Genomic DNA, 55,575 nt, shown 5'->3' with positions numbered 1-55,575 from the left:
GCGAGTGCGTCGAAGAGCGCGTTCTTGTCGCGGAAGTGGGCGCTCGGCGCGGCGTGGCTCACGCCCAGATCGCGGGCGATGCCGCGCAGCGAGAGCGCGTCGGTGCCCGACTCGCGCAGCACCTCCTCCGCACGGCGGAGCACCGCGGCGCGCAGGTCGCCGTGGTGGTAGCGGGTCATCGTCTCGGTCATCAGGCACACCTTATCGAGACTTCATCGATTTAGACATTGTCAAGATTCTTGGCACCGCCTAGATTGGTTCCATGACCGAACAGAAGTGGACTTCCGAACGGCTGCCGTCCTTCGAGGGCCGCACCGTCATCGTCACCGGCGCGACCAGCGGCCTGGGCCGCGTCGTCGCCACCCAGCTGGGCGCGAAGGGCGCCCGCGTCGTCCTGGCCATACGCAACGTCGCCGCCGGCGAGGAGGTGGCCGCCGCGATCGGCAGCAGCGCCGAGGTGCGGGCGCTCGACCTGGCCGACCTCAGCTCAGTGCGGCACTTCGCCGACGGGTGGGAGGGTGAGATCGACGTACTCATCAACAACGCCGGGATCATGATGGTGCCCAAGCGCCTCACGACCGACGGCTACGAGAGCCAGTTCGCCACCAACCACCTGGGACACTTCGCGCTCACCACCCTGCTGCTCCCCCACATCACCGACCGCGTCGTGACGGTCGCCTCCTCGGCCCACCGCTGGGGCGGCTTCGACCTCGACGATCTCAACTGGGAGCGGCGCGACTACCGGACCGAGCGGGCCTACGGGCAGTCGAAGATATCCAACCTGCTCTTCACCCTCGAGCTCCAGCGGCGCTTGGAGGGCACCGGGCTCCGGGCGTACGCCGCCCACCCGGGCTACGCGGCGACCAACCTGCAGAGCCACACCGGAAACCTGGTCAAGCATGCCCTCATGGCGATCGGCAACCGGGTCGTCGCGCAGTCCGCGGAGGCGGGCGCACTTCCGACCCTGTACGCAGCCAGCCAGGACCTTCCGTCGGGGAGCTACGTCGGGCCGGACGGCTTCGGCGAGTACCGCGGCAGCCCGACCCTCGTCGGCCGCACCGCGGTCGCCTCCGACCCCGAGCTCGCTCGTAAGCTGTGGACCGAGTCCGAGCGCCTGACCGGAGTCTCCTGGCCACTGTGAGTCGGTAGGTTTCTCGGTATGAAGCATCACCGGGGACGGCATGTCGACATCGAGTCGGTGGACGAGCTCGACGGGCACTTGGCGGCTGGAGCCGGCAGTCTGAGGGGGTGGCGGCTGCGGTCGCTGGACCTGAGCTCGCGTTCGGAGACCCTGCGCGAGACCGAGCTGGCCGGGGCCACGTTCCTCGGATGCACCTTCGCACCCGGGGACGGCGACTACGCCGAGGACGAGGGCGCGCTGGTGATGCCGGTGATCCCCGAGGCACCCGTCGACGTCTACCGATCCCGGCTCTACACCGCCGAGGAGCTCTACGACGACCCGGTCTATGCGCGGAGCCTGGATGCGAGGGCGTACGCCTGGCTGCAGCAGCCGCTCGACGCCGACGACGAGCTCGCGATCACCCTGCACGATCATGCGATCGACGCCGCGCTCGAGGCATGGGTGCGGGCGCGACGCGACGAGGGCACGCGGATCATCGGGATGATGGGCGGGCACGCGCTGCGGCGGGGCGAGGAGGGCTACGCGACCGCCGCCCGCCTCGCCCAGCACCTGGCGAGCCGTCATGTGGTCGCCACCGGCGGCGGCCCGGGAGCGATGGAGGCCGCCAACCTGGGCGCCTTCCTCGCAGGGGCGCCGAAGACGGTGCTCGACGATGCACTCGCGGCGCTGGCCGCGGTGCCGTCGTTCCGGCCCTCGATCCGGTCATGGTCACAGGTCGCTCTGGACGTACGGAACCAGGTCGAGGGCAAGCCCGGAAGGTCGCTCGGGATCCCGACCTGGCACTACGGGCACGAGCCGCCCAACGTGTTCGCCGGGGCGATCGCGAAGTACTTCCGCAACGCCACGCGCGAGGCGGTGCTGCTGGAGGTCTGCGACGGCGGGATCGTCTTCCTGCCCGGTGCCGGCGGCACCGTGCAGGAGGTCTTCCAGGACGCCTGCGAGAACTACTACGCCGACGCGAGCGCGGTCGCGCCGATGGTGCTGGTCGGGCGGAGCTATTGGACCGAGGAGCTGCCGGTCTGGCCGCTCCTGCAGGCCCTCGCCCGTGGCCGTGCGATGGAGGGCCACATCCACCTCGTCGACACCGACGAGGAGGTCCTCGACGTCATCGCAGCCGGCGCGCCCGGATGACGTCGCGGTAGTGGTCGACCAGGGCGGCGTTCACCGCGCCCCAGGACTTGTGCGCGACGCTCTTGCGGGCCTCGCGCCCCATCCGCAGCCGCAGCTGCGGGTCGTTGTGGAGCAGCGCGACGCGGGAGCCGAGGTCGTCGCGGCTGCCGGGCTCGTAGAAGAACCCGGTGACGCCGTCGGCGACCAGGTCCAGCGGCCCGCCCGAGCGCGGCGCGACGACCGGGACCCCGGAGGCGAGCGCCTCCTGGACCGCCTGGCAGAACGTCTCGTGAGAGCCGGTGTGCGCGAACACGTCGAGGGAGGCGTACGCAGCCCCGAGCTCCTCCCCCTGCAGCACGCCCATGAAGGTCGCGTTCGGGAGCAGGTGGCGCAGCTCGCGCTCCTGCGGGCCGCCACCGACGAGCACGACCTTGTACGCCGGGTTGTGCGCCAGCGGAGCCAGCAGGTGCAGCTCCTTCTCCTGGGCGAGACGGCCGACGTACCCGACGATGGTCTCCCCGTTGGGCGCGAGCTGGGAGCGCAGGTCGTGGTCGATGCGACTCGGGTGGAACAGCTCGACGTCGACACCGCGCGGCCACAGCCCGGTGCGCTGTACGCCGAGGCCCTCGAGCTGGGTGAGGGCCGACGAGCTCGGTGCCAGGGTGCGGTCGGCGGCCGAGTGCGCCTGACGGGTGAGCATCGCCGCGGCCTGCGGGCCACCGACTGCCTTGTACTTGTCCCAGAAGCCGACCAGGTCGGTCTGGTATATCGCCACGCTCGGGATGCCGAGCTCCTTGGCCACCAGCACCGCCTGCCGCCCGAGCAGCGCGGGCGAGGCGACGTGGATGACGTCGGGGCTGAACCGGCGCATCACCGCGCGCAGCTTGCGCCGCGTCTCCAGGCCGACACGGAAGTCCTTGTAGACCCAGAACGTCGCGCCCCGGGTGCGGGTCACCGGGAACCCGGCGTACTCGGTGGGCCCGGTGGGGGCCACGACCTCGACGGTGTGGCCGTCGATCGCAAGATGCTCCAGCACGCGGCGTACGGAGTTGGTCACGCCGTTGACCTGGGGCAGGAACGACTCCGTGACGATGAGGACACGGAGCGGCTCTGAGTTGGCGGCGACCAGCGGGACCCGATCGAGGCTGATGCTCATGTTCCCGATCGTGAGCGCCGTCCGGCAACGTGACCCCCGACTTGGTTGACGGGTCGGTGAACCTCCCGTGGCCAGAACTCCGTGCCGGGCGACAGATAGTCCGGGCGGTGTCATCAGCGGAAACACCGTGTGACTCTCAGAGATCCAGGGCTTGCCGCCCGCTCGCTCGATTTGCCACGATCACGGCATGACCACCGATGAGGAGCACATCCGGCCCGAAGGCGTCGACGACCTCACCGTCGAGGCGCTCGGCTCCATCAGCGAGGCGCTCGAAGCGATCGAGATCGCCCGAGGTCATCTGTACGCGATGCATCGCATCACCGGCACCGCCGACCTCACCCTCGGCAAGGGTGTCCAGCAGCTGCGCGAGGCCGGCCACACCGAGCTGGCGGACACGTTCGAGCGCGAGCTCGTAGGACTCAACGTGCTCAACGGCCGGTGGACGTTTCAGATCGTCGAGGAGTACGACGACGGCTACTACGCCACGTTCAAGCGGCTGGAGAAGGAGGCTCGCGACACTCTCGTCGAGGGCAAGCGGCACCTCTACGAGTCGGAGATGAAGGACGTCCGCCGCACCCGAGGCCGACCCGGCCACGAGCGCCGGCCCGCGCCAGGGGCTTGAGCCACTACTCCGCGGCAGCGAGCTGGCCGCAGGCGCCGTCGATCTCGCGGCCGCGGGGGTCGCGGACGGTGGCGGAGATGCCCTAGCGCGACCGCTGTTGGGCCAGTCCGGTCAACAGGAGGTCGAGGCCGAAGCTGAACTCGTCATCCAGGGGAACCGGGCCAAAGGCGGCCACGGCGCTTGTCGCCGGGAGGTTGTCCTCGCCGGAGTTCCGAAGAGCCTCGGCGAGTGCTGCGTCTTCTGTTTCATCGCCGTTGAGCTGGATGGCGAAACCCAGGACGAATCGCGCGAGCGTCGCGTAGCAGCGGATCGCGACACGTGGCGAGAACCCGTCGTCCAGAAGCACCTGAAGAGCCATCTCCCGCATTGCCATCGCATTGGGACCTGTGGGGGCCTGGGCGAGCAGCAGGGGTGCGATGTTCGGATGGCTCCGGAGATTCTCGAACATCCAGGTCGCCATAGCCCGGCACGCGTCTTCCCAGCCGAGGCTTCGTAGCTCAGCGGCCTGAACGGGGACCCCGCCGAAGGTGTGATCGATCAGGTGGTTGATCAGCTCGGCCCGGTTTGAGAAGTGTCGATACAGCGTCGCGGTGCTCGAGTCCAGCCGTTGGGCCAGAACGCGGAGCGAGAGCGCATCGGCACCCTCTTCGTCAACGATCTTCAGCGCTGTCGCAACGATTCGTTCCTTGGGGACGGGCGGACGGCCGCGCGAGCGGCCCGAAGCAGAGGCGTCACTGTCGGGACCTGAGGTCGGTTCGGCACTGGTGACGGAATCGGAGTGTGGGTTCATATCGGTTACATCGTAGCCGATAGGTATTGACAAGCTCGAACAATAACGACAACACTGTAGCCGTTATGAACTCTTCCTTTCTCGGTCCGGACCCGGACTCTCAGTTCGCCTTCGTCGACGGCGTGCGTCTGCACTTCAAGCGCTCCGGCAGCGGACGCGCGCTTCTGCTGTTGCACGGGAGTGGTTCCTCCAATCACGGGTTCGAGCGCGTCGCGGAGCACCTCTCCACGTCATTCGACGTCATCACTCCCGATCTGCCCGGCTTCGGTTTCACCGGGCCGCGCCCCGACCGGGACTACCGGGTCTCGACGTACGTCGACACGGTCGCTGGGCTCATGACCGAGCTCGGCGTGGAACGCTTCTCGGTCGTCGGCAACTCGCTCGGCGGGAACATCGGCTGGAACCTTGCTCTGGCCGAACCCTCTCGTGTGGAGAGCCTGGTGCTCATCAACGCGACGGGCTATCCCGAGAAGTCGCTTCCGACGGGCATACGGTTGGCTCGCAACCCGATCCTCCGACCGCTGCTGCGGCGCTGGCTCCCGAAGCGGGCAACCGAAGGCAACCTACGCGCTCTCGTCGGCCGACCGTCGATCGTGGATGAGGCGATGGTCGACCGAGTCCACGCCATGATGAGCCTTCCCGGCAACCGGTCCGCCTTCGTCGACCTCGCGAACACGGACCAGGAGGACCGCAGCAACCTGATTCCCCTCGTCGCCGTACCGACGATGGTGCTGCGCAGCGCGTCGATCGATGGTCAGCACTTCGGTCAGGACATCCCGGGGGCGGTCGAGCTGACCCACCCGACCGGTGGCCACTTGCTGCCCGAAGAGGACCCAGAGTGGGTCGCCGCGCGGATCCGCGACTTCCTGGGAGGCCAGCCGGACCCCCACAGCGGTCGCACGAGGCAGGACGGGGCGCGACCATGAGGTACTTCGTCGGTCAAGGAGAGGACCTCCTCCTGGATGACCGGGCGAGGCGTGACCTCCGCGGAAGTTTCATCGAGCTCTCCCACGGCGTGACGCACTATGAGTTGGCTGGCCCCGAGGACGGCGAGACCGTCGTCCTCACCGGAGGGTTGACCGTTCCCTTGTTCTACTGGGACGGCCTGGCCGAGCACCTGCACGGCTTGGGATTCCGAACGCTCGCGTTCAGCGCCTATGGACGTGGGTATTCGCAGCGACTGATCGGTGACTACGACGAGGCACTCTTCGTCGGCCAGCTCACGGAGCTCGTGGACACGCTTCGACTCCCACCTCACCACGTTGTCGGGACCTCGATGGGCGCGGTCATCGCGATGGCGTACGTGGCGGGTCGCTCGGATATCAAGAGCCTGACTCTTGCCGGGCCGGCAGGGCTGTCCGACGCCCCGGCGAGCCGCTGGCTCTTCAAGAGCGATCCACTTGCCGCGTTGGTCGGTAGACGGCTCGGACGGCGACTCCTGGAGAGCCATCTGGGCCACAACGTGCGAGACGAGGCAAGTGCGGCAGTCTTGACGCGCATGGTGCGTGACGCCTTCCGCTACCAAGGCTCCATGTACGCGTTGTTCTCCACGCTGCAGAATCTGCCCTTGCACGGCCGGGCCGAGCTCTTCCGTAGCACCGGTCGCTCGGACATTCCCACCATGCTCATCTGGGGCGACGACGACCACGTCACCCCCATCGACAGCCTCGAAGAGGCTCGCACGCTCCTGCGGCCCCAACAGTGTCACGTGATCACGCAGTGCGGACACATGACGCCACTCGAGCGACCCGACGCGGTAGCGAGTTTGGTCGCGTCGTTCACGACCAACCCAACAGAACGGCTTGAGCAATGAAGGCAGAAGACACCGCGATCGATGTACTCATCGCTGGCGCCGGTCCGAGCGGCTCGGCGCTGGCGATCGACCTGGTCCGTCGCGGTCTTGACGTCCGGATCGTCGACAAGGCGCCACATTCCTTTGAAGGCTCCCGAGCAAAGGGACTCCAGCCCCGAACACTCGAAGTGCTCGACGATCTCGGCGTCCTCTCGCGCGTCGTCCACCACGGGAGTTTGTATCCCAAGCTCGGAATCCACCTCGGTCGCGCTGTGATCCCGTGGAGCATGATGAAGAACCGTGCGGCCACCGCCGACGTTCCATATCCCAACACGTGGCTCATTCCTCAGTTCGCCACCGACGCAGCGCTTCACGCTCGGCTTGTCGAGTTGGGCGGCAAGGTCGAGTACGGCACCGAGATCACCGAATTCACCCAAGACGCCACGGCGGTCACCGCGACCCTCGCCACGGACGGTGGCGTCGAACACGTCACCGCCCGATACCTGGTGGGCACCGACGGTGGGGCGAGCACGACTCGCACCACGCTCGGCATCGACTTCATCGGTTCAACCGACGAGCAGGACCGCATCCTCATCGTCGACGCCACCACCACGGGGCTCTCGCGAAACCGGTGGCACATGTGGCCCAGGCTCCGTGGGGGCTTCGTTGCGGCGTGCCCACTGCCCGACAGCGATCTCTTCCAGTGGATGGTCCGGCTCGCGCCGGACGAGAACCCGCCCACCGACCTGGCCGAGATCAACACGCGGATCCGAGCCCACACCCACGCATCCGGCGTCGAGCTCCAAGACGTACGTTGGCGGTCGGTGTTCCGCCCCAACATCCGGCTCGCCAGCCACTATCGCCAGGGCCGGGTCTTCATCGCAGGGGACGCAGCGCACGTGCACACCCCCGCAGGAGCCCAAGGCCTCAACACCGGCATCCAGGACGCCTACAATCTCGGATGGAAGCTCGGCCAGGTCCTCGCGGGAGCTCCTGACACCCTTCTCGACTCCTATGAGGCCGAGCGCCAGCCCATCGCAGCCGGAGTCCTCGGTCTGTCGACGAAGAAGTACGAGGCCATCGGCAAACTCGATCCGGCGAGCATCCGTCGCGGCAAGGACGAACAGCAGCTCGGGATCACTTATCGAGGCGGTCCACTGGCGGCTACCGCTGAACAGACCACCAAGCAGCTCGACGTCGGCGACCGTGCGCCAGATGCCGTGATGGTCGATGCCGAGGGGAGGCCCGCCAGGATGTTCGATGCCTACCGAGGCCCACACTTCACAGCCGTCGCCTACGGCGACGGCGCAGCTCGGGCCTTGAACCAGATCCAGTGGCCAGCGACCGGGGCGGCCCTGAGGACGGTGGCTGTCGACGCACTGTCCTCGACCGCCGATCTTGTCCTGACCGACGGCAACGGAAGCTTCCGCGAGTCATACGGAGTCAGCGAGGACACGCTGCTCCTGGTGCGTCCAGACGGCTATCTCGCCTCGATCTCCTCGGGAGACATGATCAGCGAGGCCGAGGCCGCGGTTTCCCTGTTGAGGCCTCTGCCACGTGAAAGAGGCTCCGGTGCTCGCCCGCGCCGCGGCTCCGCCTGAGCCGCGAGCGACTCTTCCCGCCCCGCACGACGTGCTCTGCCAGCAGCAATCGCCGTTATCGACCCGCACTGGCACCGTCAACGTCTCCAGCTGCACACGACCAGAGGTGGATGTATGTCCCGACGAACACTGATCACCAACGCGACCCTGCTGACCCTGGCTGAGCCAGCTCCGCCTGGGATCAACCAACTGTTGGTCGAGGACGGCCGTATCGCCGCGATCGGGCAAGATCTCGGAGTCACCGATGCCGAGGTGATCGACGCGCGCGAAGGAATCGTCATGCCCGGCATGGTCGACACGCACCGGCACACCTGGCAGTCGCTCCTGCGAGCCACCTTGGCCGACGGAAGCCTCTACGACTACATGGCCCAAGTGCGATACGGCTACGCGCCGCATTTCACCGCTGGTGACGCGGAGCTGGGCAACTACGCCGGCGCATTGGATGCGCTCAACGCTGGAGTGACAACGGTGGTCGACAATGCCCACCTGGTCGCCACCCCGGACCACGCCGACGCGTTGCTCACAGGTCTGGAGAATGCGGGCATCCGGGCTGTCTACTGCTACGGCTTGCCCGATGTGGCGGACCCCGACGTACCCATCGAGACCGAACGTACCTTCACCTCTCGTTGGCGCCACCAGGACGCGGAGAGGCTTCGCGCCGAGAGGCTTCCCGTCAGCGACGGGCTGATCCGGTTCGGGATCAGCGGCAGCGATTTTCTCTTCGCGCCCCTGCAGTACACCGTCCCGGAGGTGGAGCTTGCCCGGCGTCTCGACGCGCATCGGTTCTCGGTTCACGTCGCCAACGGGCCGTTCGCCCGCGGCACTCGCTATGTCACCCGGCTGCTGAACAAGGGCCTGGTCGACGACCGCACACTCTTCGTGCACGGCAACGTGCTATCCCAGGCAGACCTGTCACGTATCGCGAGCATCGGCGCCTCAATCTCGGTGACCCCGGAGAGCGAGATGCAGATGGGCATGGGGACTCCGATCTGGCCCGCCGCACGGAACGCAGGAGTGGCCTGTGGCCTAGGAGTGGACATCGTGTCGGGTGGCTCGGGGGACCTGTTCACCCAGATGCGCTTGGCACTTGCCGCCGGGCGCATGGCCGCCAACGACAAGCTCGGTGCCCACAGGATGATGCCCGAGAAGTTGCAGTTGAACACGGAGCACGTCTTGCGCGCGGCCACCATCGAGGGCGCTCGCGCGGCCGGCTTGGAGAACGAGGTGGGCACGTTGGAGGTCGGGAAACGCGCCGACCTGATCCTGGTGCGGACCGCCGAACACCACCTGTCACCTCTCCTCGACCCGGTCAAGACCGTCGTCGTACAAGCCGGAGCGGGCGACGTCGAGCTAGTCATGGTTGACGGTCGGGTCGTCAAGCGGGACGGGGAACTGGTAGGAACCGATCGGCACGGGATCGAGGCGCGTCTTCAGCAGACCGCCGAGCGCATCTTCACGGCCACGACCCAGCAGAGCCTCGACCAGGCATACACCTACGTCCGAGCAGCATTCCCATTGGACCGAGCCACGGCACTCGGAGCTCGATTCGTGGGGAAGGCCCTACAAGTCCGCGGGCTGGACAACGCGGTGTTTCGGGTCATGCTCGCCCAATCCGCCAAGAGCGAACAGCCCGTCATCGAGGACCGCACCACGAACTGAATTCATTGCTTGTTTCCGCCACTACTCCGCGGCAGCGAGCTGGCCGCAGGCGCCGTCGATCTCGCGGCCGCGGGTGTCGCGGACGGTGGTGGAGATGCCCTTGGCCTCGAGGCGGCGTACGAACTCGCGCTCGTCGGCCGGGTCGCTCGCGGTCCACTTGGAGCCAGGGGTCGGGTTCAACGGGATCAGGTTGACGTGGACCCAGCCCCAGTCGCCGTAGGAGTTGAGGACGTCGGCGAGCAGGTCGGCGCGCCAGGCCTGGTCGTTGATGCCGCGCATCATGGCGTACTCGATGGAGACTCGGCGCTTCGTCACGCGCGCGTAGTTCCAGGCGGCGTCGACGGTCTCGGCGACCGAGAAGCGGGTGTTGATCGGGACGAGCTCGTTGCGCAGCTCGTCGTCGGGTGCGTGAAGCGAGAGGGCGAGGGTGACCGGGATGCCCTCCTCGGTGAGCTGCTTGATCCGGGGTACGAGGCCGACGGTGGAGACGGTCACGTGGCGGGCCGAGAGCCCCAGACCCTCGGGGGCGGGCGAGGTGAGGCGGCGGACCGCACCCATCAGCGCCTTGTAGTTGGCCATCGGCTCCCCCATGCCCATGAAGACGACGTTGGAGAGCCGACCGGGGCCGCCGGGGATCTCGCCGCTGGCCATCTGCCGGGCGGCGACGACGACCTGGTGGACGATCTCGGCGGTCGACATGTTGCGCTCGAGGCCGCCCTGGCCGGTCGCACAGAAGGGGCAGGCCATGCCGCAGCCGGCCTGGGAGGAGATGCAGACCGTGGCGCGGTCGGAGTAGCGCATCAGCACCGACTCGACGAGAGCGCCGTCGAAGAGCTTCCACAGTGTCTTGACGGTGGTGCCCTTGTCGGCCTCCTGCTGACGGATCGGTGTCATCAGGTCGGGCAGGAAGGTGTTGACCAGCTCCTGGCGCTGGCCGGCCGGGAGGTCGGTCATCTTCTCGGGGTCGTCGACCAGCCGCTCGAAGTAGTGCACCGAGAGCTGCTTGGCCCGGAACCCCGGGAGCCCGGCCTCCTTCGCCGCGTCCTGACGGCCGGCGAGGTCGAGGTCGGCGAGGTGGCGCGGCGGCTTCCCGCGGCCCTTGGGCGGAGCCATCACCAGGGGCAGGCGGCGCCCCTCCATCGCGGCTGCCTCGGCCTCAGGGCTGTGCGGGGCCGGTACGTTCGCAGGGTCGGGCTCGGTCACGCATCCATTGTCCCATCGCGGTGCGGCGTACGGCTAAACCTGGATCCGGCCCGCTTGGTCAGCCGGTCTTCAGCAGGATCCAGAAGACCAGCGAGCCGACACCGACCACCACCAGCACGGTGAGGATGATCCCCAGCCAGACGAACTCGGCGAGGCGGCGGGTCTTGCGCGGGATGAGCAGGGCCAGCGGCACCAGCAGGGTCAGCGCCACCCACGGGAACAGCTCCTCGGCCCGCTCCTGCCCGACGACCCACGTCAGCAGGGCGCCCCAGGTGCCGGGTACGAGGATCGCGTACGCCAGGCCGATGTAGAAGCCGACCAGGGCCGCAACGGTTGGGTGCGAGTCGTGCAGCCATGCCCACAGGCCACCGGACCCCGAGGACTCCTCCTCCGGGCCGTGATCTGCCTCGACGTCTGGATCGGAGTCCACGTCGAGGTCCGCGGGACGCTCGGTCACTCTTCAACCGTAGCGCCGAACCACGTCATCCTTGGTAAAGAATCGCTGCCGCGACGAACTCCGGGCGATTCAAGCCGGTCAGGCGTCGACGGTGATCAGGTCCGGGAAGCCGAGGTCTCGCCACCGGGCGAGATCTGGCGGCGTGCCGGTCAGCTCGCTCACCAGGACGGTCCAGGCCGTGCCGTGACCGACGAGCACGGCGTCCTCGCCCGCGTGTGCCGAAAGGATCCCGGCGACCGCCTTCGTCACGCGAGCGCGGCACTCCTCGAGCGGCTCCCAGCCGTCGTACGCCGGGACCGTCGGCTCCGCGAACGCCCGCTCGACCGTGGCGTGGAAGTCGTCGACCCAGGCCTCACCGCGGCGGTGCTCACGGAGGGCCTCGACCACACCGACGTCGCCGTCGGTGAGGAGCTGGGCGGTCTGCTGCGCCTTGGGCTCGGGCGAGGAGTACCACGCAGCGCCGGCCGGCAGCCGGTCACGCAGAGCCCAGACGTCGTCGAACCCGGCCGGGTCGAGCTCCCACTGCTCCGCGGCGACGCCGCGCACCTGGATGGGTCGTCCGTGGCGTACGAGGAACAGCATCGGGGCTGGGCCTGCTCAGAAGACGGCGTAGTGGAGGATCAGCCAGACCGGGGCGACGGTCGCCAGGAGCGAGTCGAGACGGTCCATGAGGCCGCCATGACCGGGGATGATCTGGCTCATGTCCTTGACGCCGAGGTCGCGCTTGATGACCGACTCGACGAGGTCACCGAGGACGGCCATCACGCAGGCGACCACGCCGAGCGCGACACCGACCCACCAGGCACCGTCGAGCAGCCATACGACCAGGCCGACGCCGGTGGCGACGGTGAAGACCACCGAGCCGGCGAAGCCCTCCCACGACTTCTTCGGGGAGATCACCGGCGCCATCGGGTGCTTGCCGAAGAGGACCCCGGCCACGTAGCCGCCGATGTCGGACATGATCGTGAGCAGGACCCAGACGATGATGCCGCGTACGCCGTCGTCGGAGAGGCCGCCCGAGGTCCAGCCGCCGCCCTCGCCGAGCATGAGCGCGACGAACGAGCCCAGGAACGGCAGGTAGAACAGGGTGAGGACGGCCGCGGCCGAGGTGCGTACGTAGCCCTCGACCCCACGCCGCAGCACCCACAGCATGATCACCAGAGCGGTCACCGCGGTGGCCGTGACCAGCGCGTCGGAGCCCAGGAAGTACGCGACCAGGACCATCACCGTGCCGCCGATCATCAGCGGTTGCTCGGGGACGTCCATGTCCTTGGCCATCAGGCCTCGGTGGAGCTCCCACACCGCGGCGACGACACAGCCGACGACGATCAGCATGAACGCCGTCTTCACGAACATCAGGCTCAGCGCGATGGCGACCAAGAGGACGACGGCAGAGCCGATCGCCGCGGGCAGGTTGCGGCCGGCGCGGCCGTAGTCCTTCTTCGGCGGCTCGGAAGCTGACGGAGAAGGAGACGGCGGCGTCTGACTCACGAGTGATTCCTTCATGCTCAGGTCTTTCCTCTGGATCCTGGCCGCGGCGCTTGTAGGGCTCGACTGCGTCACTGGCCGGATCTCGACACGCGGTCGCCGCTTCGCAAGCTCAGCGGCGCGCTCGCTCGATCTCTTCGCGTTGTGACCCTGCGACTTCGTCGCAGGGTCGCAGGCTCAGACCTCGAGCAGCTCGGCTTCCTTGGACTTGAGCAGCTCGTCGATCGCGTCGGTGTGCTTCTTGGTGAGGCTGTCGAGGCGCTTCTCCGCACCGGTGACGTCGTCCTTGCTGGCCTCGCCGTCCTTCTCGAGCTTCTCGAGACCCTGCTTGGCCTTCTGGCGCACCTGACGCACGGAGACGCGACCCTGCTCGGCCTTCTCCTTGGCGAGCTTGATGTATTCCTTGCGGCGCTCCTCGGTCAGCTCCGGGAAGACCGCACGCAGGATCTTGCCGTCGTTGGACGGGTTGACGCCGAGGTCGGAGTCGCGGATCGCCTTCTCGACGTTGGCCATCGCGCCGATGTCGAACGGGGCGATGTTGATGATCCGAGGCTCGGGGCTGGTGAACGAGGCGAGCTGCTGGATCGGCGTCGGGGTGCCGTAGTAGTCGACCAGGATCTTGCTGAACATCTGCGGGGTGGCCCGGCCAGCACGAATCGTGGCGAAGTCCTCACGCGTAGAGTCCACCGACTTCACCATCTTGCTGTCGGCCTCGTTGAGGATGTCGTTGATCACCGGATGCTCCTGTGCGCTCGTAAGTGTTGTGGGTGTGGGTGGCGTGTGGGCTCGTGCCGCTCAGCCAGCGGTGACGAGCGTACCGATCTTCTCACCCTGGACGATCCGGTAGACCGCCCCCTCGTCCTCGGCACCGTAGACGACGATCGGCATCTTGTTCTCCATGCAGAGGGCGAACGCGGTGGCGTCGGCGATCTTGAGCTGCTTCTGCAGGGCCTCACCGAAGGTGATCTCATCGTACTTCGTCGCCGTCGGGTCCTTCTTCGGGTCGGCGGTGTAGATCCCGTCGACGCCGTTCTTGGCCATCAGGACCACCTCGGCGTGGACCTCGAGGGCACGCTGCGCCGCAACGGTGTCGGTGGAGAAGTAGGGCATGCCGGAGCCCGCGCCGAAGATCACGACGCGGCCCTTCTCGAGGTGACGCATGGCCTTGCGCGGGATGTAGGGCTCGGCGACCTGGCCCATCGTGATAGCGGTCTGCACGCGGGTGTCGACACCCTCCTTCTCCAGGAAGTCCTGCAGCGCGAGGCAGTTCATGACGGTGCCGAGCATGCCCATGTAGTCGGCGCGCGACCGGTCCATCCCAGCCAGTTGGAGCTCGGCGCCGCGGAAGAAGTTGCCACCGCCGACGACGATCGCGACCTGCACGCCGGAGGCCGCGACAGCGGAGATCTCCTTGGCGATCGAGGCGACCACGATGGGGTCGACACCGACCTCGCCACCGCCGAAGTTCTCTCCGGACAGCTTGATCAGGATGCGCTGGTAGCGGGTCATGCCGTGGCCTTTCCTGGGGCGACGTCGTGCGGGGTGGTGCATGTAGGGGTGGCGTACGAAAGGGCCGGTCCGATGATCACCATTCGGTTCATCGGACCGGCCCCTTTCGTCGTACGTTGCTGCTCAACCTAACTGATCGCGCGCCGTTGGCGCGGAGTCAGGCTCGGTTCAGGCGCCGACGTCGAAGCGGGCGAACTGCTTCACCTGCGTGTTGGCGGCGTCGAGGACCTGCTTGACGGACTTCTTCGACTCGAAGACCGACTCCTGGTCGAGCAGGACGATCTCCTTGAAGAACGCCTTGATCCGACCCTCGACGATCTTGGCAACGGCAGCCTCGGGCTTGCCCTCCTCGAGCGTCTTCTTGGTGAGGACGTCCTTCTCGGCGTCGACCACGTCGGCCGGCACCTCGTCGGAGGTGAGGTACTGCGCCTTGAGCGCGGCAGCCTGCTGGGCGGCCTGCTTCGCAGCGGCCTCGTCACCCTCGTAGGCGACCAGGACGCCGAGGCTCGGCGGCAGGTCGGAGGCCTTCTTGTGCAGGTAGACCGTGGTCTCACCCTCGAAGTAGGCGACCTGGCCGAGCTCGATCTTCTCGCCGATGGTGCGGGCGAGCTCCTCGACGGTCTCGCCGACGGTCTTGTCGCCGAGCGAGATGGCCTTGAGGGCCTCGAGGTCGTTGACCTTGTTGGCGTCGGCGGCCTCGGCGATCTGCTGGGCAGCAGCGACGAAGCTCTCGTTCTTGGCGACGAAGTCGGTCTCCGAGAGGAGGCTGACCAGAGCGTTGCCGGACGCGGCGACGAGGCCGGCCGAGGTGGTGCGCTCCGCGGCGCGGGCGGCGGCCTTGGCCGTGCCCTTGACGCGAAGGATCTCGACAGCCTTGTCGAAGTCGCCGTCAGCCTCGTCGAGCGCCTTCTTGCAGTCCATCATGCCGGCCTGGGTCAGCTCACGGAGCTTCTTGACGTCGGCAGCGGTGTAAGCCATGCGTGTCTTCCTCTGACTTGTTAAGTGGCTTTGGGTGGACGATGAGGCTCAGGCCTCGGCCGGGGCCTCGGGGGTCTCGGCGGGGGTCTCCTCGGCCGGGGCCTCGGTGGTCTCAGCAGCCTCGGCGGCGGGGGCCTCGGCGGCCGGGGTCTCCTCGGCCTTCGTCTCCTCGGCAGCCGGGGTCGCCAGGAGCTCGCGCTCCCACTCGGCCAGCGGCTCCTCGGCGGTGGCGCCCTCGGTGCCCTCGGTCTTGCCACCGGAGCGGGCGATGAGGCCCTCGGCGACAGCGTCGGCGACCACGCGGGTCAGCAGGCCGACCGCACGGATGGCGTCGTCGTTGCCCGGGATCGGGAAGTCGACCTCGTCGGGGTCGCAGTTGGTGTCCAGGATGCCGACGATCGGGATCCTGAGCTTGCGAGCCTCCTCGACAGCGAGGTGCTCCTTCTTGGTGTCGACGATCCAGACGGCGGACGGGGTGCGACCCATCTCGCGGATGCCGCCCAGGGTCTTCTCGAGCTTGTCGCGCTCCCGCTTCATCTGCAGGAGCTCCTTCTTCGTGCGGCCCGAGCCGGCGACGTCGTCGAAGTTGACCTCGTCGAGCTCCTTGAGGCGGTTGATCCGCTGGTGCACGGTCTGGAAGTTGGTGAGCATGCCGCCCAGCCAGCGCTGGTTGACGTAGGGCATCCCGACGCGCGTCGCCTGCTCGGCGATGGCCTCCTGGGCCTGCTTCTTGGTGCCCACGAACATGATCGTGCCGCCCTTGGCCACGGTCTCCTTGATGAAGGCGTAGCTGCGGTCGATGTAGGCCAGCGACTGCTGCAGGTCGATGATGTAGATGCCGTTGCGGTCGGTGAGGATGAACCGCTTCATCTTCGGGTTCCAGCGACGGGTCTGGTGTCCGAAGTGGACGCCGCTCTCGAGGAGCTGGCGCATGGTCACGACTGCCATGATGTTTTTTCTCCTAGGTGGTGGCCCGCGTGTGCACCGCTGGTGGCTCAACCTTGCGTTTCTCGAGGTCGGGCGGGTGTTGGCGCGAGCCGGTCGGGTTTTCAGTTTCGCGCCCATCAGTGCTGATGGGCCCTGACGCCTGCACGCGGTCCGACCTGAGCATTCTGCTCGGGACTGAGGGCCGCGCCCGCGGGCGACCGGCGTCTCGGAGCGAGACACCGTCGCGGTCTGCTGGCGTGCGAAGTCAGCCCACAAGGGGCTGCCGGTCCAAGACTAGCCGCCGACCGGTGTCTCGGGCCAATCCTCCGTGACCGGCACCGGCGCGGGCCGATCAGTGTCCACAGGGCTGTCTCGGGACGGGGTTATCCACAGGACGTACGCCGCTCGTTGTGCGGGTCCCCGATCCGGGGTTGTCTGCTCGTCATGACCTCGAACCGCCTCTCCGACCGGGCCCGCGCCCTCGTCGCGGCCCTGTTCCTCGTCGTCCTCATCGCCCCGGCAGGCCCAGCACTCGGAACGCCACGTGCCGAGGTGGCGCCGTCCGGCGCCTCGCTGGGTGGGGCAGTGGGTCACGACGAGGGTCCGAGCCCGGTCGGAGAAGCCGACGAGGTCCCCCGAGGCGAATGGCCGCTGGCGCCGCAGCCGGAGGTCGTGCGTCGTTTCGACCCCCCAGCTGCTCCGTGGGGTGCGGGGCATCGCGGCGTGGACCTGGCCGGGTCGCCAGGCGCGGTCGTCCGTACCGCGATGGCCGGGACGGTCGCGTTCGTCGGAGTGATCGCCGGCAAACGGGTCGTGAGCGTCGACCACGGGGCCACACGGACCACCTATGAGCCGGTCGTGGCCACCGTGGCCGTCGGCGATCCGGTCGCGGCCGGAGCGCCGTTGGGCCGACTCGGCATCGCCGGCTCCCACTGCTTCCCCGCCGCCTGCCTGCACTGGGGCTGGATCCGCAACGCGGACGACGTCTACCTCGACCCGCTCCTGCTTGTCGACGCACCGCAGCCGGTCCGGCTCCTCCCCCTCTGGCGCGGCGACCCGGTCCGGTAGGCCGAATCCGCAGTTGTGGCGGGCCGAAACAGTAGCTGTGGGCGACGAAGCTCGACTTTCGTCGCCCACAACTCACTTCTCGGCCCGCCACAACTACACACTCGGCCGACGCGGGTGACGTCTCGGCGGGTCAGGCGCGGGGGTGGGCCTGACGGTAGGCCTTGCGGAGCCGGTCGCTGCTGACGTGGGTGTAGATCTGGGTGGTGGCCAGGCTGGCGTGACCGAGGAGCTCTTGGACCGAGCGCAGATCGGCGCCTCCCTCGAGGAGGTGGGTGGCGGTGCTGTGACGCAGGCCGTGGGGGCCGAGGTCGGGGGCGCCGGGCACGTCGGCGAGGCGGCGGTGTACGAGGGTGCGTACGGCTCGCTGGTCGAGCCGGCCGCCGCGGGCCCCGAGAAACAGAGCCGGGCCGGAGGACTCGGTGACCAGCTGCGGGCGGCCACGGACGACCCAACGGTCGAGCGCCCGCACCGCGGGGCCGCCGAAGGGCACCATCCGCTCCTTGCGTCCCTTGCCGAGCACCCGGATGACGCGGCGTTCGTAGTCGACATCGTCCAGGTCGAGGCCGACGAGCTCGCCGACGCGGGCGCCGGTCGCATAGAGCATCTCGAGCACGGCGATGTCGCGCGTCCCGACCGGCGTGCCGTCCTCGGCCGCTGTGATGGCGGCGGCGATGAGGGACTCGACCTCGTCGGGGCGTAGTACGGGCGGAAGCGTCCGGTGGGCCTTGGGCGAGCCGAGCGCGGCACCGGCATCGACCTGCGCCCGGCCGGTCCGGACCAGCCATCCGCAGAAGACCCGGGCTGCGGTGGCCCTCCGGGCCAGGGTCGTACGTGAGTGGCCGGTCGTCTGCTGCTTGGCCAGCCAGCTGCGCAGCGTGCGCAGGTCGATCGCCTCGGGCTCGGTGCGGCCCATGCGGCCGGCGTGGTCGAGCAGGCTGCGGATGTCGCCCAGGTAGGCCCGGACCGTGTGGTCGGAGAGCCCGCGTTCGGCGCTGAGGTGTCGCTCATAGTCCCCGAGCAGCGCGGCGTAGATCTCGGGAAGCTCCGCTTCAGCGGACTCGCCTTCCGGGTCCCCCTCGGATTCAGCGCTCACCCGAGCCAGGATAGGTGTTTGCTCGGGCCTCAGGTGCGAGCCGCGCCCGGGGCCAGCTGCCACCCTTCGGGGAACCGCTCGACGAGACCGAGCGCCTCGAGCCGCGACAGGGCGGTGCCGGCCGTCTTCGGGTGCAGGCATGCCGACCTCGCGATGGTGAGCTGTGACGAGGGGCTGCTCACCGGGACCGCATCGAGGACCTGCTTCTCGACGGAGGTGAGCGAGTCGCGGCGGCGTACGGGGCCACGGGGTTCCTCGGGGACCGCCTCGCCGATGTCGCCGACGAGCTCGCGTACGTCGAGTCCGTCGGTGACCAGGACGCCTTTGCCGCTACGCACGAGCTCGTGGGTGCCGACCGAGGTCATCGCGCCCACCTGACCGGGCACCGCCATCACGGGTGTGTTGATGCTGTAGGCCCAGTGGGAGGTATTGAGGGAGCCGCTGCGCGCTGCCGCCTCGACGACCACGGTGCCCCGGGCAAGGGCGGCGATGATCCGGTTGCGGGAGAGGAATCGGTAGCGCGTCACGGGGAACCCGGGAGCGATCTCCGAGATCACCGCTCCGCTCTCGGCGATCGCGTCGATCAGGCGCCGGTTGCGCAGCGGGTAAGGAACGTCGACGCCACCGGCGAGCACGGCGACGGTGCTCCCCGGTGGGCCGGTGAGCGCGCCCCGGTGTGCGGCCGCGTCGATGCCGACCGCTGCCCCGGAGACCGTCACGAAGTCGTTGACCGCGAGGTCCGCCGCGATCCGCGCCGCGGCGTCGGCTCCGTAGGCCGTCGCGTCCCGGGACCCGACGATCGCGACCGACCGGTCGAGATCGCTGAGCAGGAGCGGTCCCCGCACCCACAGGCCGAGCGGGGTGCCGGTGCGGTATTGAAGAGGCTCCTGACCGGCGAGCCGCTCGACCTGGGTGGGCCACTCCTCGTCGCCGGGGATGACGTAGCGGAACCCGGCGTTGGCCGCCCGCTCCAGGTCGCGGTCGGGGTGGATCTGGGCCAGCCGCAGCCTGGCTTCGAGGCCGTCGTCGCCGAGGTCGGGGTCCTCCTCGGCGAAGCGTCGGTAGACCTCGGTGGCGGTCGAACCCACCATGCAGGTGTCGAGCAGCGGGGTGCCGGGCTCGATCAGCTGGGTCAGCGCGATCCGGGCCAGGCGCTCGCGCTCGAGATCGGTGAATGTCGGTGCGACGGGCGCCGCGGTCATGCCGACCTCCCCTCGAACGCCGAGACCGTGAGCGAGCCGCCGTTGCGCAGCGCGAGCGCCGTCTCGGTCTCGGTGACGCCCGGCCAGTCGACGCCGGCGAGGTCGGCCACCGTCCACGCGAGGCGATGCACGCGCACCGCGCCGCGACGGGTCAGAGCGCCGGAGAAGATGCGTGAATCGATGAGCGCCTCGGCCGATGGCGGCAGCGGCCAGTTGTCGCGCAGCGCGATCCCGCTGGCCTGCCCGTTCAACCGCCACCCGAAGTCGGCGTAGCGCTCACGTTGGCGGCGCCTGGCCGCCGTGACCCGTTCGCGGATGTCGGCGCTGGTCTCCGAGCCCCACGGGTCATGGTTCTGCTCGGACATCGGCCGCAGCGTGCGGATGATGTCGATGCGGTCCGTGATCGGTCCGGAGACCTTCCGCTCGTAGGACTGGCGCTCGTTGGACCTGCAGATGCAGCCGTCCTTGGTGATCGAGGCGTCGTAGTTGCCGCACGGGCACGGATTGGCGGCGAGCACGACCAGGGCGCGCGCCGGGAGCGTCACCGACTCCTCGCCTCGCGACACTGTGATGTCGCCGCTCTCCAGCGGCTCGCGCAGGCACTCGATCACGTCGCTCTTGAACAACGGGAACTCGTCGAGGAAGAGGACGCCGGCGTGGGACAGCGAGACCTGGCCCGGGCGGACCCGGCCGGTGCCGCCGCCGACGATGCCGGGTTTGGAGGCGTCGTGGTGGGGAGCCGCGAACGGCGGCCTGGTCAGGAGCCCTCGGTCGACGTCGAGCACACCGGCCAGCGACTGCACCGCCATCACCTCCAGCGACTCCTCGCGGGAGAGATCGGGCAGGATCGTCGGGATCCGCTCGGCGATCGACGTCTTCCCGCAGCCCTTCGGTCCCTTGAGCAGCAGGTGGTGTCCACCGGCCGCCGCGACCTCGACCGCGTACCGGGTCTCGGGCATGCCGCGAAGGTCGGACATGTCCATGTCGTCGAGCCTGCGGTCACCCCGCCAGCCGAGCAGGCTGCCGCCGGTGCCGGTCGCGACCGGCGGCGCGTCGGGCACCGGCTCGCCGCGCAGCTCGGCGACGACCTGGCCCAGCGACCGGAACCCGAGGATCTCCATCCCCGGCACCATCCGCGCCTCGGCCACCTGCGGCTCCGGCACCACCACCCGAGCGATCCCGGCGTGGGAGGCGGCGAGCACCATCGGGAGCACACCGGAGGTCGGCCGCAGCCCACCGTCGAGCGCCAGCTCTCCGATGAAGACCGTGCGTTCCAGCCCGATCGTCTCGAGCTCGCCACCGGCCGCGAGGATCGCCAACGCCATCGCGAGGTCGTAGTGTGAGCCGCCTTTCGGCAGGTCGGCCGGCGAGAGCAGCACCGTGATCCGCTTGGTCGCGGGCCACTCGAGGTCTGAGTTGATGATCGCCATCCGGACCCGGTCGCGTCCCTCCGCCAGCACGCTGTCGGCACGACCGACCAGCGTCACCCCCACCAGGCCGGGCGAGACATCGGCCTGCACGTCGACCAAGTGGCCGACCGCGCCCCGAAGGGCGACGCCATGAGCTCGCGCGTATCCCATCACAGGCCCCTGACGTGCTCGACCAGCGCCGAACCACGAGGCGCGTGCATCACCGCGACGAGATCGATCCGGATCCCCGGCGCTCGCACGTCGTGCTGCTCCAACCAGGCGATCGCCAACCGTTTCAGCCGGTCGAGCTTGGTCTTGTCGACCGCCTCGTGCGGAGTGCCGCACCCGTCATGGCTGCGGGTCTTCACCTCGCAGACGACGAGGGTGTCGCCCTCTCGCAGGACCAGGTCGATCTCCCCATCGGCACATCGCCAGTTGCGGTCGAGCACGGTCATGCCCGCCTCGACCAAATGCCTCTCGGCGACCGATTCGCCGTAGTTTCCCAGCGCGATCCGCGCCGGCGCCGTTGAACTCATCATGGACCTCCTGCCCTTCGGCTTCGAGGTCCAGACTCATCGCGAGCACCGACAATCCGGGCTGGTTCCGTGGCGCCTGGGGATAACCCCGGATCGAGATCGCCCTGTGGACGGTAATTGGCCCGAGATCAGCCGGGCGTCAGTCCAGCGGCTGATCGATGTCGGTCGGGTTGAGGGTCTCCACGTTGACGTCCTTGAAGGTCAGCACCTTGACCGCCTTCGCGAACCGGGCCGGCCGGTACATGTCCCACACCCAGACGTCGTTCATCGACACCTCGAAGTAGACGTCTCCCGAGTCCGTACGCGCTCGCACGTCGACCTGGTTGCACAGGTAGAAGCGGCGGTCGGTCTCGACGACGTACTTGAAGATGCCGACCACGTCGCGATACTCGCGGTAGAGGGTCAGCTCCATCTCGGTCTCGTACTTCTCGAGATCCTCCGCGCTCATGGTTTAAGACTCTAAGGCCAACACAGGCGACGAGCCGGGAAGACTCCACGAGCGGCGGTGATATGCCGACGGTCCCAGGCGCTCCAGCGCCGCGATGTGAGCGGGCGCGGAGTAGCCCTTGTTGTCGGCCCAGGCATAGTCGGGATACTCGTCGTGGAGCGCGACCATCAGCGCATCCCGCGAGGTCTTCGCCAGGATCGAGGCGGCGGCGACGGCGGCGCACTTCATGTCGGCCTTGATCATCGTCGTCACCGGCGGCACTTCGACCTCCTCCACCATCTGGGAGACCTCTCCGAAGAGGCCCTCCTGCACGGGCGGGGTCAGATAGTTGTGGTTGCCGTCGAGCAGCAGCGCGTCCGGACGTACGTCCAGGGCACTCAACGCTCGCTGACCGGCCAGCCGCATCGCGGCCATGATCCCGACTTCGTCGATCTCGGAGGCCAGCGCGTGCCCGACAGCCGAGTCGACGGCCCAGCGGCGCACCTTCGGCGCGAGCATCTCGCGAGCCTCGGGAGTGAGCAGCTTGGAGTCGCGTACGCCCTGGGGTGCCGTGCGGGTCGCCGCGGAGATCACCACGATCCCGATCGAGACCGGCCCGCACAGCGCGCCGCGCCCCACCTCGTCGACGGCACCGAGATGAGTGACGCCGTCGCGCAGCATCGACCGCTCGACGCGCAAGGTTGGCGCACTGCTCACTGTGACGGCACGTCCTCGAAGCTCTCGGGCCGGTGGATCCACTTCGCCCGGTCCAACGGCCATCCCAAGGCTACGACCTTGCCGACCACGTTGTCCTCCGGCACCCAGGGCACCAGCGCGCAGTCGGTCTCGTTGGCCGTGCACATGTGCACCGTCGAGTCGGCCGAGTTGGCCCGGTTGTCACCCATCACGAACAGCGAACCCTCGGGCACCGGACCGGCCTCCCAGTGGCGGTTGCCGGGCATCGGCCCGAAGCACTCACCCTCCTTGTTGGGGCGGCCGCACTTGGTCTCGGAGGGCCGGGCGTACGGCTCGTCGATCGGGACGCCGTTGACGATCAGCCGGCCCTGCTTGTCGCAGCACTCGATGACGTCGCCGGGAACCCCGATGACACGCTTCACCAGGTGGCCGCCCTCGGGGTAGAGACCGATGACCGCGAGCGCCTTGCCGAAGAGATTGCTGGGGCCGGCCGACTCGTCGACACCGAGCCAGGAGCCGGGGTCGGAGAAGACCACGACATCGCCGCGCTGCGGCGTGCCCGACAGCCAGTAGGACGGCTTCTCCACCAGCACTCGATCGTCGGTCGCCACTGACGGTCCGCCCTGAAGCCCAGGCTCCATGGACTCCGAGGGGATGTAGAAGGCCTGCACGAACAGGGCCTTCACGACGATCGCGACCAGGATGGCCAGCACGACCAGGACGATGCCCTCCTGCCAGGCCGACAGGCGGGGCTTGTGCTCCTCCTCGCGGCGCGGTCCGGCGGCCGGGCCCGGCTGCTCAGAGGCCCAGCGCGGGGCCTGAGGAGAAGACGAGAACGACCGCGATCCCCCCATCTCGGGCCCGTCCCAGCGGGCCTGGGGCCCGACGCCGACGGAAGGATCGCGGTCGTTCGAAGTCACGCGGTGAGTCTAGAGACTCCCTCCACAACGAGCCTCATCGACTCGCAATGCTCAGGAAACCCTCAGACCTCCGAGGCTCACGCCTCGGTCTGGGGCAGATCGGGCGTCGCTTCGCTCCGCCGATCAAGCCCCAGCCGGCTCACGCCTCGCGGCGCTCCTTGATCTTCGCCTTCTTGCCGCGCAGGTTGCGCAGGTAGTAGAGCTTCGCGCGACGGACGTCACCGCGGGTGACGACCTCGATCTGCTCGAAGATCGGGGAGTGCAGCGGGAAGGTGCGCTCGACACCCACGCCGAAGGAAACCTTGCGGACGGTGAAGGTGCGGCCGATGCCGGAACCGTGGACGCGGATCACGACGCCCTGGAAGACCTGGACGCGGGACCGGTTGCCCTCGACGACCTTGACGTGAACCTTGACGGTGTCACCGGCGCGGAACTCCGGCAGGTCGTCGCGCTTGGAGGCGTTGCCGACCTCAGCGAGTACGTTGCTCATCATTTCTCCTCACGCTCGCCACAGGCCGATCGCGGTCATCCATGCCCCTGGTAGGGCGATCTTTGGCGGTGGTCCAGCCACGTTGGCCGGCGGCGTACGGTTCCCCCTGTGGCAGGAGCCCGTCGCGACACCTCCGGGTGTCATCTTCGGAGCGTGCTTCGGCCGACTGGACCGGCCCACAAGTCTGCCACAGCGCCGTGGACCGCCGGGAATCGCGACGACCGAGCGGAGCACGGAGACGTACGCGGCGCACTGGTGCCGCATGCGAGGATGCCCCCGTGACCGACACCGACTGGCCACCGCACACCTACGTGACGCTCCCCTACAAGCAGCGGATCCCGCGCGGCCCGCGCGTGGACCGGCTGCTGCGTGAGGTCACGGTGGCGCTGCCGCCGCACATCGCCGATCTCGACCTGGCGCTGGAGCGGCCGGTGGCGGCGATGACGACCGCCAGCGCGGGCGCGCTCCGCCATCTCGACCTGGTCCACGGCCGGACGATGGACGGGCTCAACCACCTGCAGCTGCGTACCGAGGCGATCGACTCCTCCAAGATCGAGCACGTCGAGGCCAGCCTGGCCGACTACGGCCGGGCCCTGCTCGGCATCGGCGCCAACTCCTCGGCGACCTCGATGGCATCCGCGACCCAGGCGATGCAGCGGCTGATCAGCGAGGCCGACACGACCCGCAAGATCACCTCCGACGCGATTCTGCGCGCCCACCGGGACCTGTTCGCACGCCATCCCGACGAGGCGGCCAACGCCGGCAGGTTCCGCGTCGTGCAGAACTGGGTCGGCGGCTCCGACTACGCGCCCCGCGACACCCTCCACGTGCCACCGCCACCGGAGACGGTCATCGACTACATCGAGGACCTGGTTGCCTTCGCCAACCGCGACGACCTCTCCCCCATCGCCCAGGCCGCGATCGTGCACGCCCAGTTCGAGTCGATCCACCCCTTCATCGACGGCAACGGCCGGATCGGGCGTGCCCTCATCCACGCCGTGCTCCGCCGACGCCGCGCCTCGCGCCACCTGGCCGTCCCGATCGCGTCGGCGCTCGTCGCGCACCGCGACCGCTACTTCGCCGCGCTCAACGACTACCGGGCCGGCACCGCGTCCACGATCATCGCGATGCTCGCCGCCTCGACGACGATCGCGACGACGGAGTCGTGGAAGACGGCAGAGACACTGGAGAGCATCCGGCGCGGCTGGGGCGAGGCGGCCGGTGACCCACGGCCCGGGTCTGCTGCGTACCGTCTTCTCGACCTGCTCACCGAGGAGCCCATCCTCAACGCCGAACTGGTCACCAAGAACCTCGGGATCGAGGACCCCACCGAGACGATCGACGGTCTGGAGCAGGCCGGGATCCTCACCCGCGCCAAGCGCACCCGCCGCTCCCCCGTGTGGGTCGCACCGGCGGTCCTGGCCGAGGTCGAGGACCTCAGCGCCCGCATCCAGCACCAGGCCAGGCAGCTTCCGTACGGACCGCGCTGAGGCTGTTCGTCCAGTCCCTAGGCCGCGAGGCCCGCCCCGGCGAACCGGGACGGGCCTCGTGGAACCTGAAGAGGTCAGCCGACCTCTTGGTAACCGGGCTCGTGGATGGCGAGGTCGATACCGGCGACCTCGTCCTCCTCCTTGGCGCGGAAGCCGATCGTCTTCTCGATCGCCATGCCGACCACGTAGGCGACGATGAACGCGAAGGCGATCACGGCGACCGAGGAGCCGACCTGCTTCACGAGCTGGTCGATGCCGCCGCCGAAGAAGAGGCCGGTGCCGCCGACCTGGGCGAAGAACCCGATGTAGGCGCAGCCGATGAAACCGGCGACCAGGTGGATGCCGACGACGTCGAGGGTGTCGTCGAAGCCAAGCTTCCACTTCAGCTCGACGGCGAGGCAGCAGACCACGCCGACGAGGAGGCCGAGGAGGATCGCCCAGATCGGCGCGATGTGGGCACACGCCGGGGTGATCGCGACCAGACCGGCGACGACACCGGAGGCGGCGCCGACGGCGGTGGACTTACCGTCCTTGAACTTCTCCACGATGATCCAGCCGATCAGACCCGCGGCCGGGGCGATCAGGGTGTTGAGGAAGATCAGGGTGGTCTGGCCCTGGGTGGTGCCCGGGACGCCGGTGTTGAAGCCGAACCAGCCGAACCAGAGGATCGCGGTGCCGATCAGGACCAGCGGTACGTTGTGAGCAGCCGTCTCCTCCTTGGAGAAGCCGACCTTGCGCTGACCGAGGACGAGCGCCAGCGCGAGCGCGGCGGCACCGGCGGCCTGGTGGACGATCGTGCCACCGGCCCAGTCGAGAGCGCCCCACTTGCCGATCCAGCCGATGTAGTCACCGTCGGCGTTGAGGGCCCACACCCAGGCCTGGCCCGGGAAGTAGACGACGGTCGCCCAGATGCCCGCGAAGAGCAGCCACGGCCAGAACTTCGCCCGGTCGGCGATCGAACCCGAGATCAGCGCCACGGTGATGATGGCGAACGAGCCGCCGAAGGCGAGGCCGCCGAAGAAGTTGGTCGACTCCTCGACCGGCGTACCGTCGTCGAACTCGGTGACCAGGTCGCTGAAGGCGCTGGTCAGACCGAAGTCCTGGAACGGGTTGCCGAAGAAGTTCGTGAAGCCGGACTCGGAGATGGCTCCGATGCCGCTGAAGCCGTAGAGCACCCACAGCAGGGTGATCAGGCCGAGAGAGCCAAAGCTCAACATCATCATCGACACGACACTCTTCGACTTCACGAGGCCGCCGTAGAAGAAGGCAAGACCAGGAGTCATGAAGAGCACGAGTGCCGTACACAGCAGCTGCCATGCAAGATCGGTAGTCATTCGTACCTCATAGGGTCGGGGTTCGGATCGCGTGAGCCGAGCACACGTTTCGCCGGATCCTGTCGAGCCCTCGTTTCGGTAACAAACTCTTTATGTTACAGACACGTAACAGGCCACTGATGTACGTGACTTGTTATCTACTTGCTCGCCTGGGTTTGGTGAGGATCACAGCACCGGGCGGCGCGTCGAGGTCACGGCGCAGCCGGAAACCCGCCTTCTTGTAGATCCTCTGGTTCCGCTCGCTCTTCGCTCCGGTGAAAAGGGAGTACGTCGTGGCGGTCGCCGGGGCCACGGCCTGGATGTGGTCCAGCAGCTGACGCCCAAGGCCTCGCCCCTGGAGGTCCGGGGCGGTCATCAGCCGTCCGATCTCCCACACGTCGCCCTCGAGCCGGGCACGGACCGAACCGACCAGCCGCCCCGCTGAGCGGACCACGTAGACGTCGTGCGTCTCCAGCGCACGCACGGTGTCCTCGAGCGACTCGTGCAGCGGCGGGATCTCGACGCCGGGGTTGTCGTGCATCTCCTGCACCCAGCAGGCGAGCTGCAGCGTGTGCAGCTCGGGGACATCGGCGCGTACGGCGGGCACGATCCCCCACTCCGTGGCTGTTTGGGAGGCGTGGAGCAGGTCGGGGCGGCGTACGGCGGTCCGGGCCACCGCCTGGTCGTGGCGCCACTGCGCGATGCGCTTGTGATCGCCGCTGAGCAGCACCTTCGGAACCTCGAGGTCACGCCAGGCGGCGGGCTTGGTGTAGACCGGGTACTCCAGCAGGCCGTCCTCGTGGGACTCCTCCACCAGCGACTCGGCGTTGCCCATGAACCCGGGGAGCAGGCGTACGACGGCCTCCGTGATCGCCATCGCGGCGACCTCTCCCCCGTTGAGCACGTAGTCGCCCAGAGAGATCTCGCGGACCTCGGCGCGGGCGGCGGCGTGGTCGAGGACGCGCTGGTCGATGCCCTCGTAGCGTCCGAGCAGGAAGACCAGCCGGTCCCGGGTCGACAGCTCCCGAGCCAAGGCCTGGGTGAACGGTTCGCCGCTCGGGGTCGTCACGATCACCGTCGCGCCGTCGATCGCCAGCTCGTCGAAGGCCTCGCCGAACGGCTCGGGCTTCATCACCATCCCGGCGCCGCCGCCATAGGGGGTGTCGTCGACGGTGCGGTGTTTGTCGTGCGCCCACGCGCGGAGGTCGTGGACGTGCAGGTCCAGCAGCCCGGACTCGATCGCCTTGCCCGGCAGGCTCAGCCGGAGCGGCGCAAGGTAGTCGGGGAAGATGGTGAGGTAGTCGAGCCTCACCTGGCGTCGTCCTCGTCCTCGTCCTCGGCGAAGGGCGTGACCAGGCCGGGGCGGTCGGCGATGACGACCTTCTTCTCGGCAAGGTCGACGACCGGTACCAGCGCCTTCACGAACGGCACCAGCGCGTCGCGGCGGTCCGGGGTACGGATCGTCAGCAGGTCCTGCGCTCCCCCGTGGACCAGCGCCTTCACCGTGCCCAGCTCGCGGCCCTCCTCGTCGAAGGCGGTCAGGCCGACCAGCTGATGGTCGTAGTACTCGTCTGGATCCTCGGGAGTCTCCTCGGCCGGGACGTCGGCGAAGAGCAGCGTCCCGCGGGCGGCCTCGGCATCGCTGCGGTCGGTGATCTCCTCGAAGGCGACCTGGAGCACCTGCCCGTGCCAACGGGCACCCTCCACGGTCAGCTGCTTGGCGGCGTACGCCGATCCCTTCGGCGGTTGCGCCCGCAGCACCGTGCCCTCGGCGAACCGCCGGTCGGGCTCGTCGGTGCGTACCTCGACGGTCACGAACCCCCGGATGCCATGCGGCTTGCCGATCCGTCCGACCAGCACCTCGATCAACTCCACGAGGTGAGCCTAGAGGGTGGCGTACGTCGGGCCGAACTCCTCAACGTGGTTCTGCCGGCTCGCTGTAACACGTTGTTCGTAGCACTATCCGGTCGTTCCAATAGGGCGAGTAGTACTACGAACGACGTGTTACACGGCGCCCGGCTCCCGAAATGAGCAACAGGCGCCACCCCCGCAACGGGGATGGCGCCTGTCGTGAGTTGGTGCAGCCGGTGCTCAGCGACCGCCGTCGACATCGACGAAGTCGATCCGCGCGCCGCCCTTGCCGGCCAGCGCTGAGATGACCGTACGGAACGCGGTGGCGGTGCGGCCGCCGCGGCCGATCACCTTGCCGAGGTCGTCGGGGTGGACCCGGACCTCGAGGACGGAGCCGCGACGAAGCTGCTTGTCGCGCACGCTCACCTCGTCCGGGTTGTCGACGACTCCTCGGACGAGGTGCTCGAGAGCTTCGGCGAGCATGCTGCTCAGGCCTCGGCCTCGGCGGCCGGGGTCTCCTCGGCCTTGGGCTCCTCGGCCTTGGGCTCCTCGGCCTTCGGCTCCTCAGCCTTGGGCTCCTCGGCCTTCTTGGCGGACTTCTTCGTCACGGCCTCGGCACCGGCGGAGGCGTGAGCCTCGGCAAGGGCCTTGTTGAAGAGCTCGAGCTTGTCGGGCTTCGGCGGGGCGACACGGAGGGTGCCCTCGGCGCCCGGGAGGCCCTTGAACTTCTGCCAGTCGCCGGTCACCTTGAGGATCGCCTCGAGAGCCGGGGTCGGCTGGGCGCCGACGCCGAGCCAGTACTGGGCGCGCTCGGAGTCGACCTGGATGAAGCTCGGCTCCTCCTTGGGACGGTAGAGACCGATCTCCTCGATGACAGCGCCGTCGCGCTTCTTGCGCGAGTCGACGATGACGATGCGGTACTGCGGAACCCGGATCTTGCCCAGGCGCTTCAAGCGGATCTTGACAGCCACTGTTGGTGGTATTCCTTTGGAATCGAATATGGGTGAAGAGGCCCGTGTCGGTGTGGGGACACCCGTCAGGCAACTTCGGCGGGCACTGTTGCGCTGGGTGAGAGGGTCCCTGCGCACAGGACACACAACTCAGTTTGCCAGAGGTGGCCGGGAGCGGCGAAATCTCAGGCGTAGACCTTCCCCCGGAGTACGACGGCGGCCGGCCGGCCCAGCACGGTGAGGTCGTCGAGGGGGTTGCTGTCGTAGACGACGAAGTCGGCGGGATCACCCTCCGCGAGCCCGGGGTTGTGGCCGAGCCACTCCCGGGCGCGCCAGGAGGCGGCGCCGAGCACGACGTCGGCAGGAAGACCGAGCCGGTGCATGGCGAGCACCTCGGTCGGGAGTACGCCGTGCAGCTGGTCTCCCGCGCCGTCGGAGCCTGCGTAGAGGGCGACCCCTGCCTCGTAGGCGCTCATGATCGTCTCCCGACGGCGCGCGTAGAGGTCCTCCATGGTGGCGGCGTACGTCGGGAACTTGGGTGCTGCGGCGGCGGCCAGGTCAGGGAAGATCTCCAGCTGGGCGACGGTGGGGACCAGCGCGGTGCCCTGCTCGGCCATGGCCTCGACGAGGTCCGGGGTCAGGCCGGTGCCGTGCTCGATGCAGTCGATCCCGGCCTCGATCAGGCCGGGCAGGACCTCGTGGCCGAAGCAGTGCGCCGTGACCCGCGCATCGTTGTCGTGGGCCACCTTGATCGCCTCGGCGAACGACTCCGCCGGGAAGGAGGGCTTCAGGTCTCCCTCGGCCCGGTCGATCCAGTCGCCGACGAGCTTGACCCAGCCGTCACCGGAGCGCGCCTGCCGCTCGACGGCCTCGGCCAGACCGTCGGGCTCGACCTCGTCGGCGTAGTTGCGCATGTAGCGCTTCGTACGTCCGATGTGGCGGCCGGCGCGGATCAGCCGAGGCAGGTCCTCGCGGGACTGCACCCAGCGGGTGTCGGCGGCGGAGCCGGCGTCGCGAAGCAGCAGCGCGCCGGCGTCGCGGTCGGCGATCGCCTGGGCCTCGGCCGTCTCCTGGTCGACGGCGCCGTCGGGCCCGAGCCCGATGTGGCAGTGGGCGTCGACGAGGCCGGGGACGATCCACCCCGATGCGCCGCTCTCCGCCCCCGACGGCCGCTCGTAGGTGATGCGGCCGTCGAGGACGTAGAGGTCCCGCACCTCTCCATCGGGAAGGACCGGGCCGGAGAAGCACAGAGCAGTCATGTGACGCAGGTTACCTAGTTGCGCGGCACCTTCACGCCGGCGGCCTCGAGGATCGGGAAGTGCTGGGCGAGCGGGATGACCTGGCCGGTGACGACGTTGCTCTCGTCCCACCCGATGGAGGTCGGTACGCCGACGAGCTCACCGTCGTCGTTGACCGCGGCGCCACCGGAGTTGCCGCTGGAGATCCGAGCGGTGACGTCGAAGACGGCCCGCTCCTCGCCCTCGAAGGAGAGGATCGTCGCCACGTTGCCCTCCGCGACGGTCGGCGGCTGGAAGAGCACGCCCTCCTTGTCGGCGAAGCTCTCCTTCGGCAGCATCGGGAAGCCGATCGTGGCGATGAAGTCGCCGCGGTCGACCGCGTCGGAGTCGCCGAGCGAGATCGTCGGCAGGTCCAGCGAGGACGGGTTCACCGGGTTGCCCTCGCCGTCGGCGATGATCTGCACGACCGCGCTGTCGACCTCGCCGTCGGACTCGATGACCTTGGCGATGTAGTCGGGTTCGCCGACCTTGTAGCCCTCGGCCGGGTCGGTCATGTGGATGTTGACGACCTCGGGCGAGACCTCGCCCTTGGCGGCGTACTCCGGGATCTTCGCCGGGTCGGCGACGTGGGCGTTGGTGAGGATCTTGCCGTCCTCGGTGACGATCGACCCGGATCCCATCGCGATGGTGTCCTCGGTCGGCGCGTAGGTGATCCAGACGGCGGCCCGCTGCGCGCTGTTGAGCTCGTCCTTGGTCAGGCCGGTGTCCTGGGCAGCCGACTCGCCGCCGGGCACGACGAACATCGCGACCACCAGTCCGATGACCACGACCGCGGCCGCGGCGCCGATCCCGCCCCACAGCAGCAGCTTGTTGCGGCGCTTCGCCGCGGCACGGGCGACCTCGACCTCGGCGGCGTAGATCGGGATGACCTTGAGGATCTCGCCCGCGACCGGGTGGCCGAGGCGGATCTCGGTCTCCTCGTCGATCTCCTCCCTGACCAGCGGCTTCCCCTTGAGGAACGACCCGGTCTGGGAGCCGTTCTCGAAGGTCCAGCCGCCGGGGGTGGCCACCAGCCGGGCGTGCTGGCGCGAGACGCCCTGGTCCTCCAGCACGACCGAGTTGTCGGCCGCGCGGCCGATCGTCACGGTGACCGGGTGGCGGAAGCGGTGCTCCTTGCCCTCGGCGACCAGCAACAGGTCGGGTCCGGTCGGCGCGGTCGGCGGCTGACCGGGAGCGGCCGGCCGCGCCATCCCGGGCGCGATCGTCATCTCGGAGATGTCGTCGGGCCCCGGGGGCGCCGGCGGTGCGGGCGGCTGATGGCTGAACGCCGCCGGGGCCGCTGCAGGCACTCCCGAGGGCGGGGCCGCGGTGGCACCCGGCCCCGCAAACCCGGCCGGCGGAGGCGGCGGCGCCGGCGCCTGGGCACGCGGAGCACCCGCCGCGACCGGTGCGTCGTCGAGGGTGACGGTGATCGTCGAGCCCGGTCCCGCCGGGCCGAGCTGGATCTCGGTCGCCCCGGTCAACGGCACCTCGGTGACGCGGCTGCCGGAGACGTACGTCCCTCCGGCGGAGCCGACGTCGACCAGCTTCCACCCGGACGGGTCCGGGCGCAGCTCCGCGTGAGCGCGGGAGACCGAGGAGGACGAGAGCACCACGTCGGCATCAATCGAACGCCCTATTCGGACGATCTTGTCGGGCGGGAAGCTGAGCGCACGTCCCGATACGTCTACGCGTAGCGTCTGCATGCACGAATCATGCACCGAAATGGCCCGATCCAAGCGTCGCGAATCGAGGATTCGCAGAACTCGGACCGGGCCTTTTCGCTATCGGTGAGTCTTCAGGCCGTGTCCGTAGGCAAACAGCGGGTCATAGTCGGAATCCCCGATGTTGATCGGCTCCTGGTCGATCGAGCGGGGCCAGGTCACCGGGAGCTTCCCGGTGAACGGACGCTTGCCGAAGAGCACGTCGGCGACGCCCTTGCCCTCGCTGCCCGGGAGCCAGGAGGCGACCAGGGCGTCGATCTGCCCGAGCAGCCCCGGCGGGATGATCATCGGTCGCCCGGAGACGACGAGCACCGTGCAGGTCGCGGCGGCCGCACAGACCGTCTCGATCGCGGCGGTGTCGGCGTCGCTGAGGTGCATCGTCAGCGCGGGCCGCTGCACGCCGCCCTCGCCGGGGTCGTAGCCCCAGCGGGGCCCGCCGATGTCACCGAAGCCCTCGGCGTACGGGTGCTCGCCGACGACCACGACACCGTGCGCCCCGGCCGGGACCGGCGCGGAGGCGTCGGGCGAGTGGGTCACCTCGCCGCGGGCCGCGGACTCGATGCCGTCGAGGATCGTGTCGCCGGGGATCTGGTGGGTCGAGTTGCCCTGCCAGGTGATCGTCCAGCCGCCGGCCTGGTCGCCGATGCTGTCGGCCTTGCTGCCCGCGACGTAGACGTCGTCGCCGCCCGAGAGCGGGAGCGCGTGCCTGTTCCGGAGCAGGACCTGCGACTTCGCGACCGCCTCGCGCGCCACGCGACGGTGGGCGGCGCTGCCGATCTCGTCGATGTTGCGCCGGTCGGTGAACGGCTTCTCGAAGAGGCCGAGGTCGAACTTGGCGGTCAGGATCCGGGAGACCGCGTCGTCGATGCGGGCCATCGGGACGGCGCCGTCCTCGACCGCGGCGGTCAGCGTCTCGATGAACTGCGGGTAGCCGACGGTGTCACCGGAGAACGGCTCCATGAACATGTCGACGCCGGCATTGACCGAGATGGCGACCTGCTCGGCGTACGTCCCCGGGATCTGGTGGATCGCCCGCCAGTCGGAGATCACCAGGCCGTCGAAGCCCTGCTTCTCCTTGAGCCAGCCGGTGACGAGCTCCTCGTGGGCGTGCATCTTGAGCGGGTTGCCGAGACCGTCCTCGGTCCAGTCGACGCTGGAGAAAGACGGCATCACCGAGCCGACGTCGTGCTTCTTGATGGCGGTGACGTACGGCGAGAGCGCCAGCTTCTCGAACTCGGCGCGCGAGGCCTGGGTGATGCCCTGGTCGATGGTGTAGTCGCCCTCGCCGGTGCCGAAGGTCGTGAAGCCGTCGCCGGCGAAGTGCTTGGCGGTGGCGAGGACGCGGTCGGGATCGTCGAGCTCACCCTTGTCGCCCTGGAACCCTTCGATCATCTGCGCCATCTGGGAGGCGAGCTTCGGGTTCTCCCCGAAGGACTCGTACGTCCTCCCCCACCGGTCGTCGCGGGCGACGCAGATGCACGGGGCGAAGGTCCACTGCGGCCCGGTGGCTCGGGTCTCCTCCGCGGTGATGTGCCCGATCCGCTCGGCGAGCTTCGGGTCGCGGGTCGCGCCGAGGCCGATGTTGTGCGGGAACACGGTCGCACCGTTGAGGTTGCCGTGACCGTGGACCGAGTCGACGCCGTAGAGCAGCGGGATCCCCAGCCGCGTCGAGAGCGCCTGCTCCTGGAAGGCGTCGACCGTGTCGGCCCAGGCCTCCGGGGTGTTCTCGGCGGGGGTCGAGCCGCCGCCGGAGAGCACGCTGCCGAGACCGAGCTCGGCGATCTGGCCGGGGTTCGCGGCGACGTCGGCTCGCTCGGCCTGGGCCATCTGACCGACCTTCTCGGCCAGCGTCATCCGGGCGAGAAGGTCGGCGACGCGGGTCTTGGTGGCGAGGCGTGGGTTCTTGTAGGGCAGCGCGTGGTCCGAGCGCGTGAGCGCATCGGTGGACACAGTGGGTGACGCTGCGGTGGACGCTGGGGCTACGAGGAGCGTGGCGCAGAGCAGGCCGGCGAGAGCCGAGGCTCCGCCGATCGCGCCGCGCTGTCTGTGTGATCGCACGGGACAGGCCTCCTGAGAGTGATCTGTCGGCACCTCGGCGTTGGGGTGCCGCGGCTCGTGAGAGCGCTCCCAGCGTGACGGTGATCACAATCGCGGTCAATGGCTACGCGTGCGTAACCCTGCGAATTCCTCAGATCTGGTCAAGCAACCAGGACGGTCCCAGGGCCGTGGCACCGCCACAACGAGCCTGCAGCAGCCGGTCGGCGGTCACCAGCGTCACCCGGTCACCCTTCTCCAGCGCCTCCCGGACGACACCGACGATCGCGGCGTCACCGTCCTTGGGCGCGTGGACCGTGTGCACGTGGGCGTCCCTGCCCGGACGTACGCCGCCCTTGGCCTGTCCCTCCAGGACCAGGACGATCCGGTCCTGCGGGAGATCGGCGACGAGCAGCGCCTCGTGCAGCCGGCGCGCCGCGCCGGCGCGGTCCTTCCACCAGCCGTCGGGGCGGGCGCCGACGACGTTGGCGCCGTCGACGACGAGCACCGTGCTCACCTGGAGGGGCCTCTTACTTGAGGAACTTGGAGAAGTCGGAGGGCAGATTGAGCTCGGCGGCGGCCTTCTCGTAGTCGATCTCCTCGCCACCCGGCGTGCCGAACGGGTTGGCTGCGGCCGGCTTCTTCTCGGCGTCCGCCTTCGCCTGCTGGGCGGCCTTGGCCGGGTTGCCGGACTTGCGCGCGCCCTTGCCCTTCTTCTTCTGGGCCACCTGCTTGGCGCCGGCGCGCTTGCCGAAGCCGGCGCCGGGCGCGCCCGGCATCCCGGGCATGCCGCCACCGGAGGCGAGCTGCTTCATCATCTTCGACGCCTCGGTGAAGCGCTGGATGAGCTGGTTGACGTCGGAGACCTGGCGGCCCGAGCCCTTCGCGATGCGGGCGCGGCGGGAGCCGTCGAGGATCTTCGGGTTGGCGCGCTCGGCCGGGGTCATCGACTGGATGATCGCCTGGATCCGGTCGATCTCGCGCTCGTCGAAGTTGTCGAGCTGCTCGCGGAACTGGCCCATACCCGGCAGCATGCCCATCAGCTTCGACATCGAACCGAGCTTGCGCAGCTGCTGCATCTGCTTGAGGAAGTCCTCGAGCGTGAACTCGCCGGTCGCGATCTTGGCCGCGTCCTTCTCGGCCTGCCCCTGGTCGAAGGTCTTCTCGGCCTGCTCGATCAGGGTGAGCATGTCGCCCATGTCGAGGATGCGGCCGGCCATCCGGTCGGGGTGGAACAGGTCGAAGTCGGTCATCTTCTCGCCGTTGGAGGCGAACATGACCGGCTTGCCGGTGATCTGGACGATGGAGAGCGCCGCACCACCGCGGGCGTCACCGTCGAGCTTGGTGAGGACCACGCCGTCGTAGCCGACGCCGTCGAGGAAGGCCTGCGCGGTGTTGACCGCGTCCTGACCGATCATCGCGTCGACGACGAAGAGGACCTCGTCGGGGTTGACCGCCGCCTTGATGTCGGCGGCCTGCTTCATCAGCTCCTCGTCGATGCCGAGGCGGCCGGCGGTGTCGACGATGACCACGTCGTGGAGCTTGCGCTTGGCCTCCTCGACGGCGTCGCGGGCCACGTCGACCGGGTTGCCGACACCGTTTCCGGGCTGGGGCGCGTAGACGGGGACGCCGACGCGCTCACCGTTGACCTGGAGCTGGTTGACCGCGTTCGGCCGCTGCAGGTCGGCGGCCACCAGCAGCGGGGCCTTGCCCTGCTCCTTCAGCCACAGCGCGAGCTTCGCGGCCAGGGTGGTCTTACCGGCACCCTGCAGACCCGCGAGCATGATGACGGTCGGGCCGGTCTTGGCGTAGCGGAGCCGGCGGGTCTCGCCACCCAGGATCGTGACCAGCTCGTCGTTGACGATCTTGACGATCTGCTGGGCGGGGTTCAGCGCCTGGCTGACCTCCTCGCCGCGCGCCCGCTCCTTGACCCGGGCGACGAACTCGCGCACCACCGGCAGCGCGACGTCGGCCTCGAGCAGCGCGATGCGGATCTCGCGAGCGGTGGCGTCGATGTCGGCATCGGTGAGGCGGCCCTTGCCCCGAATGTTCTTGAACGTCGTGGCGAGCCGGTCGGAGAGCGTGGCGAACAAGGCGGTCCTTCAGCAGAGTGGTTGTCCTGCCAAGCCTAACGAACTGTTGTACGTGGCGTGATATCCGGCGGGCGCGTGCTGGATGCTGACCGAGATACCTCGGTCAGCATTCGAGGGCCGCGCGGACCGCGTGGGCCGCCTCGGCCGCCCGGTGCTCGGCGAGGGCCCCGGCCGAGGCCTCCTGGAGGTAGAAGACGTCGACGGCCTGCGGGCCGAGGGTGGAGATGTGGGCGGAGCGGACCGCGATCTCCATCCGCGCCAGCGCGACGGCGACGGTGTAGACGACCCCGGGACGGTCGATGGTGCGCACCTCGAGGACGGTGGCCTTGCTGGATGCCTCGGGACGTACGACGACCGAGGGCTCGCTCCCCCGCGCGGCCGCGCTCGGGGCCAGCCGGGTGGCCGGGTCGAGGCGGCCCTCGGTGATGGCGGAGAAGCGCGTGCGCAGCACCGCAGCGTCGACATAAGAGTCGTCGAGGTCCCACACGCTGACCCCGAAACCGCCCTGCTGCCAGGCACGACACGCTCTGACCGGCAGCCGCGCGACCGCGAAGGTCGCGGCCAGGTCGGCGAGCAGGCCGAGCCGGTCGGGCGCGATCACCCAGACCCGGGCGCCGTCGGCGAGCGGCTCGGCACGGAAGGAGGCCGAGCCCGAACGTACGCTCTCGGGGATCTCCACCGCGGCCTGCGGCCGCTCCACCGCGGCGGCGCCGGTGTCGAGGACCCGCGCGGCCCGGCGGGCGAGGTCGAGGATGAGCCGGGCCCGCCAGGTGCTCCACACCTGGGTGCTGGTCGCCCGGGCGTCGGCCTCGGTGAGCGCGGTGAGCAGGGCGAGCGCCTCGGCATCGCCCATCGTGTCCACCACCAGGTCGACGGTCGCGGGGTCGTCCGGGTCCCGGGTGGTCGCGGTGGTGGAGAGCAGCAGGTGCCAGCGCACCAACTGCGAGATCAGGTCGACCTCCTCCTCCGGAAAGCCCATCCGGGAGGCGATCCGGCGGGCGATCGGCTCGCCCGCGACGCTGTGCTCGGTCAGCGACCCCTTGCCGATGTCGTGGAGCAGCGCCGCGACCAGCAGCACATCGGGTCTGGCCACGCGCGGCAGCAGCGCGACCGCCTCGATACAGGTCTCGATGGTGTGCCGGTCGACGGTGAAGCGGTGGATGATCGAGGCGTGCGGGAGGAGCCGGATCCGCTCCCACTCGGGCAGGATCCGGGAGACCGCGCCGGTCTCCTCCAGCGTCTCCCAGACCGCGAGCAGCCCGCGTCCGGCACCCAGGAGACGTACGAAGAGATGCCGCGCCTCCTCCGGCCACGGCTCGGCCAGCGCCGGGGTGTCCCGGGCCAGTCGCGCAGCGGTCGGCGGCGCCAGCGCGACCCCTTGCTCGGCGGCGAGCGCCGAGGCGCGCAGCAGCATCAGCGGATCCCGCGACGGACGGGCGCCCGGCACCAGCACCACCTCGCCCGAGGCGAGCGCCAGACCGTTGCCCAGCGGCGCGAGCCGCGGGCGGCGCGGCGCTCCGGGCCGCGAGCGTTCCAGGACCCCGTCGACCCGCCGCCAGGCCAGGCGGGAGAGATGGGTGAGGCGGCGGCCGATGGTGCGTACGTGGGCCTGTGCCGTGCGGGCGTCGGCCAGCTCGAGCCGCTCGGCGAGCTGGTCCCACATCTCCGGCACGACCCGGTCGGTGGCCCGCCCGCCGATCTCCTGCACGAGATCACGGACGTCGAGCAGGGCGCGGCGCGACTTCTCCAGGTCGACCGCGGGCACGTCGACCAGCCAGGTCGCCACGATCGCCTTGATCACAACCGCGTCCCGCAGCCCGCCGTACATCTCCTTCAGATCCGGCACCGAGGCGTGCGCGAGCTCACCGGCACGCCGGTGTCGCTCCACGCTCATCGTCCTCAGCTCGGGCAGCAGGGCCCGGGCGTGCTTGCGCCAGTGCGCCAGCATCGTCGTACGCAGCCGTAGCACCAGCCCGCGGTCGCCGGCCAGGTGCCGGATGTCGAGCAGCCCGAGGGCGACCCGGAGGTCACCGGTCGAGGACGAGAGCATCTCGGAGAACGACCGCACCGAGTGGTCGAGCTTGGGCGCGGTGTCCCAGAGCGGATACCAGACCTGCTCGGCCACCGAACCCGGCGAGACGGCGTCGTCGTGCACCAGGACCACGTCCCAGTCGGAGAACGGCGCGAGCTCCCCGCGCCCGTATCCTCCGACCGCGACGAGGGCGACCCCGACCTCGGGGCCGCCCGCTGCGGCGTACGCCTTGGCGCACTGCTCGTCTGCCTCGGCTGTGCGCGCCGCCCGGCCCTCAGCCGTCACGCCGCCGCGTTCGTCGAGAGAGGCCAGGATACGAACGCGGCGGCGCGACAGTTCTGATTGTCGCTCGCTGGCGCTCGCTCATGCCCAGCCCCGTTCACGATGTCAGATCGCGGCGTCGTCGCGGTCGCCGGTGCGGACCCGCACGATGGTCTCCAACGGGGAGACCCAGACCTTGCCGTCACCGATGCGCTCGGTCTTCGCCGAGGTCTCGATGGCGCTGACCACCGACTCGACCTCCTCGTCGGGCACGGCGATCTCGATGCGGATCTTCGGCACCAGAGCGACGTCGTACTCAGCGCCGCGGTAGACCTCGGTGTGACCCTTCTGCCGGCCGTAGCCGGAGACCTCGGAGACGGTCATGCCGGTGACACCGACAGCTTCGAGGGCGACGCGAACGTCCTCCCACTTGTGGGGTTTGATCACTGCGGTGACGAGCTTCATTTCTCTCCTCCGGTGGGATTCGATGGACCGGCACTCGGACGAAGCCTAGTCAGAGCGCCTCGGCATCACGTGCACCGGTCCGAACACGGACGACGGACTCGATCGGGCTGAGCCAGACCTTCCCGTCGCCGATCCGTCCGGTCTGTGCGGTCTTCACGACGATCCCGACGACGTCCGCGGCATCCTCGTCCTCGACGACGATCTCGATGCGGATCTTCGGCACCAGGGCGATGTCGTACTCGGCGCCACGGTAGACCTCGGTGTGACCCTTCTGCCGGCCGTAGCCGGAGACTTCGGAGACGGTCATGCCGGTCACGCCGAAGGCCTCGAGGGCCTCGCGCACGTCCTCCCACTTATGGGGCTTGATCACTGCGGTCACGAGCTTCACGAGAGGGCGCCTCCAGAGGTCCTTGATCCTGTCATCTTCGCCGCCACCTTCACCCGGGGACGTTTCGACACCCCGAAGCATCTGTTTCCACTGTGTAACAGACCATTTCACCGTACGTCGCCGAAGCGTCGAAACAGCCCGTAAATCACCCGTGCCGGACCCGCGCGGCGCCACCAAAGGTCGCTACCCTCGTCGCATGTCGCACTACGCCGTCGAGATCGACCTCGATCACCGCAACACCAGCCATGTGCAGGTCATCGACCTGGCTGAGTCCGCCGTCTCGGCGGGCAGTGGGAAGCGGGTCCTCGACGTCGGCTGCTGGACCGGTGAGATCGGCCGGATCCTCACCGAGCGCGGCTGCACCGTCACCGGTATCGAGATCGACCCGGAGGCGGCGAGCCTGGCCGAGAAGGTCCTGGAGCGGGTGGTCGTCGCCGACCTCGACGCGACCCCGCTGACCGAGATGGTCGAGCCCGGCTCCTTCGACGTGGTGATCTTCGCCGACGTCCTCGAGCACCTCGTCGACCCGCGGGCGGCGCTCGAGCAGGCCCGTGACCTGCTCGCCCCCGGCGGCCAGGTGGTCATCTCGATCCCCAACGTCACCCACGGCTCGGTCCGCCTCGCCCTGCTCCAGGGCCGCTGGCAGACCACCGACACCGGTCTCCTGGACCGCACCCACATCAAGTTCTACTCACGCGAGGGGCTGCTGCAGCTCTTCACCGAGGCGGGCTACGCGGTCGAGGACCTGCGCGGCACCACGGCCGACCCGCTCAACGTCGAGGTCTCCGTCGACCCCGGCCTGCTCCCCGAGGTCGCCGTGGAGTGGGTGCGCCTGCAGCCCGACGCGCTGGTCTACCAGTTCCAGCTCGCCGCCCGGCCCCTCGCCGACGGCGAGGTCGCGCCGGCCGCTCCCGAGCTCGTCCAGGCCGTCCCGGCCGACGAGGTCCGGTTCCGCGACGTACACACCCAGAAGTTCGAGGAGGTCACCCGCTCCCGGCTGGCCACCCGCGACCACATCCTCGGCATCCAGGCCTCCGCCAACTCCGCCCAGGCCCGGGTCGGCACCCTGTCCAAGCAGCTGCGCGAGGCCCGCGAGGTCAACCGGCGCCGCCGCGAGCGCATCGAGCGACTGCGCAGCAAGGTAGCTGGCCTCGAGGCCGACCTGACCTACGCCACCCGCCACCCGGTGCGCAACTTCGGCCGACGAGTCGTACGCCGCCTCCGCCGCGCAGCCCAAGGCTGACCGCCGAGTCGGCTCGTCCTGACCAAGATCGGCCGAGTCGGCTCGTTATGACGCGCCGACTCGGCGGTGAATCTGGTCAATTTGCGCCGACTCGGCGATCACAGCCGGGTCAGCGGACGCCGTTGGAGTACGCCTCGCGTACGTACTCGTAGTTGCCCCAGCGGTTGTTGATGAAGTCCTTCTCCCAGTCGTGGACCGCGTTGTCGCGGCTGACGGACTCGAAGTGGAAGAGGGTGACGTCGTGGAGCCAGACCAGGCGCAGGCCCAGTGAGCGACGCACCTTGAGGCACAGGTCGACGTCGTTGTAGTTGACCGGGAGCCGTTCGCTGAAACCGCCCGCGTCGAAGAAGACCTCGCGCCGCATCGCAACGCAGGCGCCGGTCAGCGCGGAGGTCTCCCGGTTGATGTGCAGCTCGCCGTGGTTGCCGCGTTCCTCGGGGCGCGCGCGGTAGTAGGCGTGGGTGATGGTGCCACTGCCGTAGACCAGGCCGGCGTGCTGGATGCGGTAGTCCTCGAAGAGGAGCTTCGGACCGGTCATGCCGACGTCCGGCTCGCGCAGCGGCGCGATCAGGTTCTCGATGACGCCCTCGGAGTAGGCCTCCATGTCGTCGTTGAGGAAGATCAGGACGTCACCGGTGGCGTGGGCGGCACCGACGTTGCACTTGGCGCTGAAGCTGAACTTCTCGGTGAACTCGACGAGCTTGATGTCGGCACCCTCGATCGCCCGCAGCGCCTCCAGCACCGGGGCCGGGGTCGGGGTGTCGTAGACGATCACGAACTCGACGTTGCGGTGCTTGGTGGAGGCGACCACGGAGCGGACGGTCTCGACGACCATCGCGCGCTTCTCGCCCCACACGATCGCACTGGTGCCGATGGTCGGGATGATGACGCTGACCGGGGTGTCCAGGTCGGGCTCCCGCTCGACGCGGTAGAGCCCGGGCGAGACGCCGCGCGAGGCCGTGGCCCGGATCCCGAGCCGGTCGAGGTGGGCCTGGACGGCGCGTACGCCGGCGTCCCAGGCGTACGGCTTGGCCTGGTTGTCCGCGGCGGCGGAGCCCGGCACCATGCGCCAGTGGTAGAGCGCGCCGGGGACGTGGACGATGCGGCGGGCTCGCTCGCTGACCCGCAGCACGAGATCGTGGTCCTGGGAGCCGTCGAAGCCCTCCTGGAAGCCGCCGACCTCCTCCACGACCGAGCGGCGAAACACCGAGAAGTGGGTGCAGTAGTTGTGGTGCCGCAGCCGCTCCGGGGACCAGTCGGGCTTGTAGTAGGCGTCTCGGAGCTCGCCTGCGTCGCTCATCAGGTCCTGGTCGCTGTAGGCGTAGTCGAGGTCCTCGAACCGGTCGTAGGCGCGGACCATCTTCTCCAGCGCGTTCGGCTCGAGCACGTCGTCGTGGTCGAGCAGGGCGACCAGCTCGCCGGTTGCCTCGGCCAGCGAGGAGTTCGAGGCGGCCACGATGCCACCGTTCTCCGCACGCTCCACGATCCGCACCCGCGGCTCGTTCGCGGCCAGCTCGCGCAGCCGCGGAAGCACCCAGGGCGCGGGTGAGCGGTCGTCGCTGAGAACCCACTCCCAGTCCTCATGGGTCTGGCCGAGGACCGACGCGATCGTGTCCTCGAAGGCATCGGCGGGCGGGTTGTAGACAGCGGTGATCAGCGATACCCGGGGCGATGGCATGGTCTTCAGCCTATGACCCTCACCGAGGGTTCGCAGCACCCGACACGGGGCACCCGACCGTTTGGGGACGGTCGTCATCCCGACTTCTCGGAGGGTTCACCGAGTGTCCGGGAGGAGACGGCAGCCGCCCCGCAGGGAGGGTCGGGGGCGGCTGCCGAGTCAGGTGTGGCGTACTCCAGAGGCGTACGTCAGTAGCGCAGGCCACGCAGGTAGGAGTAGCCGACCTCCGCGGTGTGGAGCGGGCTGATCTCCGGGGTGTCGTTCTCGACGATGTACTCCTCGACCTCGTGGGCCGCGAAGACCTTGGCGAAGTCGATGAAGCCGGTGCCCAGATCGACGTGGTCGCCGGTGGTGGGGTTGCGGTCCTTCACGTGGTACTGCCGCACCCGCTGCGGGCCCGACTTGATGGTGTCGATCGCGAAGTCGACGGCGTCGTCGTTGGACAGGCCCAGGTTGACCCCGCCCGTCACGGCCCAGTAGATGTCGATCTCGAGGTGCACCAGCCTCGGGTCCAGCTCGGTGGTGAGGATGTCCCACGGGGTCACCCCGCCGCCGAGATCGGTGGTGAACTCGTGGGCGTGGTTGTGGTAGCCGTAGGCGATCCCGTAGCGCTTGGCGGCCGCCGCCTCGACGTTCATCTGCTCCGCCCAGGTCTGCCATTCCGAGAGCGAGTTGGAGGCGAGGTAGGGCACCACCATGTAGCGCTGGCCGAGGGTCGCGGCGTTCTGCAGCTTGGTCTGCAGCTCGGCGGGGGTGGCGCTGATGCCGTCGTGGGACGAGGAGGCGCGGATGCCGAGGCCGTCGTAGAAGGCCCGCAGCTCGGCCGCGGTCTTGTCGAAGTAGCCCAGAGCCTGCTCCACCCGCGGGTAGCCCATCTCGGCGATCGAGGTCAGCGTCGCATCGAAGCCCGGGTCGCCCCACAGCGCGTCGCGGACGGTCCACAGCTGGATGCTGATCCGGCCCGGAGGCACTCGGCACCCGCCGCGCTTGGCCGCCACGGCAGCGCCGGCCGGCGAGAGCAGACCCGGAACGGCCGCCAGCGCGGCACCGCCGGCGACGGCGCCCAGGGCGCCCTTGAACATGGAGCGACGGCTCAGGCCACGCTCCTCCAGCGAGCGGCGCAGCGCGCCCTCACCATCGAATCCGTAACACATGGGGGTTTCCTCTCGGGGTTGTCGAACTCTCGGGGTCGAGTCAGTCGGTGGTGCTGAAGGCGGCGTCGAAGGAGGCGTCAGGGGCGTCGAAGGCGAGCCGGCGGACGAACTCGAGTGCCTCGGGGGCACCGACGAGGCGGTCCATGCCGGCGTCCTCCCACTCGACCGAGATGGGGCCGTCGTAGCCGATGGAGTTGAGCATCCGGAAGCACTGCTCCCACGGCACGTCGCCGTGGCCGGTCGAGACGAAGTCCCAGCCGCGCCGCGGGTCGGCCCAGGCGAGGTGGGAGCCGAGCCGGGCGTTGCGGCCGTTGCCGGTCTGCATCTTCGTGTCCTTGCAGTCCACGTGGTAGATCCGGTCGCGGAAGTCCCACAGGAACCCGACCGGGTCGACCTGCTGCCACACCATGTGGCTGGGGTCCCAGTTGAGCCCGAACGCCTCGCGGTGGCCGATCGCCTCCAGCGTCGCGACGGTCGACCAGTAGTCGTAGGCGATCTCGGAGGGGTGGACCTCGTGGGCGAACCGCACCCCGCACTCGTCGAAGACGTCGAGGATCGGGTTCCACCGGTCGGCGAAGTCCCGGTAGCCGGCCTCGACCATCTCCTGGGTGACGGGCGGGAACATCGCGACGTACTTCCAGATCGAGGAGCCGGTGAAGCCGACGACCGTCTTGACCCCGAGGTTCTTCGCCGCCCGGGCGGTCATCTTCATCTCCTCGGCCGCCCGCTGACGTACGCCCTCGGGGTCGCCGTCGCCCCAGATCTTCGCGGGCAGGATGTCTTTGTGGCGCTGGTCGATGGGATCGTCGCAGACCGCCTGGCCCTTGAGGTGGTTGGAGATCGTGAAGACCTTGAGGTTGTGCTTCTCCAGCAGGTCCAGCTTCGCCTGGACGTACGTCTCGTCCTCGGCGGCCTGCCAGACGTCGAGGTGATCGCCCCAGCAGGCGATCTCGAGGCCGTCGTACCCCCACTCGGAAGCGAGGCGGCAGACCTCCTCGAACGGCAGGTCGGCCCACTGGCCGGTGAAGAGCGTGATCGGTCGGGTCATGGTGTGGTTGTCCTTCCTCAGGGGAGCAGTTCAGGGGAGCAGGGATGCGAGCAGGTCGCGGACCTCGGTGGCCTCGAACCGGTCGCGCTTGGCGGAGGCGTCGGAGCAGACGAGCACCGGGCCGTGCGCGGGGTCGTCCGGCAGCCGGCCGTGGCTGCCGGAGACCGGGGCGGGGTCGAGCGGCACCACGCTCATGGCGTAGCGCAGCCCGGCCGTCTTACGGGCCAGCGTGGTGGCGGCGCGCAGCTTGACCCAGCGGTCCTCGGGGTCGAGGAACAGCTCGGCGGGGTCGTAGCCGGGCTTCTTGTGGATCTCGACGCCGCGGGCGAAGTCGGGCGCGTTCGCGTCGTCGAGCCAGTAGTAGTAGGTGAACCAGGCATCCGGCTCGGCCACCACGACGAGCTCGCCGGCGCGCTCGTGGTCGAGTCCGTACGCCGCTTGGCCGGCGCGGTCGAGGACCTCGGCCACACCGTCGAGCCCGGTGAGCAGGTCCCGGACCCGCTCCAGGTCGGCGGGGTCCTTGATGTAGACGTGGGCGATCTGGTGGTCGGCGACCGCGAAGGCCCGCGACGTCCACGGGTCGAGCAGCTCGCCGGTGGCGTTGTGGTGGACGTGCAGGAAGCCTTCGCGGCGCAGCAGCCGGTTGACGTCGACCGGCCGGGTGGCGCGGGTGATGCCGTACTCGCTCAGCAGTACGACGCGTACGCCTGCGGCGTCGGCGTCATCGAGCAGCGGCGCCAGGGTGGCGTCGACATCGCGGGCCGCCTGGACCGCCTGCGGGCTGTCGGGGCCGAACCGCTGCAGGTCGTAGTCGAGATGCGGGACGTAGACGAGGGTGAGGTCGTGGTCGGGCATGACCTTGCGCGCGGCTGCGACGATCCATGCCGAGCTCTTGATCGAGGCCGTGGGACCCCAGTAGGTGAACAGCGGGAACGGGCCCAGCTCCGCGGTGAGGGTGTCATGGAGCTCGGGCGGCCAGGTCCAGCAGTCCGGCGACTTCTTGCCGTCGGCGTGGTAGGCCGGGCGCGGGGTGACCGTGGTGTCGACGTCGGCACCCATGGCGTACCACCAGCAGATGTTGGCGACCTTCGCGCCGGGACGGCGCCTGCGGACGACGTCCCACAGCTTCTCGCCCTGCACCAGCGCGTTGTGCTGGCGCCACAGGAGCACCTCGCCGAGGTCGCGGAAGTACCAGCCGTTGCCGACGATGCCGTGCTCTCGCGGCAGCGCGCCGGTCAGGAAGGTCGACTGGACCGAGCAGGTGACCGCGGGCAGCACGGTGCCCAGCTCGGCGGTGAACCCCGACTCCCCCACCTGCCGCACCCGCGGCATGTGCTGGAGCAGCTCGGGGGTCATCCCGACCACGTCGATGACCAGCAGCTTCTCGTTGTGCTCGATCATGCCGATGCCTCCTGCAGCTGTTCGAGACCGGCTTCGAGGAGCCGGTCGCGGGTCCAGGCCAGCTCGGCCGCGATGCCCGCGACCAGGCCGGCGTCTCCGTCGGGGCGGACCTGCTCGGGCAGTACGCCCCAGGTGTAGGTCTCGACCTCGAGGTGGTCGGTGTGGGCCACCGGGCCGCCGAGGAGCGCGTCGAGCGTGCCCGCCAGGTGGTCGCGGGTGCTGCGCAGCGGCGGGGCCGGATCGGCGTGGAGAGGTACGTGGAAGTGCACTCGCCAGGGATGCTCGGCCGGCAGCGGGCGATGGCCGGCAAGCGCCTCGGGCAGGTCGTCACGGCTGTCCACCCGCGCCCCGCGCGGCTCGCGGGTCTGGTGGAGGAAGCGGTCCTCGGCGTAGGAGGCCAGAGCCTCCCGGGTCGCCGGATCGCTCGGGTCATCGGCGTGCAGGGCCGCGGAGACCTGGACCTTGACCACCGGCAGCCCGGCCACGCGCAGCCGGTCGAGCGCCTCGGTGGCGTCCTCGAACTGGGTGGCGAGGTGGCAGGTGTCGACGCAGATCCCGAGGTGGTCGGGGGCCAGTCCGGCGAGCCGGGTGACCGCGTCACGGGTCGTCTCCACGACGCAGCCGGGCTCGGGCTCGAACCCGACCCGCACCGGCCGGCCGTGCTCGGCCTCGATGCCGGCCAGGCCGTCGGCGAGCTCGCCGATCAGCTCGCGCGCCGCCCGGTCGCGGTCGGTGAACCACGGGGTGCGCCAGCCCAGCGGGAGCGTCGAGATGCTGCCGCGTACGGCATCGTCTGGCAGCAGCGCCGACAGCACCCGGGCGCAATCGAGGGTGTAGTCGAGGCGGCGCCGGGTCGACCAGTCCGGGGAGTAGACGTCGCGCTTCACGACCGGAGCATGGAACCCGGCGTACGGGAAGGCGTTGAGCGTGACGACCTCCAGGCCGTGGCGGTCCAGGCCGGTGCGCAACCGGTCGAGGGTGGCCGGGTCGCCGGCCAGCTCGTGCGCGGTCGCGGCGGGCAGCCACAGACCGAGGCCGAGCCGCTGCACGCCGAGCCGGGCGCGCACCTCGCCGGCGTAGCGGCGGAGCTGGTCGAGGATCCCGTCGACGTCCTCGGCCGGATGCACGTTGCTGCAGTAGGCGAGGTGGACGACGGTGCCGTCGCGGTGCCGGAACCTCATGCCCGCTCACCTCGCAGCAACGAGTTGCCGGCGAAGGTCGCACCCTGGTCGGCCGCAGGTACGTCGAGCAGCAGCCGTCCGCTCTGGCCGAAGAACTCCACCGGGTTGCGCCACAGCACCCGGTCGACGTCGTCCTCGGTGAAGCCGGCCGCCAGCATCGCCTCGCCGGTCGCCCGCGTGCGCAGCGGGTCGCTCCTGCCCCAGTCGGCGGCCGAGTTGACCAGCACCCGGTCGAGACCTCGGCGCTGGAGAATCGCGACCATCCGGTCGGGGTCCATCTTGGTGTCGGGGTAGATCGAGAAGCCCATCCAGGCGCCGGCCTCGTCGACGACGTCGACGGTCACCTCGTTGAGGTGGTCGACGACGACCATCCCGGGCTCCATCCCGGCCGCCTCGACGAGGTCGAGGGTGCGGCGGGTTCCGGCCAGCTTGTCGCGGTGGGGCGTGTGCACCATCGCGGGCAGCGCGAACTCGCGGGCCAGCTCCAGCTGGCGGCCGAACGCCTTCTCCTCGTCCTCGGTCATCGAGTCGAAGCCGATCTCGCCGACCGCGACGACCCCGTCCTTGGCGAGGTAGCGCGGCAGCAGGTCGAGCACCGGGGTGCAGCGCGGGTCGTTGGCCTCCTTCGGGTTGAGCGCGATCGTGCAGTGGTGGGCGATGCCGAACTGCGAGGCCCGGAACCGCTCCCAGCCGACCAGCGCGTCGAAGTAGTCGACGAACGAGTCGACGCTGGTCCGCGGCTGGCCGAGCCAGAAGGCCGGCTCCACCAGGGCACGGACGCCGGCGGCGTACATCGCCTCGTAGTCGTCGGTCGTACGCGAGGTCATGTGGATGTGCGGGTCGAAGATGCGCATCAGGACTCCCGAGCGGTCTGGGTGGGGGCGGGCAGGAAGGAGAGGGCGTCGGCGGGCACCTCGCGGCCGGCCGCGCGCCGCTCGGCGGCATAGTCGGCGACCATCCGGCGCAGCTCGTCGTCCGACCTGTCGAGGCCGGCCACCAGACGAAGAGGTACGCCGACGAAGAGACACTTGAGGACGGCCTGACGCCACGCGGCGGGATCGAGACGAGCGGCGTACGTCCCCAGCGCGGCTGCCACCAAGCGGGGGTCGTTGGTGCGCAGCGCGTCGTGGAGCAGGTCGACGGCACGATCGCCGATCGCCTCCTCGAGGTGCCCGAGGCCGATCAGGACCGCCCGCCGCTCGTCGGCGTCGCCGAAGCGGTAGAGGTCGTGCACCTCGACGCTCAACGCGTCGGGGTCACCGGCCAGGCCACGGCCGAGCGCCAGCAGCAGCCGCACGCGTACGTCGTCCTCGACCCGCTCCGCGCCCGGCTCCGGCGAGGTGCGCGGAGTGCGGCCGATCTCCCTGGCCGCGGCCGGGAAGCGGGTCCTGATCCGGGTGGGGTCGGTCTCGATCTCGGCGCACCACTCGGCGAGCAGCTTCTCGTTCATGCGCCCACCTCCTCGGGTCGGGGCAGGTCCTCGAGGGTCTCCCGCAGGAACGCGAGGGAGCGCTCGGCGACGACCGGGGCGGCGTGGGACTGGCGGGGCAGCTCGAGCGCGGCGAGCCCGGTGTAGCCGATCTCGACCAGGGTGCCGAGCGCGGCGGCGAAGTCGACCTCGCCGGTGCCCAGCTCCAGGTGCTCGTGGACGCCCTCCACCATGTCGTCGACCTGCACGTTGGCCAGCAGCGGACCGGCAAGGCGGATGGTCTCGGCCATCCCCCGCGGCTCGTTGCACACGACATGACCGAGGTCGAGCGTGACCCGCAGCAGCTCCGGGTCGTCCAGGCGCCGGCGAAGCTCGATCACGGAGTCGAGGGTGTCGACGAAGTGCCCGGGCTCGGGCTCGACGGCGCACACGACGCCGCGGCGACCGGCGAGGTCGAGGACCCGCCACACCCCGTCGCACAGGCGTCCCCAGGCCCGGTCCTCGTCCACTCCGTCCGGCAGGGTGCCCGACCAGAACGAGACCGCCTCGGCGCCGAGGTCGGCAGCCACCTCGACCGCCCGGTGCAGATAGTCGACCCGACGGCTCGCGTCCGGTCCCGGGTGGAGCAGCGTCGGGTAGTGCTTGCGGAGCGGATCGAGGATGTAGCGAGCGCCGGTCTCGATCACGACCGACAGGCCGAGCTCGTCCAGCCGTCGGCCGACCTCGGCGACCCGGCCCGCCAGGTTCGGCCGGAAGGGGTCCAGGTGAAGGTGGTCGAGCGTCAGCGCGACCCCGTCGTAGCCCAGCGCGGCCAGGAGGCTCAGCGCGTCCTCGAGCCGGTGGCTGTGCATGCCGTTGGTGCCGTAGCCGAAGCGCAATGTGCTCGTCGTGCTCATGTCGGTGACACCACCTTCGAGGCGGCCTTGACGATCGGGCCGGCCGCCAGCAGCGCGACCGCGGCCAGCGGCGAACGGCGGGCGATGAGCGCGGCCTGGAGCGGGATCATCCCGCGGATCCCGGCGCCGGTGGCGCGCCGGACCGTACCGGCATCCGGCGAGGAGACCGCGGCCAGCTGCGCGGAACCGACACTGCGTGCGTACGTCGCGGCGAGGGCTACGGGCAGCGCCGCCCGCCCATGGCCGGCCGCCGCGACGGCGGTCACGACCGTGACCGCCCCGGCGAGAGTCGCGGTGACGGGACGGGTGCCGTGGACCTCGCCCCGGCTGAGCAGGGTGACCCCGGCGGTGTGCGCGGCGAGCAGGCCGGCCGGCACCAGCCCGGCGCGCGTACGCCCGCTCGCGCTCGCGCCGAGGAGCACGTCGAGGCCACGGGCCGCGGCCATCGCGACCGGTCCGGCCGAGGTGTCCTTGAGGACGGTGTCGTAGGCCCACACCGTCCCGGCCAGGGCGGCCGCCGTCACCGCGGCCGGACGCCCGCCTGCGAGCCCGGCCAGCCCGACACCCGCCGCGGTCAGCCCGACGGCCACCCCGAGCGCCTGCCGCGGGCTGACCCGGCCCGACGGGATCGGCCGCTCGGGGCGCTCGACGGCGTCGAGGTCCCGGTCGGCCCAGTCGTTGAGCGCCATCCCGGCCCAGTAGAGCGCCACCGAGGCGGCCGGCATCGCGACCGCGCGGGCCCGCAGCGGACCGGCCGCGGCGGCACCGGCCAGGGTGTCACCCGGCACGGTGAGGGCCGCCGGCAGCCGGACCAGCTCGGCGAAGGCTCGGGCGCGAGATGTCATGCGCCCACCCGAGCGCACCACGCGACCAGCTCTTCCCACTGCGTACCGAGCCGGTGCTCGGTGGAGCCGGCCGGGTCCTTGAAGAAGAACCCGAACGGAAGCGGTCCGCTCTCCCCCGCCTCCTGCGCGCGCAGGACGAGCCGGGCCAGGTCGAGCACCAGGGGCGCGGCCAGCGCGGAGTCGCAGCCACTCCAGGTGAACTGCAGCGACATCCGCACCCCGAGGAACCCCTCGAAGGAGACGTGGTCGATGGCGGTCTTCCAGTCGCCGTGGTCGGGGACGTAGTCGATGTGCATCGGCCCCTGCACCGGGTGACCGAGCATCGCCTCCAGCCCCTGGGCCTTGGTGACGAGCTTGCTCTGCGCGTTGGCCGGGTCGGCGAGCGTGGCGCCGTCACCGCCACCGAGCATGTTGTAGGAGGCCCAGGCGTTGACCTGCAGCGCCCGCGTCGAGAACATCGGCGCCAGCGCCGACTTCAGCAACGTCTCCCCGGTCTTCCCGTCCGATCCCGCCCACGGGAGCCCGGCGCGCTCGGCGAGGGTGACGAGCACCGGCAGCCGCGGCCCGGGACTGGGCGTGAACGAGACCACCGGGCAGCCGGCCCGGTAGGCGGCCAGGACGTAGACGGAGCTGGCCGGCAGCGGGGACTCCCCCGCGGCCAGCGCCGCGTCCAGGGTGTCGGGGTCGGCGAGCGGTCCGCCGTCGACGACCTCGGCCGGCGGCTCGGTGCTCGCCACGTCGATCACGACCACCCGCTCGAGCCCGTGCTCCTCGCGGAAGGCGACGAGGTCGGCGGTCAGCCGCTCGACCGCGACACCTTGCGGCTCGGCGCCCGCCGGGTCATAGCCCGTACGCAGTCGCCTCTCGACCTCCTCCAGCTCGCCGGCGATCGCCGGCAGGATCCCGGCGGGAACGACCCCGCCCGCGGCGAGCCGCTCGGCCCGCTTCAGCAACGGGTCCGCCCGCAGGTCATGCCCACCGATCACCAGATCGTCCAACGAGGGCAGCCCGGCGGCGGCGATCTCCGGCTGCTCGGCGACCAGTCCGACCCGCCCTGCGAGCCCGGCCCGGACAGCCAGCGCGCCGACGGTCGTCGTGACGCCCACCGACCCGCAGGCACCGACCAGCCAGAGCCCGACCCGCCCGCTCATCAGTCCGCTCATCTGTCCGCCTCGCAGCGGAAGCGGGCGGCACCGGCGACCATCTGGATGCCGCCGAGCACGTGGGAGAGGAACTCCGGCTCGGTGAACGACTCCGAGGTGTGGCCCATGCCGGTGTAGAAGGCCCGGCCGCCGTCGTAGCGGTGACACCAGGCGATCGGGTGCGGGTCACCCATGGCGAACCGGCCCGGGTTGTAGCTGGTCTCGTCGAGGTCGGCGAGGACCCGGATCGAGTCGGCCGGACGGTCGCGGAAGCTGTACCACTCGTCCCAGCGCGTCCACCGCTTCGGCAGCTCGGCCGTCGCCGCGGTGTTGTGCGCGTGCACCTTCACCGTCGCGGTCTGCTGGGCAGGGTGGCCGGCGAAGTAGGCACCGACGAGGCCGCCGTACCAGGGCCAGTCGTACTCGGTGTCGGAGGCGGCGTGCACGCCCACATAGCCGCCACCGTCCTGGATGTAGCGCTCGAAGGCGGCCTGCTGACCGGAGTCGAGCACGTCACCCGTCGTAGAGAGCCATAGCACCGCCTCGTACGCCGCCAGGTCGGTGTCGTTGAACACCGCCGCGTCCTCGGTGGCGGTCACCGTGAAGCCGTTCTCGGCCCCCAGCCTCTCGATCGCCGCGATGCCGTCAGGGATGGAGCCGTGCCGGAACCCGGCGGTCTTGGAGAACACCAGGACGTCGTACGTCCCAGTTCCCTCGCTCACCTCAGAGCGGTCCGCGCTCGCGGCCGGCGCCGGTGTCAGGCCCGGGGCGAAGGCGGCCACCGCCACCAGCCCGACTCCCGCGATCAGCGTCCGGAACCTTCTCGATCCGTGCTTCATGTGCGTATCCCTTCTGTGCTCAACGGTCTGAACAGGCTGGAATCGGCCGAGCGGCCCCGGGTGGATCAGGTGGGGATCTCCTGCCACGTCCTGGTGTCGGAGCTGGTCTCCACCGCGGCGAGAACGCGCTGCACCTGGAGTCCGTCGGCGAACGTCGGCGTCGGCTCGGCGCCCTCGCCGAGCGCCCGGACGAGGTCGACGACCTGGTGGGTGAAGCCGTGCTCGTAGCCGAGGCCGTGGCCCGGGGGCCACCACGCGGCCACCCACGGGTGCTCGGGCTCGGTGACGACGATCCGGCGGAAGCCGCCCTCGGCGGCCGGCAGGGTCGCGTCGTGGAAGTGCAGGACGTTCATGTCCTCGAAGTCGAAGGCCAGGCTGCCCTTCGACCCGTTGATCTCGATCCGGATCGCGTTCTTGCGGCCGGTGGCGAAGCGGGTGGCCTCGAAGGAGCCGACCGCTCCCCCGGCGAACCGCGCCAGGAACACCGCGGCGTCGTCGACGGTGACTGGCCCGCGCTCGGTGCCAGCGGTGGCGGAGAGCCCGGACGAGGTCTCTGCCACCGGGCGCTCCTTGACGAACGTCTCCAGCATCCCGGAGACCTCCAGGATCCGGTCGCCGGTGATGTGCTGGGTCAGGTCGATGACGTGGGCGCCGATGTCGCCGAGCGCACCCGAGCCGGCCTTGGTCTTGTCGAGGCGCCAGCTCAGCGGGGTCTCGGGGTCGGCCAGCCAGTCCTGGAGATACTGCGCACGTACGTGGTGGAGCTCCCCGAGACGACCGTCGGCGACCAGCTTCCGGGCCAGGGCGATGGCGGGCACCCGGCGGTAGGTGAACCCCACCATCGCCCGCACTCCACGCTCGGCGGCCACCGCGGCGGCCGCGGCCATCCGCTCGGCCTCGGCCACGCTGTTGGCCAGCGGCTTCTCGCAGAGCACGTGCTTGCCGGCCTCGAGCGCGGCGATCGCTATCTCCGCGTGGGTGTCGCCGGGCGTGCACACGTCGACCAGGTCGACGTCGTCGCGGGCGATCACGTCACGCCAGTCGGTGACGCTCTCCTCCCAGCCGAACCGGGTGGCGGCCTCCGCCACGCGAGTCGCGTCACGGCCGCAGAGAACCTGCATCCGCGGGGTCAGGGGAAGGTCGAAGAAGCGGTGGGCACTGCGCCAGGCGTGGGAGTGGACGGCGCCCATGAAGGCATAGCCGATCATCCCCACCCCGAGCGTGGCGTTCTGCTCGGTCATCGGAACTCGATCCTGTGTTTCGGTGGTGTCGCTCCGCGCCCGAGCGCGGAGCGATCTTGCGGTCTGACTGGGTCGGGCTCGATCAGGACTCGAAGGCCGTGGGCAGGAACTCGTCCACGTTCTCCTTGGTGACGACGGGCGCGTCCAGCTGGATGGTGCGCGGCACGGTCACCTCGACCAGGTCGGACATGGCCTTGTCCTGGGCCAGGAGCCGGGCGAGCTTGATGCCGTCAGCGGCCTGGGTGGAGGGGTAGATGACCGTCGCCTTGAGGACGCCCTTGTCCGACTCGATCTCGCGCATCGCGTTGGCCGAGCCGGCGCCGCCGACCATCGTGAACTCGTCGCGACCGGCGTTGTTGATCGCGGCGAGGACGCCGACGCCCTGGTCGTCGTCGTGGTTCCACAGGAAGTCGATCTTCGGCGCGGCCTGGAGCAGGTTGGAGGCCGCCTTCTCGCCGCCCTCGACGGTGAAGTCGGCGGCGACCCGGTTGTCGACGTCGAGGTCGCACTTGGCCAGCGCGTCCTTGAAGCCCTTGCTGCGGTCCTGGGTCAGGGGCAGCGAGTCGATGCCGGCGATCTCGGCGACGACGGCGTCCGTCTTGCCGCCGGCCTGCTCGCAGACGTACTCACCGGCCGAGACACCCATGCCGTAGTTGTCACCGAGCACGGTGACCCGGGCGGCGTTGGGGTCGTTGAACTCACGGTCGACGTTGATGACCGGGATGCCGGCCTCCATCGCCTTGAGAGCCACCGGCGTCATCGCAGCGCCGTCGAAGGGCAGCAGCACGATGGCGTCGACCTTGTCGTTGATGAAGGTCTCGACCTGGCTGATCTGCAGGCTGACGTCGTTGGTGCCCTCCGCCAGGCGCAGGTCGACGTCCTCGTACGCCTCGGCGGCGGTCTTGGCCTGCTCGCTGATCGCACCCATCCAGCCGTGGTCGGCGGCGGGGGCCGAGAAGCCGATGACGACCGTGTCGCCCTTCTCGTCGTTGGAGCCGGCCTTGGCGTTGGAGGTGCCACCGACGTTCTCGGACTTCTCGGGGGTGTTGCTGATGCACGCCGAGAGGGCGAGCACCGAGAGACCGGCGACGACGATTCTTGCTGTGGACTTCAGTTTCATGGAAGTGCTCCTAGATCGTGCGAGGTGGAGAAGGGATTGGTCCGAGAGCCGTGGACGGCTGGCTGGGTGGTGTCGGGCGGTCATGACCCTGGCTGTCGAGCGAACCGCTTCTGCAGCAGCACGGCGGCGATGATGATCAGGCCCTTGGTGAAGGCCTGAGCGGAGATCGAGAGGTTGTTGATCACGAACACGTTGGTGAGGGTCGT

Annotated in this window: 56 protein-coding genes (2 of these 56 running past the window's edge); 10 read left to right on the top strand and 46 right to left on the bottom strand. The window is 69.7% G+C overall.

Features of this window, described 5'->3' with window-relative positions; translation table 11 throughout:
- Positions 1 to 191: the 5' portion of a TetR/AcrR family transcriptional regulator gene (locus tag ACIO3S_RS28370; RefSeq protein WP_400469892.1), read on the bottom strand. Its footprint begins 403 nt before the window's first position; 191 of the gene's 594 nt are visible here — the first part of the coding sequence; it begins with the start codon at positions 189 to 191; its stop codon lies beyond the left edge, outside the window.
- Positions 192 to 262: 71 nt separating this feature from the next.
- Here ACIO3S_RS28370 and ACIO3S_RS28365 point away from each other — a divergent pair, with 71 nt between their 5' ends.
- Positions 263 to 1,141: an oxidoreductase gene (locus tag ACIO3S_RS28365; protein WP_400469889.1), complete on the top strand. Its 879-nt coding sequence runs from the start codon at positions 263 to 265 to the stop codon at positions 1,139 to 1,141.
- A gap of 18 nt (positions 1,142 to 1,159) precedes the next feature.
- A complete protein-coding gene (locus ACIO3S_RS28360) occupies positions 1,160 to 2,272 on the top strand; it encodes an LOG family protein (protein ID WP_400469886.1) in 1,113 nt (370 codons plus the stop codon).
- On the opposite strand, the gene ACIO3S_RS28355 is transcribed toward ACIO3S_RS28360, so the two are convergent.
- Positions 2,247 to 3,407, bottom strand: coding sequence for a glycosyltransferase family 4 protein (locus tag ACIO3S_RS28355; protein ID WP_400469883.1), 1,161 nt, complete (start codon positions 3,405 to 3,407; stop codon positions 2,247 to 2,249). The two genes, ACIO3S_RS28360 and ACIO3S_RS28355, sit on opposite strands and share 26 nt — an antisense overlap.
- A 187-nt stretch (positions 3,408 to 3,594) precedes the next feature.
- On the opposite strand from ACIO3S_RS28355, the gene ACIO3S_RS28350 reads away from it, so the two are divergent.
- Complete coding sequence (locus ACIO3S_RS28350; protein WP_160024464.1) at positions 3,595 to 4,029, top strand: hypothetical protein; 435 nt, start codon at positions 3,595 to 3,597, stop codon at positions 4,027 to 4,029.
- A gap of 82 nt (positions 4,030 to 4,111) precedes the next feature.
- Here the strand turns inward: ACIO3S_RS28350 and ACIO3S_RS28345 are convergent, their stop codons facing one another.
- Positions 4,112 to 4,819, bottom strand: a complete 708-nt coding sequence (locus ACIO3S_RS28345) for a TetR/AcrR family transcriptional regulator (protein ID WP_400469880.1) — start codon at positions 4,817 to 4,819, stop codon at positions 4,112 to 4,114.
- Between the two features lie 65 nt (positions 4,820 to 4,884).
- Here ACIO3S_RS28345 and ACIO3S_RS28340 point away from each other — a divergent pair, with 65 nt between their 5' ends.
- The 4 genes from ACIO3S_RS28340 (at position 4,885) to ACIO3S_RS28325 (ending at position 9,871) form a co-directional block, all read left to right on the top strand.
- Positions 4,885 to 5,745 carry an alpha/beta fold hydrolase gene (locus ACIO3S_RS28340; protein ID WP_400469877.1) on the top strand — a complete coding sequence of 287 codons (861 nt, stop codon included), beginning with the start codon at positions 4,885 to 4,887 and terminating at the stop codon, positions 5,743 to 5,745.
- Complete coding sequence (locus ACIO3S_RS28335; protein ID WP_400469874.1) at positions 5,742 to 6,632, top strand: alpha/beta fold hydrolase; 891 nt, start codon at positions 5,742 to 5,744, stop codon at positions 6,630 to 6,632. Before ACIO3S_RS28340 ends, ACIO3S_RS28335 begins: the two co-directional genes overlap by 4 nt.
- Complete coding sequence (locus tag ACIO3S_RS28330; protein WP_400469871.1) at positions 6,629 to 8,212, top strand: FAD-dependent oxidoreductase; 1,584 nt, start codon at positions 6,629 to 6,631, stop codon at positions 8,210 to 8,212. The genes ACIO3S_RS28335 and ACIO3S_RS28330 overlap by 4 nt, the downstream gene beginning before the upstream one ends.
- Positions 8,213 to 8,326: 114 nt before the next feature.
- Positions 8,327 to 9,871, top strand: a complete 1,545-nt coding sequence (locus ACIO3S_RS28325; protein WP_400469868.1) for an amidohydrolase family protein — start codon at positions 8,327 to 8,329, stop codon at positions 9,869 to 9,871.
- A gap of 21 nt (positions 9,872 to 9,892) precedes the next feature.
- On the opposite strand, the gene rlmN is transcribed toward ACIO3S_RS28325, so the two are convergent.
- The 8 genes from rlmN to rpsB all read right to left on the bottom strand — a co-directional run bounded on the left by rlmN (position 9,893) and on the right by rpsB (position 16,454).
- Positions 9,893 to 11,011, bottom strand: coding sequence for a 23S rRNA (adenine(2503)-C(2))-methyltransferase RlmN (gene rlmN, locus ACIO3S_RS28320; RefSeq protein WP_400469913.1), 1,119 nt, complete (start codon positions 11,009 to 11,011; stop codon positions 9,893 to 9,895).
- Positions 11,012 to 11,132: 121 nt separating this feature from the next.
- A complete protein-coding gene (locus tag ACIO3S_RS28315; RefSeq protein ID WP_400469865.1) occupies positions 11,133 to 11,531 on the bottom strand; it encodes a hypothetical protein in 399 nt (132 codons plus the stop codon).
- A 78-nt stretch (positions 11,532 to 11,609) separates the two neighbouring features.
- A complete protein-coding gene (locus tag ACIO3S_RS28310; RefSeq protein WP_400469862.1) occupies positions 11,610 to 12,113 on the bottom strand; it encodes a histidine phosphatase family protein in 504 nt (167 codons plus the stop codon).
- Positions 12,114 to 12,128: 15 nt separating this feature from the next.
- The gene (locus ACIO3S_RS28305; protein ID WP_400469859.1) at positions 12,129 to 13,022 is read right to left on the bottom strand and encodes a phosphatidate cytidylyltransferase; all 894 of its coding nucleotides are present in this window, start codon (positions 13,020 to 13,022) and stop codon (positions 12,129 to 12,131) included.
- Positions 13,023 to 13,196: 174 nt separating this feature from the next.
- Positions 13,197 to 13,751 carry a ribosome recycling factor gene (frr, locus tag ACIO3S_RS28300; RefSeq protein ID WP_201451342.1) on the bottom strand — a complete coding sequence of 185 codons (555 nt, stop codon included), beginning with the start codon at positions 13,749 to 13,751 and terminating at the stop codon, positions 13,197 to 13,199.
- A gap of 63 nt (positions 13,752 to 13,814) precedes the next feature.
- Positions 13,815 to 14,528, bottom strand: coding sequence for a UMP kinase (gene pyrH, locus ACIO3S_RS28295; protein ID WP_091049739.1), 714 nt, complete (start codon positions 14,526 to 14,528; stop codon positions 13,815 to 13,817).
- Between the two features lie 168 nt (positions 14,529 to 14,696).
- Positions 14,697 to 15,506 carry a translation elongation factor Ts gene (tsf, locus tag ACIO3S_RS28290; protein WP_160024472.1) on the bottom strand — a complete coding sequence of 270 codons (810 nt, stop codon included), beginning with the start codon at positions 15,504 to 15,506 and terminating at the stop codon, positions 14,697 to 14,699.
- 48 nt (positions 15,507 to 15,554) lie between these two features.
- Positions 15,555 to 16,454: a 30S ribosomal protein S2 gene (gene rpsB, locus ACIO3S_RS28285; RefSeq protein ID WP_201451067.1), complete on the bottom strand. Its 900-nt coding sequence runs from the start codon at positions 16,452 to 16,454 to the stop codon at positions 15,555 to 15,557.
- A gap of 423 nt (positions 16,455 to 16,877) precedes the next feature.
- Between rpsB and ACIO3S_RS28280 the strand changes: the two genes are divergently transcribed.
- The gene (locus tag ACIO3S_RS28280) at positions 16,878 to 17,501 is read left to right on the top strand and encodes a peptidoglycan DD-metalloendopeptidase family protein (protein ID WP_400469854.1); all 624 of its coding nucleotides are present in this window, start codon (positions 16,878 to 16,880) and stop codon (positions 17,499 to 17,501) included.
- A 130-nt stretch (positions 17,502 to 17,631) separates the two neighbouring features.
- Here the strand turns inward: ACIO3S_RS28280 and ACIO3S_RS28275 are convergent, their stop codons facing one another.
- From ACIO3S_RS28275 to rplS, 8 genes are all read right to left on the bottom strand, one after another.
- Positions 17,632 to 18,594: a tyrosine recombinase XerC gene (locus ACIO3S_RS28275; RefSeq protein WP_400469851.1), complete on the bottom strand. Its 963-nt coding sequence runs from the start codon at positions 18,592 to 18,594 to the stop codon at positions 17,632 to 17,634.
- A gap of 29 nt (positions 18,595 to 18,623) precedes the next feature.
- Positions 18,624 to 19,796, bottom strand: a complete 1,173-nt coding sequence (gene dprA, locus ACIO3S_RS28270) for a DNA-processing protein DprA (protein WP_400469848.1) — start codon at positions 19,794 to 19,796, stop codon at positions 18,624 to 18,626.
- Positions 19,793 to 21,376: a YifB family Mg chelatase-like AAA ATPase gene (locus tag ACIO3S_RS28265; protein WP_400469845.1), complete on the bottom strand. Its 1,584-nt coding sequence runs from the start codon at positions 21,374 to 21,376 to the stop codon at positions 19,793 to 19,795. Before ACIO3S_RS28265 ends, dprA begins: the two co-directional genes overlap by 4 nt.
- Positions 21,376 to 21,741, bottom strand: coding sequence for a YraN family protein (locus ACIO3S_RS28260; protein ID WP_160024477.1), 366 nt, complete (start codon positions 21,739 to 21,741; stop codon positions 21,376 to 21,378). The genes ACIO3S_RS28265 and ACIO3S_RS28260 overlap by 1 nt, the downstream gene beginning before the upstream one ends.
- Positions 21,742 to 21,880: 139 nt before the next feature.
- Complete coding sequence (locus ACIO3S_RS28255; RefSeq protein ID WP_045550889.1) at positions 21,881 to 22,189, bottom strand: DUF2469 domain-containing protein; 309 nt, start codon at positions 22,187 to 22,189, stop codon at positions 21,881 to 21,883.
- Positions 22,190 to 22,192: 3 nt separating this feature from the next.
- Positions 22,193 to 22,885: a ribonuclease HII gene (locus ACIO3S_RS28250; RefSeq protein WP_400469840.1), complete on the bottom strand. Its 693-nt coding sequence runs from the start codon at positions 22,883 to 22,885 to the stop codon at positions 22,193 to 22,195.
- The gene (lepB, locus tag ACIO3S_RS28245; RefSeq protein ID WP_400469837.1) at positions 22,882 to 23,784 is read right to left on the bottom strand and encodes a signal peptidase I; all 903 of its coding nucleotides are present in this window, start codon (positions 23,782 to 23,784) and stop codon (positions 22,882 to 22,884) included. The genes ACIO3S_RS28250 and lepB overlap by 4 nt, the downstream gene beginning before the upstream one ends.
- 139 nt (positions 23,785 to 23,923) lie before the next feature.
- On the bottom strand, positions 23,924 to 24,274 hold the full coding sequence (rplS, locus tag ACIO3S_RS28240) for a 50S ribosomal protein L19 (protein WP_091050100.1): 351 nt from the start codon (positions 24,272 to 24,274) through the stop codon (positions 23,924 to 23,926).
- Positions 24,275 to 24,552: 278 nt separating this feature from the next.
- Here rplS and ACIO3S_RS28235 point away from each other — a divergent pair, with 278 nt between their 5' ends.
- A complete protein-coding gene (locus ACIO3S_RS28235; protein ID WP_400469833.1) occupies positions 24,553 to 25,764 on the top strand; it encodes a Fic family protein in 1,212 nt (403 codons plus the stop codon).
- A gap of 74 nt (positions 25,765 to 25,838) precedes the next feature.
- Here ACIO3S_RS28235 and ACIO3S_RS28230 read toward each other — a convergent pair whose 3' ends face one another.
- The 13 genes from ACIO3S_RS28230 to ACIO3S_RS28170 all read right to left on the bottom strand — a co-directional run bounded on the left by ACIO3S_RS28230 (position 25,839) and on the right by ACIO3S_RS28170 (position 40,152).
- Positions 25,839 to 27,098 (bottom strand): ammonium transporter, encoded by a 1,260-nt coding sequence (locus ACIO3S_RS28230; protein WP_400469831.1) that lies wholly within the window; start codon positions 27,096 to 27,098, stop codon positions 25,839 to 25,841.
- A 133-nt stretch (positions 27,099 to 27,231) separates the two neighbouring features.
- Positions 27,232 to 28,389 (bottom strand): tRNA (guanosine(37)-N1)-methyltransferase TrmD, encoded by a 1,158-nt coding sequence (trmD, locus tag ACIO3S_RS28225; protein WP_400469828.1) that lies wholly within the window; start codon positions 28,387 to 28,389, stop codon positions 27,232 to 27,234.
- Positions 28,386 to 28,952, bottom strand: coding sequence for a ribosome maturation factor RimM (gene rimM / locus ACIO3S_RS28220; RefSeq protein ID WP_400469824.1), 567 nt, complete (start codon positions 28,950 to 28,952; stop codon positions 28,386 to 28,388). Before rimM ends, trmD begins: the two co-directional genes overlap by 4 nt.
- 216 nt (positions 28,953 to 29,168) lie before the next feature.
- A complete protein-coding gene (locus ACIO3S_RS28215; protein WP_008363327.1) occupies positions 29,169 to 29,411 on the bottom strand; it encodes an RNA-binding protein in 243 nt (80 codons plus the stop codon).
- Positions 29,412 to 29,416: 5 nt separating this feature from the next.
- Entirely contained in the window at positions 29,417 to 29,899 is a 483-nt protein-coding gene (rpsP, locus tag ACIO3S_RS28210) for a 30S ribosomal protein S16 (RefSeq protein WP_160024482.1), read from the bottom strand.
- 164 nt (positions 29,900 to 30,063) lie between these two features.
- Positions 30,064 to 31,137 (bottom strand): amidohydrolase family protein, encoded by a 1,074-nt coding sequence (locus tag ACIO3S_RS28205; protein ID WP_400469820.1) that lies wholly within the window; start codon positions 31,135 to 31,137, stop codon positions 30,064 to 30,066.
- Positions 31,138 to 31,151: 14 nt separating this feature from the next.
- Positions 31,152 to 32,861 carry an FHA domain-containing protein gene (locus ACIO3S_RS28200; protein WP_400469817.1) on the bottom strand — a complete coding sequence of 570 codons (1,710 nt, stop codon included), beginning with the start codon at positions 32,859 to 32,861 and terminating at the stop codon, positions 31,152 to 31,154.
- 78 nt (positions 32,862 to 32,939) lie between these two features.
- Positions 32,940 to 34,937, bottom strand: a complete 1,998-nt coding sequence (locus ACIO3S_RS28195) for a glycoside hydrolase family 3 protein (protein ID WP_400469814.1) — start codon at positions 34,935 to 34,937, stop codon at positions 32,940 to 32,942.
- A 130-nt stretch (positions 34,938 to 35,067) separates the two neighbouring features.
- Positions 35,068 to 35,430: a hypothetical protein gene (locus ACIO3S_RS28190; RefSeq protein WP_350719060.1), complete on the bottom strand. Its 363-nt coding sequence runs from the start codon at positions 35,428 to 35,430 to the stop codon at positions 35,068 to 35,070.
- A gap of 13 nt (positions 35,431 to 35,443) precedes the next feature.
- Positions 35,444 to 37,006 (bottom strand): signal recognition particle protein, encoded by a 1,563-nt coding sequence (gene ffh / locus ACIO3S_RS28185; protein WP_357340412.1) that lies wholly within the window; start codon positions 37,004 to 37,006, stop codon positions 35,444 to 35,446.
- A 103-nt stretch (positions 37,007 to 37,109) separates the two neighbouring features.
- Positions 37,110 to 39,374 (bottom strand): [protein-PII] uridylyltransferase, encoded by a 2,265-nt coding sequence (locus ACIO3S_RS28180; RefSeq protein ID WP_400469909.1) that lies wholly within the window; start codon positions 39,372 to 39,374, stop codon positions 37,110 to 37,112.
- Between the two features lie 51 nt (positions 39,375 to 39,425).
- A complete protein-coding gene (locus ACIO3S_RS28175) occupies positions 39,426 to 39,764 on the bottom strand; it encodes a P-II family nitrogen regulator (RefSeq protein WP_008363338.1) in 339 nt (112 codons plus the stop codon).
- A 49-nt stretch (positions 39,765 to 39,813) separates the two neighbouring features.
- Complete coding sequence (locus ACIO3S_RS28170; protein WP_141803747.1) at positions 39,814 to 40,152, bottom strand: P-II family nitrogen regulator; 339 nt, start codon at positions 40,150 to 40,152, stop codon at positions 39,814 to 39,816.
- A gap of 196 nt (positions 40,153 to 40,348) precedes the next feature.
- Between ACIO3S_RS28170 and ACIO3S_RS28165 the strand changes: the two genes are divergently transcribed.
- Complete coding sequence (locus ACIO3S_RS28165) at positions 40,349 to 41,395, top strand: class I SAM-dependent methyltransferase (protein ID WP_400469809.1); 1,047 nt, start codon at positions 40,349 to 40,351, stop codon at positions 41,393 to 41,395.
- A gap of 109 nt (positions 41,396 to 41,504) precedes the next feature.
- Here the strand turns inward: ACIO3S_RS28165 and ACIO3S_RS28160 are convergent, their stop codons facing one another.
- The 14 genes from ACIO3S_RS28160 to ACIO3S_RS28095 form a co-directional block, all read right to left on the bottom strand.
- Positions 41,505 to 43,073, bottom strand: a complete 1,569-nt coding sequence (locus tag ACIO3S_RS28160) for a glycosyltransferase (protein WP_400469806.1) — start codon at positions 43,071 to 43,073, stop codon at positions 41,505 to 41,507.
- 188 nt (positions 43,074 to 43,261) lie between these two features.
- Positions 43,262 to 44,227, bottom strand: a complete 966-nt coding sequence (locus ACIO3S_RS28155) for a sugar phosphate isomerase/epimerase family protein (protein ID WP_400469803.1) — start codon at positions 44,225 to 44,227, stop codon at positions 43,262 to 43,264.
- A 40-nt stretch (positions 44,228 to 44,267) separates the two neighbouring features.
- Entirely contained in the window at positions 44,268 to 45,275 is a 1,008-nt protein-coding gene (locus ACIO3S_RS28150) for a sugar phosphate isomerase/epimerase family protein (RefSeq protein ID WP_400469800.1), read from the bottom strand.
- A 30-nt stretch (positions 45,276 to 45,305) separates the two neighbouring features.
- Positions 45,306 to 46,676 carry an alkaline phosphatase family protein gene (locus ACIO3S_RS28145; protein ID WP_400469797.1) on the bottom strand — a complete coding sequence of 457 codons (1,371 nt, stop codon included), beginning with the start codon at positions 46,674 to 46,676 and terminating at the stop codon, positions 45,306 to 45,308.
- A complete protein-coding gene (gene eboE, locus ACIO3S_RS28140) occupies positions 46,673 to 47,857 on the bottom strand; it encodes a metabolite traffic protein EboE (RefSeq protein WP_400469794.1) in 1,185 nt (394 codons plus the stop codon). The genes ACIO3S_RS28145 and eboE overlap by 4 nt, the downstream gene beginning before the upstream one ends.
- Entirely contained in the window at positions 47,854 to 48,711 is an 858-nt protein-coding gene (locus tag ACIO3S_RS28135; RefSeq protein WP_400469791.1) for a TatD family hydrolase, read from the bottom strand. The genes eboE and ACIO3S_RS28135 overlap by 4 nt, the downstream gene beginning before the upstream one ends.
- Entirely contained in the window at positions 48,711 to 49,307 is a 597-nt protein-coding gene (locus ACIO3S_RS28130) for an EboA domain-containing protein (protein ID WP_400469788.1), read from the bottom strand. Before ACIO3S_RS28130 ends, ACIO3S_RS28135 begins: the two co-directional genes overlap by 1 nt.
- Positions 49,304 to 50,182, bottom strand: a complete 879-nt coding sequence (locus ACIO3S_RS28125) for a sugar phosphate isomerase/epimerase family protein (RefSeq protein ID WP_400469785.1) — start codon at positions 50,180 to 50,182, stop codon at positions 49,304 to 49,306. Before ACIO3S_RS28125 ends, ACIO3S_RS28130 begins: the two co-directional genes overlap by 4 nt.
- Positions 50,179 to 51,027, bottom strand: a complete 849-nt coding sequence (locus ACIO3S_RS28120; RefSeq protein WP_400469782.1) for an SCO3242 family prenyltransferase — start codon at positions 51,025 to 51,027, stop codon at positions 50,179 to 50,181. The genes ACIO3S_RS28125 and ACIO3S_RS28120 overlap by 4 nt, the downstream gene beginning before the upstream one ends.
- Complete coding sequence (locus ACIO3S_RS28115; RefSeq protein WP_400469779.1) at positions 51,024 to 52,190, bottom strand: inositol-3-phosphate synthase; 1,167 nt, start codon at positions 52,188 to 52,190, stop codon at positions 51,024 to 51,026. The genes ACIO3S_RS28120 and ACIO3S_RS28115 overlap by 4 nt, the downstream gene beginning before the upstream one ends.
- Entirely contained in the window at positions 52,187 to 53,008 is an 822-nt protein-coding gene (locus tag ACIO3S_RS28110; protein WP_400469776.1) for a ThuA domain-containing protein, read from the bottom strand. Before ACIO3S_RS28110 ends, ACIO3S_RS28115 begins: the two co-directional genes overlap by 4 nt.
- Before the next feature lie 65 nt (positions 53,009 to 53,073).
- Entirely contained in the window at positions 53,074 to 54,249 is a 1,176-nt protein-coding gene (locus tag ACIO3S_RS28105; protein WP_400469773.1) for a Gfo/Idh/MocA family protein, read from the bottom strand.
- An 82-nt stretch (positions 54,250 to 54,331) separates the two neighbouring features.
- Positions 54,332 to 55,369, bottom strand: coding sequence for a substrate-binding domain-containing protein (locus ACIO3S_RS28100; protein WP_160024501.1), 1,038 nt, complete (start codon positions 55,367 to 55,369; stop codon positions 54,332 to 54,334).
- 80 nt (positions 55,370 to 55,449) lie between these two features.
- Positions 55,450 to 55,575, bottom strand: partial view of an ABC transporter permease gene (locus ACIO3S_RS28095; RefSeq protein ID WP_400469769.1) — the final stretch only. 930 nt of this gene lie beyond the right edge of the window; the window shows 126 of its 1,056 coding nt (coding positions 931–1,056); its start codon lies off the right edge, out of view; it ends in the stop codon at positions 55,450 to 55,452.

The organism is Nocardioides sp. NPDC087217, from assembly GCF_044744805.1.
Classification (GTDB): Bacteria; Actinomycetota; Actinomycetes; order Propionibacteriales; family Nocardioidaceae; genus Nocardioides.
Note: the sequence above shows the minus strand (reverse complement) of the source record. Positions and strands in the feature narration are given on the sequence as shown.

Bases quoted from the DNA above. Each gene is read 5' to 3' on its own strand.
- ACIO3S_RS28365 (WP_400469889.1), top strand. From the start codon at position 263: ATGACCGAACAGAAGTGGACTTCCGAACGGCTGCCGTCCTTCGAGGGC.
- ACIO3S_RS28360 (WP_400469886.1), top strand. From the start codon at position 1,160: ATGAAGCATCACCGGGGACGGCATGTCGACATCGAGTCGGTGGACGAG.
- ACIO3S_RS28355 (WP_400469883.1), bottom strand. From the start codon at position 3,407: ATGAGCATCAGCCTCGATCGGGTCCCGCTGGTCGCCGCCAACTCAGAG.
- ACIO3S_RS28350 (WP_160024464.1), top strand. From the start codon at position 3,595: ATGACCACCGATGAGGAGCACATCCGGCCCGAAGGCGTCGACGACCTC.
- ACIO3S_RS28345 (WP_400469880.1), bottom strand. From the start codon at position 4,819: ATGAACCCACACTCCGATTCCGTCACCAGTGCCGAACCGACCTCAGGT.
- ACIO3S_RS28340 (WP_400469877.1), top strand. From the start codon at position 4,885: ATGAACTCTTCCTTTCTCGGTCCGGACCCGGACTCTCAGTTCGCCTTC.
- ACIO3S_RS28335 (WP_400469874.1), top strand. From the start codon at position 5,742: ATGAGGTACTTCGTCGGTCAAGGAGAGGACCTCCTCCTGGATGACCGG.
- ACIO3S_RS28330 (WP_400469871.1), top strand. From the start codon at position 6,629: ATGAAGGCAGAAGACACCGCGATCGATGTACTCATCGCTGGCGCCGGT.
- ACIO3S_RS28325 (WP_400469868.1), top strand. From the start codon at position 8,327: ATGTCCCGACGAACACTGATCACCAACGCGACCCTGCTGACCCTGGCT.
- rlmN (WP_400469913.1), bottom strand. From the start codon at position 11,011: ATGGAGGGGCGCCGCCTGCCCCTGGTGATGGCTCCGCCCAAGGGCCGC.
- ACIO3S_RS28310 (WP_400469862.1), bottom strand. From the start codon at position 12,113: ATGCTGTTCCTCGTACGCCACGGACGACCCATCCAGGTGCGCGGCGTC.
- pyrH (WP_091049739.1), bottom strand. From the start codon at position 14,528: ATGACCCGCTACCAGCGCATCCTGATCAAGCTGTCCGGAGAGAACTTC.
- tsf (WP_160024472.1), bottom strand. From the start codon at position 15,506: ATGGCTTACACCGCTGCCGACGTCAAGAAGCTCCGTGAGCTGACCCAG.
- rpsB (WP_201451067.1), bottom strand. From the start codon at position 16,454: ATGGCAGTCGTGACCATGCGCCAGCTCCTCGAGAGCGGCGTCCACTTC.
- ACIO3S_RS28280 (WP_400469854.1), top strand. From the start codon at position 16,878: ATGACCTCGAACCGCCTCTCCGACCGGGCCCGCGCCCTCGTCGCGGCC.
- dprA (WP_400469848.1), bottom strand. From the start codon at position 19,796: ATGACCGCGGCGCCCGTCGCACCGACATTCACCGATCTCGAGCGCGAG.
- ACIO3S_RS28265 (WP_400469845.1), bottom strand. From the start codon at position 21,376: ATGGGATACGCGCGAGCTCATGGCGTCGCCCTTCGGGGCGCGGTCGGC.
- ACIO3S_RS28260 (WP_160024477.1), bottom strand. From the start codon at position 21,741: ATGAGTTCAACGGCGCCGGCGCGGATCGCGCTGGGAAACTACGGCGAA.
- ACIO3S_RS28255 (WP_045550889.1), bottom strand. From the start codon at position 22,189: ATGAGCGCGGAGGATCTCGAGAAGTACGAGACCGAGATGGAGCTGACC.
- rplS (WP_091050100.1), bottom strand. From the start codon at position 24,274: ATGAGCAACGTACTCGCTGAGGTCGGCAACGCCTCCAAGCGCGACGAC.
- ACIO3S_RS28230 (WP_400469831.1), bottom strand. From the start codon at position 27,098: ATGACTACCGATCTTGCATGGCAGCTGCTGTGTACGGCACTCGTGCTC.
- ACIO3S_RS28215 (WP_008363327.1), bottom strand. From the start codon at position 29,411: ATGCTCGCCGAAGCTCTCGAGCACCTCGTCCGAGGAGTCGTCGACAAC.
- ACIO3S_RS28205 (WP_400469820.1), bottom strand. From the start codon at position 31,137: ATGACTGCTCTGTGCTTCTCCGGCCCGGTCCTTCCCGATGGAGAGGTG.
- ACIO3S_RS28200 (WP_400469817.1), bottom strand. From the start codon at position 32,861: ATGCAGACGCTACGCGTAGACGTATCGGGACGTGCGCTCAGCTTCCCG.
- ACIO3S_RS28175 (WP_008363338.1), bottom strand. From the start codon at position 39,764: ATGAAGCTCGTCACCGCAGTGATCAAACCCCACAAGTGGGAGGACGTT.
- ACIO3S_RS28165 (WP_400469809.1), top strand. From the start codon at position 40,349: ATGTCGCACTACGCCGTCGAGATCGACCTCGATCACCGCAACACCAGC.
- ACIO3S_RS28160 (WP_400469806.1), bottom strand. From the start codon at position 43,073: ATGCCATCGCCCCGGGTATCGCTGATCACCGCTGTCTACAACCCGCCC.
- ACIO3S_RS28155 (WP_400469803.1), bottom strand. From the start codon at position 44,227: ATGTGTTACGGATTCGATGGTGAGGGCGCGCTGCGCCGCTCGCTGGAG.
- ACIO3S_RS28150 (WP_400469800.1), bottom strand. From the start codon at position 45,275: ATGACCCGACCGATCACGCTCTTCACCGGCCAGTGGGCCGACCTGCCG.
- ACIO3S_RS28145 (WP_400469797.1), bottom strand. From the start codon at position 46,676: ATGATCGAGCACAACGAGAAGCTGCTGGTCATCGACGTGGTCGGGATG.
- eboE (WP_400469794.1), bottom strand. From the start codon at position 47,857: ATGAGGTTCCGGCACCGCGACGGCACCGTCGTCCACCTCGCCTACTGC.
- ACIO3S_RS28135 (WP_400469791.1), bottom strand. From the start codon at position 48,711: ATGCGCATCTTCGACCCGCACATCCACATGACCTCGCGTACGACCGAC.
- ACIO3S_RS28130 (WP_400469788.1), bottom strand. From the start codon at position 49,307: ATGAACGAGAAGCTGCTCGCCGAGTGGTGCGCCGAGATCGAGACCGAC.
- ACIO3S_RS28125 (WP_400469785.1), bottom strand. From the start codon at position 50,182: ATGAGCACGACGAGCACATTGCGCTTCGGCTACGGCACCAACGGCATG.
- ACIO3S_RS28120 (WP_400469782.1), bottom strand. From the start codon at position 51,027: ATGACATCTCGCGCCCGAGCCTTCGCCGAGCTGGTCCGGCTGCCGGCG.
- ACIO3S_RS28115 (WP_400469779.1), bottom strand. From the start codon at position 52,190: ATGAGCGGACTGATGAGCGGGCGGGTCGGGCTCTGGCTGGTCGGTGCC.
- ACIO3S_RS28110 (WP_400469776.1), bottom strand. From the start codon at position 53,008: ATGAAGCACGGATCGAGAAGGTTCCGGACGCTGATCGCGGGAGTCGGG.
- ACIO3S_RS28105 (WP_400469773.1), bottom strand. From the start codon at position 54,249: ATGACCGAGCAGAACGCCACGCTCGGGGTGGGGATGATCGGCTATGCC.
- ACIO3S_RS28100 (WP_160024501.1), bottom strand. From the start codon at position 55,369: ATGAAACTGAAGTCCACAGCAAGAATCGTCGTCGCCGGTCTCTCGGTG.